This is a genomic window from Caballeronia sp. LZ065 (genome assembly GCF_031450975.1).
Classification (GTDB): Bacteria; Pseudomonadota; Gammaproteobacteria; order Burkholderiales; family Burkholderiaceae; genus Caballeronia.
Map to the genome: position 1 here is coordinate 1,034,493 of NZ_JARUXV010000003.1, position 56,700 is coordinate 1,091,192.

Annotated in this window: 52 protein-coding genes and 2 pseudogenes (2 of these 54 running past the window's edge); 25 read left to right on the top strand and 29 right to left on the bottom strand. The window is 64.9% G+C overall.

Going from position 1 to position 56,700, the window contains the following annotated elements; translation table 11 throughout:
* From QCE63_RS24725 to QCE63_RS24740, 4 genes are all read right to left on the bottom strand, one after another.
* Positions 1-647, bottom strand: partial view of an SDR family NAD(P)-dependent oxidoreductase gene (locus QCE63_RS24725; protein ID WP_309836681.1) — the 5' portion only. It extends 148 nt beyond the left edge of the window; the window shows 647 of its 795 coding nt (coding positions 1-647); the start codon lies at positions 645-647; its stop codon lies off the left edge, out of view.
* 98 nt (positions 648-745) lie between these two features.
* Positions 746-1,165 (bottom strand): SRPBCC family protein, encoded by a 420-nt coding sequence (locus QCE63_RS24730; protein WP_309836682.1) that lies wholly within the window; start codon positions 1,163-1,165, stop codon positions 746-748.
* Positions 1,166-1,174: 9 nt separating this feature from the next.
* The gene (locus QCE63_RS24735; protein ID WP_309836683.1) at positions 1,175-2,191 is read right to left on the bottom strand and encodes an aldo/keto reductase; all 1,017 of its coding nucleotides are present in this window, start codon (positions 2,189-2,191) and stop codon (positions 1,175-1,177) included.
* A gap of 473 nt (positions 2,192-2,664) precedes the next feature.
* Positions 2,665-2,940, bottom strand: coding sequence for a hypothetical protein (locus tag QCE63_RS24740; RefSeq protein ID WP_309836684.1), 276 nt, complete (start codon positions 2,938-2,940; stop codon positions 2,665-2,667).
* Between the two features lie 121 nt (positions 2,941-3,061).
* Here QCE63_RS24740 and QCE63_RS24745 point away from each other — a divergent pair, with 121 nt between their 5' ends.
* Positions 3,062-5,314, top strand: a complete 2,253-nt coding sequence (locus QCE63_RS24745) for a GH92 family glycosyl hydrolase (RefSeq protein ID WP_309836686.1) — start codon at positions 3,062-3,064, stop codon at positions 5,312-5,314.
* Between the two features lie 14 nt (positions 5,315-5,328).
* Here QCE63_RS24745 and QCE63_RS24750 read toward each other — a convergent pair whose 3' ends face one another.
* The 4 genes from QCE63_RS24750 to QCE63_RS24765 form a co-directional block, all read right to left on the bottom strand.
* Positions 5,329-6,117 carry an SDR family oxidoreductase gene (locus QCE63_RS24750; RefSeq protein WP_309836688.1) on the bottom strand — a complete coding sequence of 263 codons (789 nt, stop codon included), beginning with the start codon at positions 6,115-6,117 and terminating at the stop codon, positions 5,329-5,331.
* A 13-nt stretch (positions 6,118-6,130) separates the two neighbouring features.
* Positions 6,131-7,333, bottom strand: coding sequence for an alpha-hydroxy acid oxidase (locus tag QCE63_RS24755; RefSeq protein ID WP_309836689.1), 1,203 nt, complete (start codon positions 7,331-7,333; stop codon positions 6,131-6,133).
* Between the two features lie 70 nt (positions 7,334-7,403).
* Positions 7,404-8,708: an MFS transporter gene (locus QCE63_RS24760; RefSeq protein WP_309836691.1), complete on the bottom strand. Its 1,305-nt coding sequence runs from the start codon at positions 8,706-8,708 to the stop codon at positions 7,404-7,406.
* Positions 8,709-8,779: 71 nt separating this feature from the next.
* A complete protein-coding gene (locus QCE63_RS24765; protein ID WP_309836693.1) occupies positions 8,780-9,919 on the bottom strand; it encodes an iron-containing alcohol dehydrogenase in 1,140 nt (379 codons plus the stop codon).
* A 179-nt stretch (positions 9,920-10,098) separates the two neighbouring features.
* Here QCE63_RS24765 and QCE63_RS24770 point away from each other — a divergent pair, with 179 nt between their 5' ends.
* Positions 10,099-11,037 carry a LysR family transcriptional regulator gene (locus tag QCE63_RS24770; protein WP_309836695.1) on the top strand — a complete coding sequence of 313 codons (939 nt, stop codon included), beginning with the start codon at positions 10,099-10,101 and terminating at the stop codon, positions 11,035-11,037.
* 5 nt (positions 11,038-11,042) lie between these two features.
* On the opposite strand, the gene QCE63_RS24775 is transcribed toward QCE63_RS24770, so the two are convergent.
* Positions 11,043-12,233, bottom strand: coding sequence for an alkaline phosphatase PhoX (locus QCE63_RS24775; protein ID WP_309836697.1), 1,191 nt, complete (start codon positions 12,231-12,233; stop codon positions 11,043-11,045).
* A gap of 282 nt (positions 12,234-12,515) precedes the next feature.
* Between QCE63_RS24775 and QCE63_RS24780 the strand changes: the two genes are divergently transcribed.
* A complete protein-coding gene (locus QCE63_RS24780; protein WP_309836699.1) occupies positions 12,516-13,148 on the top strand; it encodes a dihydrofolate reductase family protein in 633 nt (210 codons plus the stop codon).
* 116 nt (positions 13,149-13,264) lie between these two features.
* Here the strand turns inward: QCE63_RS24780 and QCE63_RS24785 are convergent, their stop codons facing one another.
* The gene (locus QCE63_RS24785) at positions 13,265-15,337 is read right to left on the bottom strand and encodes an ATP-binding protein (protein WP_404990189.1); all 2,073 of its coding nucleotides are present in this window, start codon (positions 15,335-15,337) and stop codon (positions 13,265-13,267) included.
* Positions 15,338-15,953: 616 nt separating this feature from the next.
* Entirely contained in the window at positions 15,954-17,687 is a 1,734-nt protein-coding gene (locus tag QCE63_RS24790; RefSeq protein WP_309836701.1) for a diguanylate cyclase, read from the bottom strand.
* Positions 17,688-18,075: 388 nt separating this feature from the next.
* On the opposite strand from QCE63_RS24790, the gene QCE63_RS24795 reads away from it, so the two are divergent.
* The 4 genes from QCE63_RS24795 to QCE63_RS24810 are packed head-to-tail and all read left to right on the top strand — an operon-like array spanning position 18,076 to position 21,527.
* On the top strand, positions 18,076-18,792 hold the full coding sequence (locus QCE63_RS24795) for an ABC transporter permease (RefSeq protein WP_309836702.1): 717 nt from the start codon (positions 18,076-18,078) through the stop codon (positions 18,790-18,792).
* Positions 18,789-19,691, top strand: a complete 903-nt coding sequence (locus QCE63_RS24800) for a glycine betaine ABC transporter substrate-binding protein (protein WP_309836703.1) — start codon at positions 18,789-18,791, stop codon at positions 19,689-19,691. The genes QCE63_RS24795 and QCE63_RS24800 overlap by 4 nt, the downstream gene beginning before the upstream one ends.
* Before the next feature lie 19 nt (positions 19,692-19,710).
* The gene (locus QCE63_RS24805; protein ID WP_309836704.1) at positions 19,711-20,364 is read left to right on the top strand and encodes an ABC transporter permease; all 654 of its coding nucleotides are present in this window, start codon (positions 19,711-19,713) and stop codon (positions 20,362-20,364) included.
* Positions 20,361-21,527 (top strand): ABC transporter ATP-binding protein, encoded by a 1,167-nt coding sequence (locus QCE63_RS24810; RefSeq protein WP_309836706.1) that lies wholly within the window; start codon positions 20,361-20,363, stop codon positions 21,525-21,527. The genes QCE63_RS24805 and QCE63_RS24810 overlap by 4 nt, the downstream gene beginning before the upstream one ends.
* 50 nt (positions 21,528-21,577) lie before the next feature.
* On the opposite strand, the gene QCE63_RS24815 is transcribed toward QCE63_RS24810, so the two are convergent.
* Both QCE63_RS24815 and QCE63_RS24820 read right to left on the bottom strand, forming a co-directional pair.
* Positions 21,578-22,192, bottom strand: coding sequence for a hypothetical protein (locus tag QCE63_RS24815; protein ID WP_309836708.1), 615 nt, complete (start codon positions 22,190-22,192; stop codon positions 21,578-21,580).
* Positions 22,189-23,472 (bottom strand): AAA family ATPase, encoded by a 1,284-nt coding sequence (locus QCE63_RS24820; protein WP_309836709.1) that lies wholly within the window; start codon positions 23,470-23,472, stop codon positions 22,189-22,191. The genes QCE63_RS24815 and QCE63_RS24820 overlap by 4 nt, the downstream gene beginning before the upstream one ends.
* Positions 23,473-23,600: 128 nt before the next feature.
* On the opposite strand from QCE63_RS24820, the gene QCE63_RS24825 reads away from it, so the two are divergent.
* The 7 genes from QCE63_RS24825 to hutG are packed head-to-tail and all read left to right on the top strand — an operon-like array spanning position 23,601 to position 29,411.
* Positions 23,601-24,359 (top strand): IclR family transcriptional regulator, encoded by a 759-nt coding sequence (locus tag QCE63_RS24825; protein WP_309836710.1) that lies wholly within the window; start codon positions 23,601-23,603, stop codon positions 24,357-24,359.
* Positions 24,360-24,396: 37 nt separating this feature from the next.
* Positions 24,397-25,167, top strand: coding sequence for a transporter substrate-binding domain-containing protein (locus QCE63_RS24830; protein ID WP_309836711.1), 771 nt, complete (start codon positions 24,397-24,399; stop codon positions 25,165-25,167).
* A 17-nt stretch (positions 25,168-25,184) separates the two neighbouring features.
* Entirely contained in the window at positions 25,185-25,853 is a 669-nt protein-coding gene (locus QCE63_RS24835; RefSeq protein ID WP_309836712.1) for an amino acid ABC transporter permease, read from the top strand.
* Complete coding sequence (locus tag QCE63_RS24840) at positions 25,850-26,614, top strand: amino acid ABC transporter ATP-binding protein (RefSeq protein WP_309836713.1); 765 nt, start codon at positions 25,850-25,852, stop codon at positions 26,612-26,614. Before QCE63_RS24835 ends, QCE63_RS24840 begins: the two co-directional genes overlap by 4 nt.
* On the top strand, positions 26,611-27,159 hold the full coding sequence (locus tag QCE63_RS24845) for a HutD family protein (RefSeq protein WP_309836715.1): 549 nt from the start codon (positions 26,611-26,613) through the stop codon (positions 27,157-27,159). Before QCE63_RS24840 ends, QCE63_RS24845 begins: the two co-directional genes overlap by 4 nt.
* Positions 27,156-28,574, top strand: coding sequence for a formimidoylglutamate deiminase (locus QCE63_RS24850; RefSeq protein ID WP_309836716.1), 1,419 nt, complete (start codon positions 27,156-27,158; stop codon positions 28,572-28,574). The genes QCE63_RS24845 and QCE63_RS24850 overlap by 4 nt, the downstream gene beginning before the upstream one ends.
* A 27-nt stretch (positions 28,575-28,601) precedes the next feature.
* Positions 28,602-29,411: an N-formylglutamate deformylase gene (gene hutG, locus QCE63_RS24855; RefSeq protein WP_309836717.1), complete on the top strand. Its 810-nt coding sequence runs from the start codon at positions 28,602-28,604 to the stop codon at positions 29,409-29,411.
* A gap of 119 nt (positions 29,412-29,530) precedes the next feature.
* Here the strand turns inward: hutG and QCE63_RS24860 are convergent, their stop codons facing one another.
* A complete protein-coding gene (locus QCE63_RS24860) occupies positions 29,531-30,403 on the bottom strand; it encodes a LysR substrate-binding domain-containing protein (protein WP_309836719.1) in 873 nt (290 codons plus the stop codon).
* 97 nt (positions 30,404-30,500) lie between these two features.
* On the opposite strand from QCE63_RS24860, the gene QCE63_RS24865 reads away from it, so the two are divergent.
* Entirely contained in the window at positions 30,501-31,697 is a 1,197-nt protein-coding gene (locus QCE63_RS24865; protein ID WP_309836721.1) for a YbfB/YjiJ family MFS transporter, read from the top strand.
* 17 nt (positions 31,698-31,714) lie between these two features.
* Here the strand turns inward: QCE63_RS24865 and QCE63_RS24870 are convergent, their stop codons facing one another.
* Positions 31,715-32,908, bottom strand: coding sequence for a GGDEF domain-containing protein (locus QCE63_RS24870; protein ID WP_309836723.1), 1,194 nt, complete (start codon positions 32,906-32,908; stop codon positions 31,715-31,717).
* A 342-nt stretch (positions 32,909-33,250) separates the two neighbouring features.
* On the opposite strand from QCE63_RS24870, the gene QCE63_RS24875 reads away from it, so the two are divergent.
* Positions 33,251-33,505 (top strand): hypothetical protein, encoded by a 255-nt coding sequence (locus QCE63_RS24875; RefSeq protein WP_309836724.1) that lies wholly within the window; start codon positions 33,251-33,253, stop codon positions 33,503-33,505.
* A 65-nt stretch (positions 33,506-33,570) separates the two neighbouring features.
* Here the strand turns inward: QCE63_RS24875 and QCE63_RS24880 are convergent, their stop codons facing one another.
* Positions 33,571-34,566, bottom strand: a complete 996-nt coding sequence (locus tag QCE63_RS24880; RefSeq protein ID WP_309836725.1) for a molybdopterin-dependent oxidoreductase — start codon at positions 34,564-34,566, stop codon at positions 33,571-33,573.
* A 149-nt stretch (positions 34,567-34,715) separates the two neighbouring features.
* Entirely contained in the window at positions 34,716-35,642 is a 927-nt protein-coding gene (locus QCE63_RS24885; protein WP_309836727.1) for a LysR family transcriptional regulator, read from the bottom strand.
* Positions 35,643-35,784: 142 nt separating this feature from the next.
* Between QCE63_RS24885 and QCE63_RS24890 the strand changes: the two genes are divergently transcribed.
* Positions 35,785-36,540, top strand: a complete 756-nt coding sequence (locus QCE63_RS24890; RefSeq protein WP_309836728.1) for an SDR family oxidoreductase — start codon at positions 35,785-35,787, stop codon at positions 36,538-36,540.
* Positions 36,541-36,542: 2 nt separating this feature from the next.
* Here the strand turns inward: QCE63_RS24890 and QCE63_RS24895 are convergent, their stop codons facing one another.
* From QCE63_RS24895 to QCE63_RS24905, 3 genes and pseudogenes are all read right to left on the bottom strand, one after another.
* A complete protein-coding gene (locus tag QCE63_RS24895; protein ID WP_309836729.1) occupies positions 36,543-37,301 on the bottom strand; it encodes an SDR family oxidoreductase in 759 nt (252 codons plus the stop codon).
* 117 nt (positions 37,302-37,418) lie between these two features.
* A pseudogene (locus QCE63_RS24900) lies at positions 37,419-40,171 on the bottom strand (ATP-dependent Clp protease ATP-binding subunit).
* Between the two features lie 165 nt (positions 40,172-40,336).
* Positions 40,337-41,173, bottom strand: coding sequence for a helix-turn-helix transcriptional regulator (locus QCE63_RS24905; protein ID WP_309836730.1), 837 nt, complete (start codon positions 41,171-41,173; stop codon positions 40,337-40,339).
* Between the two features lie 93 nt (positions 41,174-41,266).
* Here QCE63_RS24905 and QCE63_RS24910 point away from each other — a divergent pair, with 93 nt between their 5' ends.
* The 3 genes from QCE63_RS24910 to QCE63_RS24920 all read left to right on the top strand — a co-directional run bounded on the left by QCE63_RS24910 (position 41,267) and on the right by QCE63_RS24920 (position 43,411).
* Positions 41,267-42,154 carry an SDR family oxidoreductase gene (locus QCE63_RS24910; protein ID WP_309836731.1) on the top strand — a complete coding sequence of 296 codons (888 nt, stop codon included), beginning with the start codon at positions 41,267-41,269 and terminating at the stop codon, positions 42,152-42,154.
* 93 nt (positions 42,155-42,247) lie between these two features.
* Positions 42,248-42,946, top strand: coding sequence for an SDR family NAD(P)-dependent oxidoreductase (locus QCE63_RS24915; RefSeq protein WP_309836732.1), 699 nt, complete (start codon positions 42,248-42,250; stop codon positions 42,944-42,946).
* Between the two features lie 207 nt (positions 42,947-43,153).
* Entirely contained in the window at positions 43,154-43,411 is a 258-nt protein-coding gene (locus tag QCE63_RS24920) for a hypothetical protein (protein WP_309817331.1), read from the top strand.
* Between the two features lie 82 nt (positions 43,412-43,493).
* On the opposite strand, the gene QCE63_RS24925 is transcribed toward QCE63_RS24920, so the two are convergent.
* On the bottom strand, positions 43,494-44,432 hold the full coding sequence (locus QCE63_RS24925) for an AraC family transcriptional regulator (protein ID WP_309836735.1): 939 nt from the start codon (positions 44,430-44,432) through the stop codon (positions 43,494-43,496).
* Between the two features lie 98 nt (positions 44,433-44,530).
* On the opposite strand from QCE63_RS24925, the gene QCE63_RS24930 reads away from it, so the two are divergent.
* Positions 44,531-45,274 carry an SDR family oxidoreductase gene (locus QCE63_RS24930; RefSeq protein ID WP_309836737.1) on the top strand — a complete coding sequence of 248 codons (744 nt, stop codon included), beginning with the start codon at positions 44,531-44,533 and terminating at the stop codon, positions 45,272-45,274.
* A gap of 13 nt (positions 45,275-45,287) precedes the next feature.
* On the opposite strand, the gene QCE63_RS24935 is transcribed toward QCE63_RS24930, so the two are convergent.
* Genes QCE63_RS24935 through QCE63_RS24945 form a run of 3 tightly spaced genes read right to left on the bottom strand, consistent with a single transcriptional unit; the run spans position 45,288 to position 47,422 of the window.
* A complete protein-coding gene (locus tag QCE63_RS24935; RefSeq protein WP_309836738.1) occupies positions 45,288-46,067 on the bottom strand; it encodes a hypothetical protein in 780 nt (259 codons plus the stop codon).
* 46 nt (positions 46,068-46,113) lie between these two features.
* Positions 46,114-46,479 (bottom strand): DUF3331 domain-containing protein, encoded by a 366-nt coding sequence (locus tag QCE63_RS24940; RefSeq protein WP_309836741.1) that lies wholly within the window; start codon positions 46,477-46,479, stop codon positions 46,114-46,116.
* A 25-nt stretch (positions 46,480-46,504) separates the two neighbouring features.
* Entirely contained in the window at positions 46,505-47,422 is a 918-nt protein-coding gene (locus tag QCE63_RS24945; protein ID WP_309836742.1) for an AraC family transcriptional regulator, read from the bottom strand.
* 508 nt (positions 47,423-47,930) lie between these two features.
* Here QCE63_RS24945 and QCE63_RS24950 point away from each other — a divergent pair.
* The 3 genes and pseudogenes from QCE63_RS24950 to QCE63_RS24960 all read left to right on the top strand — a co-directional run bounded on the left by QCE63_RS24950 (position 47,931) and on the right by QCE63_RS24960 (position 50,611).
* Positions 47,931-48,278: a DUF4148 domain-containing protein gene (locus tag QCE63_RS24950; protein WP_309836743.1), complete on the top strand. Its 348-nt coding sequence runs from the start codon at positions 47,931-47,933 to the stop codon at positions 48,276-48,278.
* A gap of 35 nt (positions 48,279-48,313) precedes the next feature.
* Complete coding sequence (locus QCE63_RS24955) at positions 48,314-49,096, top strand: alpha/beta hydrolase (RefSeq protein ID WP_309836744.1); 783 nt, start codon at positions 48,314-48,316, stop codon at positions 49,094-49,096.
* Positions 49,097-49,236: 140 nt separating this feature from the next.
* Positions 49,237-50,611, top strand: a pseudogene (locus tag QCE63_RS24960) (HdeD family acid-resistance protein).
* Positions 50,612-50,624: 13 nt separating this feature from the next.
* Here QCE63_RS24960 and QCE63_RS24965 read toward each other — a convergent pair.
* The 3 genes from QCE63_RS24965 to QCE63_RS24975 all read right to left on the bottom strand — a co-directional run bounded on the left by QCE63_RS24965 (position 50,625) and on the right by QCE63_RS24975 (position 53,234).
* Positions 50,625-51,845 carry an NYN domain-containing protein gene (locus QCE63_RS24965; RefSeq protein WP_309836745.1) on the bottom strand — a complete coding sequence of 407 codons (1,221 nt, stop codon included), beginning with the start codon at positions 51,843-51,845 and terminating at the stop codon, positions 50,625-50,627.
* Positions 51,846-51,922: 77 nt separating this feature from the next.
* Positions 51,923-52,312 (bottom strand): cupin domain-containing protein, encoded by a 390-nt coding sequence (locus QCE63_RS24970; RefSeq protein WP_309836746.1) that lies wholly within the window; start codon positions 52,310-52,312, stop codon positions 51,923-51,925.
* A 94-nt stretch (positions 52,313-52,406) separates the two neighbouring features.
* A complete protein-coding gene (locus QCE63_RS24975; RefSeq protein WP_309836747.1) occupies positions 52,407-53,234 on the bottom strand; it encodes an AraC family transcriptional regulator in 828 nt (275 codons plus the stop codon).
* Between the two features lie 160 nt (positions 53,235-53,394).
* Here QCE63_RS24975 and QCE63_RS24980 point away from each other — a divergent pair, with 160 nt between their 5' ends.
* Complete coding sequence (locus tag QCE63_RS24980; RefSeq protein ID WP_309836750.1) at positions 53,395-55,557, top strand: hypothetical protein; 2,163 nt, start codon at positions 53,395-53,397, stop codon at positions 55,555-55,557.
* A gap of 9 nt (positions 55,558-55,566) precedes the next feature.
* On the opposite strand, the gene QCE63_RS24985 is transcribed toward QCE63_RS24980, so the two are convergent.
* Positions 55,567-55,974 (bottom strand): polyketide cyclase, encoded by a 408-nt coding sequence (locus QCE63_RS24985; protein WP_309836751.1) that lies wholly within the window; start codon positions 55,972-55,974, stop codon positions 55,567-55,569.
* Between the two features lie 7 nt (positions 55,975-55,981).
* Positions 55,982-56,700, bottom strand: the end of a protein-coding gene (locus QCE63_RS24990; RefSeq protein WP_309836752.1) for a chromosome partitioning protein ParA. The gene runs 1,057 nt beyond the window's last position; only the last 719 of its 1,776 coding nucleotides appear in the window; its start codon lies off the right edge, out of view; it ends in the stop codon at positions 55,982-55,984.

The window sequence follows — 56,700 nt, forward strand, 5'->3', positions numbered from 1 at the left end:
ATGACGAATTCGTTCAGCGCCTGCTCAACGGTCTTGCCTTCGCTGGCGGCTTTGTCGGCCATCATCGCGCGGGCGCCATCGGACAGCGTCGGACCGGGCAGCACGGCGTTCACCGTCACGCCGGTGCCGGCCGCCTGCTTGGCGATGCCGCGTGCAATGCCCAGCTGCGCGGTCTTGCTGAACGCGTAGGGCAGCATGTCGGGCGGAATGTTCAAACCCGACTCGGACGACATGAACACCACGCGGCCCCAGCGCCGCTCCATCATGCCTTGCAGATAGGCGCGGGTCAGGCGGACGCCGGACATGACGTTGATCTGGAAGTAGCGCTCCCAGTCGTCGTCGGTGGCGCTGAAGAGCGTGCCGGGTCCGAATACGCCCAGGTTGTTGACGAGGATGTCGGCGCGCGGCACGGCTTCCGTGAACGCAGCGACGCCCGCCGCCGAGCCGAGGTCGCCCGCCACGCCCTTGAGCGATGCGCCCGGCGCCTCCTTGCGAAGCTTCGCGACCGCGCATTCGACGGCTTCCGCCGTCCTGCCGTTGATGACCGTATCCGCGCCGGCGCGAGCCAATCCGCTCGCGATGGCAAAACCGATGCCGCCCGAAGACGCGCTGACCACCGCGATCTTTCCGGAGAGATCGAAATTCATGGGATGTCCTTCCTGAGGTTTGACGTGATGACGCGATGACATGATGACGCGATGCGGGGCGCCTGCTCCGCACAGCATCGGAGCAGGCGGCGATCACCTCACTTCTTCTTCGCCACTTCGGCGGCAAGCGCCTTCAGTCCGTCTTCGTAGATGCCCTGGAACAGACGCGACACTTCCGCGTCGCTCACGCCCTTGGGCTGGAAGCGCCCGGACCACTCCACGCGCGAGCCCTTCGCTCCGAGGTCCACGACCTTGATCGTCGACACATAGTCGGTCACCGGAAACGGCGCCTGAAGAATCGCATAGCTATAGCTCTTGCCGGCGTTGTCGAAAGCAATGAGCCGCTCGACGATCGTCTCGCCGTCCGGATTGGCGAGATGCCTCACGCGGCCGCCTTCGCTCAGTTCGCTCTTCGGTATGTAGGGCAGCCAGTCAGGCAAGGACCCGAAGCCGCCGATCAGCTGCCAGGTCTGATCGGCCGGAAGATTGATGTCGATGCGGGTGGATGCTTCAGCCATGACGCCTCCTTACTTGTTGTCGATGGGCAAGGGAGCGAGCGGCGATACCAGGCCCTGCTCGCGCATCTCGCGCCAGAAATCATCGGGGATCTTCGTCCTGAGGGCCGCTGAATCTTCGGCGATACGTCCCGGATGACTCGCGCCCGGAATGACCGCCGCCACCGCCGGATGCGCCAGACAGAACTGCAATGCGGCCGCCTTGACCGGAATGTCGTATTGCTCGGTCAGCGCCTTGATGCGTTCCACCTTCGCGAGGATCTTCGGCTTCGCGGGGGCATACTCGAAGTGACTGCCGCCCGCCAGCACGCCCGAACTGTACGGACCGCCAATCACGATATCCACCTTCTTCTCCAGCGCCGCCGGCATCAGGCGCTGCAAGCCGGTCTCGTGGTCCAGCAGCGAGTAGCGTCCTGCCACCAGCATGCCGTTCGGGTGCGCGTGATCCAGTCCGAGCGTGAGTTCAATCGGCTCGACCCGGTTCACGCCCAGCCCCCAGCCCTTGATCACGCCTTCCTTCTGCAAACGTGACAACGCATGGAACGCACCGGTCCGCGCGATCTCGAACTGCGCGAGCCACGCGTCGCCGTGGAAGTCCTGCGCGATGTCATGAACCCACACGAAATCGATCCGGTCCGTCTGCAAGCGCTTCAGGCTGTCCTCGATGGATTTCAGCGTGCCGCTCTCCGTGTAGTCGTAGACGATCTTGTTCTTTCGTCCGTACTGGAACAGCGTGCCCTTCTCGCCGAACTCCTGCGCGCCTTCCACCACTTCATCCAGGATGATGCGGCCCACCTTCGTGCTGAGCACATACTCGTCGCGCTTGCGCTTCGCCAGTCCTTCGCCGACGCGCAGTTCGGACAGCCCGCCGCCGTAGAACGGCGCGGTGTCGAAGTAGCGGATGCCCTGGTCCCACGCGGCATCGAGGGTGGCGAGCGCCTCTTCCTGCGGAATGTTGCGGAACATGTTGCCCAAAGGGGCCGCGCCGAAACCATGCGGGCCGCTCAACAAGCTGCTGCGGATACTCATGCCTGACTCCTGGATCGAGATGAGATTGAAAGAGTGAAATCGCATTGACGACAAGCGCGGCGCGTGGCGCGGGGCACATCGCGACATGCCGCGCGGCGCGGAATTGCGTCCGGATGCGCGCGGACCACCGTTGCTGTCTCCGCTGTCTCGTCCATTTCATTGTCCTTGGCCCTTCCTGATGAGTCTTCCGGTTTCAGACGGGCGATTGCCGCATTGCAGGCTCGCGCTTCTGTGTTGCCGGTCTTCGCTCGTGCCATGCGGATTATTTAAAACGAACGCTGAATGTCTTGAATCGCGATTATCGAAATAATCACGCTTATATCGGCGCGTTTAGGCCACAGGCTAAAAACTCGTAGTAATACGAATAGAAAAATAAATCACAATTTCATAGGCTTCACATAATCGCGATCCATTCCCTTCGGCAGGCTTTTTTAAATACGCCGTCAGGCACCCTTTCCGACGTCTTGAAGCGTTCATGACGGATCACTAAACAACCATTCACTTGTCAAAGTGAAGCGTTCAGCTCGGCGATTAACCGGAGACAGCATGCGGATCAATCGGGGATTGGAAAGCGCAGTGTTGGCGCTGTGCGTGACATTGGCGTCCTGTGGAGGCGATTCGAATTCGCCGGATTCAACGAGTGCGGCACACACCGCGCAAAGCAACCCGCCTCGCGCGACATTACCGGTTGCTTTGGTATCGCCGGTATCCGCTCCCGCCGGATCGTCTTCCCTTGCTGTTTCAAACACCGCCGTTCAGGCCGCTTCGGCCAGCCCTTCCACCACACTCGCCACGCCCGCCAGCCCTTCCCCATCGGCCGCCGCGAGCGCACCGGTGTCCGCCGTCCCCAGCCCCGTGATCCCTCCGGACATGCAGGTCGCCGGATTCGTCAATCCGTTGATCGGCACGGATTACGCCATGGACCAACCCGCCGATCCCGTCGGCTCCGGCATGGGCGGAGGCACGTTCCCCGGCGCGACGCTGCCGTTCGGCATGATGCAATGGAGTCCGATGACGCCGACCGCGCAATACGACTCCTCAATCGGAGAAGGTTCCGGATTCGCGGGCGGCTACTGGTACGGCGACTCGTCGATCAGGGCGTTCAGCGTGCTGCATCTGAGCGGCACCGGCTGCTGGGCGAACGGCGGCTATCTCAACGTGATGCCGCAACTCACGCCCGGCGCCGCCGGCACAACCGCAAGCTTCAGTCACGCCAACGAGACCGCGCAGGCCGGATACTACGGCGTGACGTTCGACAACGGCATCAAGGCCGAACTGACTGCAACCCTGCGTACCGGCTTTGCCCGCTTCACCTTTCCTGCGCTCGCGGCGGGACAGCAGGCCACCATCGCAATCGATCCCACCGTTCTGAACAACCGCTCACGGTCTTCGACGAGCGACACCGTCAAGCTCGACGGCACCAACGCGCTGTCGGGCACCATCGCGGGCGGCGGGTTCTGCTGGGCCGGACAGGCGGTGCCGCTGCATTACTACGTCGAATTCAATCAACCCTTCGCGAAGACGCCCACGCTCAAATCCAATCAACCCTTCACGGTCACGTTTGCGTCCGGCAGCCAGCCGCCGCAAGTCATGATGAAGCTGGGCATCTCCTTCGTCAGCGAGGCCAATGCGAAAGCGAATCTCGCCGCCGAAAACCCCGATTCCCATTCGGCCGGACAGACGGACTGGAGCTTCGACCAGGTGCGGTCCGCCGCGAGCGCCGCGTGGAACACACGTCTGAATGCGATCCAGGTAACAGGCGGAAGCGACGCTGACAACACCCGGTTCTACACCGCGCTGTATCACGCATCGCTGCATCCGAACGTGTTCAATGACGTGAACGGTCAATACCTGGATTTCTTCACGTCGAGCGCAATGCCGGCCACGCGGCAGGTCGCACAAGGCCGTTCGATGTACGCGAACTTCTCCGGCTGGGACATCGACCGCTCGTACATGCAACTCCAGGCCCTGCTCGATCCGGTGAGCACCAGCGACATGGTGCAGTCGCTCGTCCTCGATGCGCAGACCTGCGGCGCATTTCCCCGCTGGGCCTACTTCAATACCGAGACGGCCGTCATGCCGGGCGATGCCGGCAGCCTCATCGCGGCCAATGCCTACGCGTTCGGCGCGACGAACTTCGACACGCAGAGCGCGCTCTCGATCATGAAGAGCAGTTCGATCCCGGGCGCCGCATGCGCCGGCTCGCCGGTAATGGGCAGCCGCGCGGACTACAACCAGTCCGGCTATGTGCCTTCGTCGGGCAGCGGGGACAATCAGTCCGCCTCGAATACCCTCGAATACGCGGTGCGCGACTTCGCCGTGTCGCGCTTCGCGGCGGCAACGGGCGATACCGCCACCGCCGGCGCGATGCTTCAGTCGAGCAGCAACTGGCAGAACCTGCTCGATCAGGGGTCGATCGAGCCGAAAACGGCGGCCGGCAGTTGGGTCACGGACGGCACGGGCTTCATGGAAGGCAACTCAGAGCAATACACGTGGTACGTGCCGCACAACCTCGGCGGCCTGATCGCGCAAGCGGGCGGCACGGCATCGGTCGTGAAGCGGCTCGACGCCTTCTTCACGCACCTGAACATCGGCACCGCTCAGCCCTATTTCTATATCGGCAATGAGGTGACCATGGCGGCGCCCTGGGTCTATGCATGGGCCGGTGCGCCAACTCATACGCAACAGGTCCTCCACACTTCGCTTGCGACGGAATTCGGCACCGGCGCGAACGGCCTGCCCGGCAACGACGATCTCGGCGCGATCTCGGCCTGGTACGTCTGGGCTTCGCTCGGACTCTATCCGGTGGTGCCGGGTGTGAGCGGCGTCGTGCTGTCGAGCCCGCAGTTCGCGCAGATCGACGTGCGCGTCGGTCAGCTCGACGGCAGCCATAAGCTGCTGCATATCACGGCGCCGGGCGCGGGCTCGGGCAATGGCGCGTCGTATTACGTGCAGTCGCTGCAAGTGAACGGCGCGTCGCACGCTTCCACATGGATGCCGCTCACCAGCATCGCGACCGGCGCGACGCTCGCATACACGATGTCCGCCGATCCGGCGAGCAGCACATGGGGAACCGATGTGTCGGCGTTGCCTTCATTCGCCCCCACGCCTGCCACTCACTAACCGGGCAAGACGGCTCAGAACGTGCCCGGATAAGCGCCGCCATCCATCAGCACGTTCTGGCCGGTGAAGTAGCCCGCATGGGCGCTGCACAGGAATGCGCACATCGCGCCGAATTCCTGCGCCGTGCCGAAGCGCGCCACGGGAATGGCCTGCCGCTTCGCATCGAGCACGGTGTCATAGGTCTCGCCTTGCGACGACGCCGCCGCTTCGGTCGATTGCTTCAGGCGGTCGGTATCGAACAGGCCGGGCAGCAGGTTGTTGATGGTCACGTTATGAGCGGCAATGCGCTTCTGCCGCGACAGACCCGCGACAAAGCCGGTCAGCCCGGAGCGCGCGCCATTGGAGAGACCGAGCACGTCGATGGGCGCCTTCACGGCCCCCGACGTGATGTTGACGATCCGCCCGAAACCACGCGCGGCCATGCCATCCACGGTCGCGCGCATCAGTTCGATGGCCGTCAGCATGTTGCCGTCGAGCGCGGCGATCCAGTCGTCGCGGGTCCAATCGCGAAAATCGCCCGGCGGCGGGCCGCCCGCGTTGTTCACGAGGATGTCGATGCGCGGCGCGGCGCTCAACGCCTGCTCGCGTCCCGCGTTCGTCGTGATGTCGCCAGCCACGGCAAGCACCTGCACGTCCGGATTCAGCGCCCGCAGTCCGGCAGCCGTGGATTCCAGCGCCTCCTGGCCGCGCGCCGTGATCACCACGTTGACGCCTTCGGCCACCAGCGCCTCGGCGCAGCCTCGGCCCAGGCCTTTGCTCGCGGCGCACACCAGCGCCCATTTGTTTTCGATCTGCAAGTTCATTGCGTGTCTCCCATCAGATGACTGATTCTTCGAATGACGCCACGGCCTCGGCCGCGCGCGCGTGATGAGCCTGCGTGACACGCGGCTCATGAAAGTTATGCAGCCCGATCTCGCCGATGGAGCGCACGCCAGTGAGCGCCATCGTCACGTCGAGCTCGTTTCTCAGGATGTCGAGCATCCGCGCCACGCCGGGTTCGCCCATGGCGCCGAGCGCATACATGAAGGCGCGGCCGATCATCGTGCCCTTCGCGCCCAGCGCCAGCGCCTTCATCACATCCTGGCCGGTGCGGATGCCGCCATCGACCCAGACTTCGGAAGCGTCCTTCACGGCATCCACCACGGCGGGCAAGGCCTCGACCGTCGATGGCGCGCCGTCCAGCTGCCGTCCGCCATGATTGCTGACGATGATGGCATCCGCGCCCAGCGAAGCCGCCATGCGCGCATCCTCGGCGCACATGACGCCCTTCAGCACAAGCTTGCCGGGCCACAGACTGCGGATATGCGCGATGTCATTCCAGTTCAGACTCGGATCGAATTGCGATGCCACCCATTTGCTGATCGCGATCACATCGTCGCCGCCCTTGATGAAGCCCGCGAGATTGCCGAAGTTGCGCCTGCCCGATGCCGCGCGCATCACCCAGCCCGGCTTGCGCAGGAAGTCCAGCAGGTTCGCGGCCGTCAGGCGCGGCGGCACGGTCATGCCGTTCCTGAGATCCTTGTGACGCTGGCCGTTGATCTGCAGATCGAGCGTGACCACCAGCGCCGAACAGCCGGCGGCCTTCGCCCGCTCGATGAGCGACTGGTTGAAGCCCCGGTCGCGCATCACATACAGCTGAAACCAGAACGGCGCCTGCGTATGCCGCGCGACATCCTCGATCGAGCAGATGCTCACGGTCGACAGCGTGAACGGCACGCCGAAGCGCTCGGCCGCGCGCGCACCCAGGATCTCGCCGTTGGCCCATTGCATGCCCGTCAGTCCGGTCGGCGCGATGGCCACGGGCATCGCCACCGGCTGGCCGAGCATCGTGCTTGCGGTGCTGCGCCCCTCGACGTTCATGCCCACGCGCTGCTTCAGCGTCAACCGCGCAAACGCGCGGCTGTTCTCGCGATAGGTCGATTCCGTGTACGAGCCGCTGTCGACGTAATCGTAGAACGCCTTGGGCACCCGTTTCTTCGCGATGAGGCGAAGGTCTTCCACACACGTGACTGTCCGCATTGGAACTCAAACTCCGACAGAAGATCTTTTCAGAAGGCCCGCAGGCCCGGCATGGCGTTCGAATCAGGAATCAGGAAAGCGCGCCGACGACGCTTTCCCCGGCATCCTCCGACACCGCCACCGGCCGATGCACGAGCAGCAGATACGCCACGGCCGAGAGCAGCGCGATGACCGCGCTCACGATCAGCGAGGCGACGAACGAATGCGTCCGGTCCACGACGATGCCGGTGACGATGGGCGCGGCCGAGCCGGCCAGGAAGCCGCCGAAGTTCTGGATGCCGCCGAGCGAGGCCACCGCCTGGCGCGGCGCGGCAATCGAGATCAATGACCATGCGCCGCCCGAGGCGAGATTGATGAAGAACATCGCGCCCGAAATGTAGATCACGGCAAGCGTGGTGGAAGGCGTGAGCGCCGCCGGCACCGTGAACGCCGCCGCGCCAATCAGACCGACGCAGATCGGCCACTTGCGGCTCGTGATGGCCTGCATGCCACGGCGATACAGCCGGTCCGCCGTGAAGCCGCTGCTCAGCATGCCGAGCGTGCCGAAGACATAGGGAATCGAGACGACCCAGCCCGCCTTCGCGATGCTCAGGCCGCGTTCGTGTTCGAGATAGGCCGGCAGCCACGTCAGATAGAGCCACACGGTGTAGATGACGCCCATGAAGCCGAAGAAGATGCCCCACGTCGTCTTCTGCCGGAACAGGCTGCGCCATTGCGCACCGCTCAGCGGCTTGCTGTCCGCATCGTCCTGCGAGTCCTGGTTCAGGTAGGCGGTTTCTTCTGCCGCGAGTTTCACTTCGTCGCGATTGCGATAGGCCACATACCAGCCGATTGCCACGAGAATGCCGAACACGCCCGTCGCGAAGAACATGTTGCGCCAGCCGAGCGCGAGCATCATGCCGGTGAGGATCGGCGGCGCGATGGCCGGGCCGATGGTGGTCGAAGCGACGAAGATGCCGGTGGGCGTGCCGCGGTCACGCACCGCGAACCATTCGCCGATGACCTTCGCGCCGGCGGGGAACTGTGGCGCCTCGCCGACGCCCAGGCACACGCGCGCAATGAAGAACTGCTGGAGATTGCCGACCAGTCCGCAGCAAGCCTGCGCGACCGACCACAGGATCATGCCCCAGCCCAGCATCACGCGCGCACCGAAGCGGTCGAGCATCATGCCGACCGGTAGTTGCGCGAATGCATAGGCCAGCGAGAACGCCGACAACAGCAGTCCCATCTGCGATGCGCTCATGCCCATCTCGCCGCGAATCACGCTGTTTGCGATGGACAACGCGCTGCGATCCAGATAGTTGATGCTCCCGGCCAGGGTCAGAAAGAAAATGGAAATGCGCTGGATCCGTACGATCCGTTTGCTCTTGTTCATGCGGTGTCTCCGTCCATGTCATGCGCGGACGCCTCGCGTGGCGGGCGTCCGTTCGTTGATCCGTTGCTTCGTCAGTACGACGCTTCCAGCAAGCCGAGGTAATCGGTTTCCGAGGCCTCGCGCGGATTGGTCTTGTGACTGTGATCCTTGAGCGCGCCCAGCACGATGCGCGGGAACATGTCGCGCGTCACGCCCAGCGCCCGGAGGCCGGACGGCAAGCCGAGGCGCACCGTCATGTCGCGCAGCGCCGCGGAAAGGTCCGCATCGTGACGCAGGCGCATGGCGCTCGCCATGCGCGCCATCTTGTCCTCGTCGCGCATGGACGGCGCGCTGCGATTGAACGCCACGACCGCGGGCAGGAAGATCGCGTTGAGCGTGCCATGGTGCAGGCGCGGGTCGATGCCGCCCAGCGCATGACTCAGGCTATGCACGCAGCCCAGTCCCTTCTGGAACGCGAGTGCGCCTTCCATCGAGGCCATCATCATGTTTTCGCGCGCGGCCTGGTCGGCGGGTTCGTGCGTGGCCCGCTCGATGTGCGCCCACGCGCGCCGCAAGCCATCGAGCGCGATGCCGTCGGCGGGCGGATTGCGCAGCGGCGACATGAAGGTTTCCAGACAATGCGCGACGGCATCCATGCCGGTGGCGGCCGTGAGCAGCGGCGGCAGGCCGACCGTGAGACCGGGATCGCAGATCGCGACCTTCGGCACGACATGCGGCGAGATCACGCCCACCTTGCGGCCATCGTCCAGGATCAGGATGGCGCCGCGCCCGACCTCGCTGCCCGTGCCGGCCGTGGTCGGCACCGCGATCACCGGCGCCGTCTGCGCGGTGATCCGGCTTGCGCCGCCTTCGATCACGGCGAAGCTCTGCAGCGGGCCTTCGTGTGTCGCGCAGACCGCCACGCCCTTCGCAAGATCGATCGACGAGCCGCCGCCCACCGCGATGATGCCGTCGCAGTCCGACTGCCGGTACAGCGCCACCGCATCGCGCACGGCGGCTTCGTTGGGATTCGGCGGCGTGGCGTCGTAGATCATGTCGCCGTCGGCGCGCTCCAGCACCTTCAGCACGATGTCGAGAATGCCGGCAGCGCGGATGCCCCGGTCGGTGACGATCAACGGGCGTCGGATCGCAAGGCGCTCGCATTCGCTCTTCAGCAGATTCACCGCGCCGAAGTCGAACTGGATCTGGGTTACGTAGTTGATGAGAGACATGATGGATGACCTTCGGTTATAGTTGACCGATGCTCGACGGGCGTTCGAACTACGCAGCCCGTTGCCTGAAAATGGCCGAAGCGCAATGTTTTATGGGTTCTTTCGCCGCAGTATAGAGAGCCGCGTCGAGGAGCAAAATTGAGAATTTTTTATGCTGGTATAACTCACGCTCAAGTCACATGACGCCCACGGTCAACTCCATCGCTTCGCGCCTTCACCTCAAGCAATTGCGTCTGCTGGTGGCGCTGAGCGACCATGGCTCGCTCCTGAAGGCGGCCAATCAGGTCGGGCTGACCCAGCCGGGCGCGAGCAAGGCGCTTCAGGAAATCGAAACCACATTCGGCACGGCGCTGTTCACGCGCACGCGGCGCGGACTCGAAGCGAATGAAGTAGGACACTGCGCAATCCGTTATGCGCGGCTGATCTACACGGACCTGTCGCACATGCGGGAAGAGATCGCCGGCATTCTGCGAGGGCATGGCGGACGCGTCGCGGTCGGCGTCATCATGGGCGCCGTGCCCTTGCTGACACGGGCCGTGTCCGCGCTCATCGCGCGTCAGCCGGAGATGTCGGTGGAGATCATCGAGGACGCCAGCGAGACGCTGCTCGGTCTGATCGACGCGGGAAGGCTCGACCTCGCGATCTGCCGGACCTCGGTGAGCCCGCATCCGGACATGTACGAGAGCCTCGTCTTGCAGGAAGAGACGCTCGCGGTGGTCGCGAACGTGCAGCATCCGTTACGCAAGCCGAAGAAGTTGACGCTCAACGACCTGGCCGTGTACCGATGGGTCGTCTACCGCGCCAACATGCCCATGCGCGTGCTGCTGGAACGCGAATTCCAGCAGGCCGGGATCCGCTTTCCTTCGAGCTTGCTGGAAACCACGTCCGCCTTTGCGACGCTGAGTCTGCTCCAGGACAATCCGTCGTTCGTGGCGCTGGTGTCCATCGACGTCGCGCAGTTTTTCGTGCGGCATGAAGCCACGCGTATCCTGCCGCTGTCGTTTACTTCCCGCAGTGAACCCTATGAACTCGTCACCCCGCGCGGGGCGCCGCTGTCGCCCGGCGCGCGGTTGTTGCGGGACGAACTGGTCGGCAAGACCGAGGTCCAGTCCCGCTGAGGCTGTCAGAGCGGCGCAATCTGCAACACGACGCTGTTGATGGTGGCAGACATGTAGAGCGTCGATCCCACGATAGCCAACCCGTCGAGAAGCGGCAGCGGCAGCGGCAGCTGGCCAAGAAACAGCCCGGGCTGGCCCGCCACGCCGGCAAACGTCGTGACCACGCCTCCCGGCGTGATTTCGCGGATCGTCCCGTTGTAGTAGTCCTCCGCGTAGACATTGCCGCCGCTGTCGATTGCCAGGTCATCCAGACCGTTGAAGGTAGCAAGCGAGCCGGTGCCATCGCTCGACCCGGAACTGACCACCGAGCCAGCAAGAAGCGTTGCCTGCCCCGCCGAGCCGTTCAGCGACACCTTGTACAACGCGCCTGCCTCGGCGTTGATGTCGTTGTCGGAGATATAGAGATTGTTCGACGCATCCACCGCGAGCGCCTGCGGATTGATCAGCAGCACGGGCGCAGCCGAGATGCTGGTCAGCGCCACCGGATTGACCGCGCCAGCAGGCGTGATCTGCGTGAGTTGCACGGCGCCCGTAGTCTCATTGGTCGTGAAAATGTAGACGTTCGACTGCGCATCCGCGGCAATCGCCGTGCTGCCATTGGTTTGCAAGGCCTGGCCGGTGGCTGGATTGATGATCGTGCTGACCTGGCCTGCGGGCGTGATCTTCCTGACGATCTCCGCATCCGAATTCGGCACGTCGTCCGTCATATACAGGTTGCCGGATGGGTCGATTGCCAGTTCCTGCGGCGATTCGAACCGTGCGGCGGAGCCAGCGCCATCGGACGAGCCTTGCTGATAGGGCGTCCCGGCGAGAATCGAGACGCTGCCGTTCGATATCTTGCTGATCGTTTCGGCATTCTCATCCGCGACATAGATGTTGCCGGATTGGTCGGCAGCGAGACCCATCGGTGCGTCGAATTGAGCGCCGTTGACCGAGCCCCCTGCGGAACCTGGCGTGTTGATCTGTCCGGCAAAGATGCTGACCGACGGCGCGCTGCCGGATGACGAGTCGTCGTCCGAATCGCCGCAACCGGTCATCAAACCGGTGGTGAGCAAAGTGATGGCTAAACAGACTATAGAGACGTTGATTTTCATGGGAACCCCAACTGTTGATTTAAGATTTCGCGATAACCGCTTTGATTGAAGCCGATGTTGTCTCTGATTTTGCAAATGCGAAAGCGCCTTGAATGGGCGCAATGCCGCCGATCAAATCAGTAACGCACAGCAGCGACGATTAAACGGGGCTTTTCCTGGAAATCCGTCGCACTCATTTTGAAATAAAATCTTTCGAATAATGACGACTGTCGGATTGGAATTGAATCGCAGGCGCTGCGTTTCATTCAGGCGAATTGATTCTTCATCGAATCAGATAATCGAATCCATGAAATAAAATAGTCGTTATTCTCGTTTCATTCCGAATCAGGCATGTCGATTGGCGGACGCCTCGTTCGTCGTATCGGCATCACCCTGGAGAAAACGATGCGCACACTCACGGTTTCGGTATTCAGCAGTCTGGACGGCGTCATGCAGGCGCCCGGCGGTCCGAACGAAGACATCAGCGGCGGCTTCCGCCTGGGCGGCTGGATCGTTCCTTATGCCGATCCCGCCATCGGCGAACACGTGCAGCAGTTGCTCGCGAAGTCGTTCGAACTGCTGCTCGGGCGGCGCACCCATGACATCTTCGCGTCGCATTGGCCGCACGTGGCGCCCGACGCCGCCAGTCACGCGCTCGCGGAGAAATTCAACGGGGTGCCGAAGCACGTGGCCACGCATCGGAAGAGCGGACTCGGCTGGCACAACAGCCGCGCGCTCGACGGCGACCTGCCCAGTGCGGTCCGTGCACTCAAGACGCAGGAGGGCGCAGACCTTCTGACCTTCGGAAGCGGCGACATGGTGCGCCAGCTGCTCGCAGCCGGTCTCGTGGACGAGCTCAGCCTGCTGACCTTCCCGGTCATGCTCGGACGGGGCCGACGCCTGTTCGGCGACGACGCAGAGACGCGGGCCTTCGAGTTGACGCACATGATCCGCACATCGGGCGGCGTGCTGATCGCGCGCTATGTGCGCGCCGGCGAGGTCCAGACAGGCTCGTTCGATGAACCTGCCCGGACCTGAACCCACACGGCCGCACGCGTTGTCTCAGCTAACCCGACCCACATCGAACCCGGAGTTCGACCTCAAATGATTGACCCATGATCAAAAGGCCGTGCGCAGCAAGGACAGCGTTGCACTCAACCGTCGACGAGTTGCCTGACCTTCGCGGCAAGCGCTTCCAGCGCGAACGGCTTGGTCAAAACCTGCATGCCGGGGTCGAGGCGGCCATTGCCGATCACCGAGTTCTCCGCATAGCCGGTGATGAAGAGCACCTTCAAATCGGGCCGCGACGCGCGCGCCGCATCCGCCATCTGACGGCCGTTCATGCCGCCGGGCAGACCCACGTCGCTGATGAGCAGGTCGATGCGCACATTCGATTGCAGCACCTTGAGACCCGCCACGCTGTCGGCCGCTTCGATGACGGTATAGCCGTGCTCTTCCAGCACGTCGGTGATGAGCATGCGAACGCTCGGTTCGTCATCGACGATCAGCACCGTCTCGCCGCTCTCCGCGCCCGAAATGGGCGTGGCGTCGTGATCGGGCAGGTCGCGCGCGACGTCGCCATAGAAGCGCGGCAGATAGATGCATACCGTCGTGCCCTGCCCCGGCTCCGAATAGATGCGCACTTGCCCACCCGACTGCTTCGCGAAGCCATAGATCATCGACAGGCCGAGTCCGGTGCCCATGCCGATGGGCTTGGTCGTGAAGAACGGATCGAAGGCCTTCGCGACGATGTCGGGCGTCATGCCCGTGCCGGTATCGGTCACGCAGAGCGACAGGAACTGTCCTTCGGGCATGTCGTGGGTGTGCGCGGCGGTGTGGTCGATCCACTTGTTGGCCGTCTCCACCGTGATGGCGCCGCCGTCCGGCATCGCATCCCGCGCGTTGATGCAGAGGTTGAGCAGCGCGTTTTCGAGTTGCCCGGCGTCGACGAGCGCGGGCCACAGGCCGGTGGCGCCGACCGCCTCCACCCGGATGCCCGGCCCAACCGTGCGCTGGATCAGATCGGTCATGCCGTTGACGAGCGCGTTGACGTCGGTGGAACGCGGGTCGAGCGTCTGACGGCGTGAAAACGCCAGCAGGCGATGCGTCAGCGCGGCCGCGCGCCGCACCGCGCCTTGTGCGGCCACGACATATTTGTCGACGTCGGCGACCCGTCCCTGGCTCAGGCGAATGCTCAGCAATTGCAGCGAACCCGACACGCCCGCCAGCAGATTGTTGAAGTCGTGCGCGAGGCCGCCCGTGAGTTGTCCGACGGCTTCCATCTTTTGCGCTTGCCGCAGCTGTTCTTCGGCCCGCATCAGTTCGGCGGTGCGCGCGGCGACGCGTTGTTCGAGCGTCTCGTTCAGCGCGCGCAGCGACGCGGCCGCGCGATCGCGTTCTGCTTCCACGGCGCGGCGTTGCTCGGCGTCCAGCAGCACGCCCGGGAATCGCAGCGGCGTGCCGTCGGCGCCGTGATCCACCCGGCCATTCGCTTCGATCCAGTAATAGCGTCCGTCCGCGCGCCGCACGCGATACTGATGCGCATAGTGACCGCCGCGCCGAAACGCTTCGGTCAATGCCTGGGTGAGACCGTCGCGGTCCTCGGGATGCACGTTCGCGATCACCTGCGCGAGACTCAGGCCTTCGTGTCCTTGCGCGGGATCGAGGCCGAATGATTGGGCGAAGGCTTCGTCGACGGTAAAGCGGTCGCTCGGCAAGTCCCAGAACCAGGTGCCGATGATCGCGCCGGCCGCGAGCGCCAGTTGCACCCGCTCGATGTTCTGCCGCGCGAGCGCCTCGCTGGCGCGCAACGCGGCTTCGGCCTTCTTGCGCGCCGAGATGTCGCGGAACAGCACCGACACTTGCCGCAGGCTCGGCGGCTCGACCCGGGTCGCCGACACTTCGATATGCCGTCCCGCGCCGATGAAATAGCGCTCGAAACGCACAGGAATACCGGTACGCAATACGCCGCCGTACAGTTCGATCCATTGGTCCGCATCGGTGGGATCGATGTCGCGCAGGGTCTTGCCGACGATGTCCGCAATCCCCGTGTGCCGCTCGTAACCCGGGTTCGCCTCGATGTGCGTGTAGTCGCTCAACGGGCCATGCGGACCGTCGAAGAATTCAATCGTGCAGAAGCCGTCATCGATGGCATGGAACAGTGCGCCATAGCGCACGCGATACGCCTGCGCGTCCTTCGCGGCGCGCTTCAGTTGCAGCGTCGTCATCGCCTGACGCGCCAGCATGCGCAGCGCCTGCTGCTGGGTTGCATCAAGACTGCGTGGCGCAGGGTCCATCACGCAGAGCGTGCCGAGCGGAAGTCCGTCGGCGGTTGTCAGGAGCGCGCCCGCATAGAAGCGCACCTGCGGCGCACCGGTCACGAGCGGATGGCTGGCGAAGCGCGGATCGTCGAGGGCATCGGGGATCTCAAGAAACCCGGCTTCCCGCAGCGCTTGTATGCAGAACGGGCTTTCGAACGAAGTCGCGCGCTCACCGAGGCCGACTTCCGCCTTGATGAACTGACGATCCGCCGTGACGAAGTTGATCAGCGCGATGGACGTTCCGCAGAGCGAGGCGGCGAGGCTGGCGATGTCATCGAAGGCGGATTCATGCGGTGTGTCGAGCACGTCATGGCGCACGAGCGCGGCCATGCGTTGCGCATCAGAGTCGAGAGGCTGAGTCATCAAATAAGTTCTTGTTCCAGGCTTGATCCGGCGGCGCACGCGGCGGCGAACGGCCGTCTAGTTTAAGGCAGCCATGGCCGTTCGAGTGCCGGAAAAGCAGGGATATTCCGCATGTGAAGCGGACAAAGAGTGGACGCGATGCGGCTTCGAAGCGCTGCGTTCAACTCACGCCGGCAATCACATCGATGTCCGGCCGCGCCGCGTTCATGAACACTTCGATCCGGTTGCGGCCCTGCTTCTTCGCGCTATACAGCGCGATGTCGGCGCGCGACAGCGTTTGCGCCGCTTCGATATCCGTGGTCAACATCGAATCGATGCCGATGCTCACGGTCATCGCGATCCGCTCATCGCCATGCAGGAGCGGCGTGGCATGGATCCGTGCCTGCAAGCGCCCGGCCAGCGCGCGGGCGGACTCGAGGTCCGCGCCCGGCAAGAGCACGGCGAACTCCTCCCCGCCGATGCGCGCGACGATGGCGCCCTGCTCCACTGCCGCGCGCAAGAGTGTCGCGAAATGCGCGAGCGCGCGGTCGCCGAGCGAATGTCCCCAGCGATCGTTCAGCACCTTGAAGTGGTCGAGGTCGAGCAGCAACGTCGATGCGCACGCAAGGACCCGCTGCCGCAATGCGTCGAGCACGGCCTCGCTCTGGCTCACGAATTCACGCCGGTTCGACAACTGCGTCAGATGGTCCGTGGTCGCCAGCGACTGAAGCTCAGCCTCGATGCGCTTGCGCTCGGTCGCGTCCGTGATGAAGCCGTGCCATACGGTGCTGCCGTCCGCGCTGCGCTGCGGCCGCGCTTCGCCTTCGCGCCAGCGCAATCCCTGGCGCGGAAGATTGACGCGATATTCGAGCCGCCATGGCGTCAGACTGGCGGCGGAGGCCCGCTGCGACGCCCGGTAGGCGGCGAGATCGCGTGGGTCGATCAGTGCGTCGATCGCGTGGGCGTCGCGCTGGATGTCCTCGGGCGCCAGCTCGTAGATCTCGCGGATGCCGTCGCTTGCGTAGGAGAAGCGGCATTGGCCATCGGGGGACTGGTGCATCTGGAACACGAGTCCGGGCACCTGATGCGTGAGATTGGTCACCAGGTCGATGGAATGCTGCAAGCGCTGCGCCAGTTCACGCAACGCGGTGATGTCGGTCGTCGTGCCGACCATGCGCAGCGCGCGGCCGCTGCCGTCGCGGCTGACCACCTTGCCCCGGCTGCAGATCCACTTGTAGCTGCCGTCCTTGCAGCGGATCCGGTGTTCGACGGCATAGCTCGGCGTGTTGCCGTCGAAGTGCGCCTGCATCGCGGCCTTCACGTAGTCGCGGTCATCGGCATGCAGACGCTCGACGGCATCTTCGATACGGTTGCTCAACTCATGCAATTCATAACCGATCAACGCATGCCAGTCGGGCGAATAGTGGATCTCGCCGGTCATGACATTGCGGTCCCACACGCCTGTTCCGCTGCCCGAGAGCGCCAGCGAGGTCAGCTCGCCGTCCTCCTTCATCCTGCCGATCCGGCGATGCAGCCGCTCGCCCTCTTCCGCTGTGGCGATCGCGTGTCCGGCGAGTTTCGCGAGATCGCGCAGGAAGTTCGTGTGGGTTGCGTCGAAGGTGCGCGGCGATGGATCAATCAGGGCGAGCACGCCCACTGAGCACCCCGAGCCATCCATCAGATCGCAGGAGGCGACGATGCCCGTCGGGGCGTCGATGGCGGACGTGTCGGGAAGCCGCAGGACCGGCGCGCCATCGAACACGAGGCGCGTTTCACCGTGACGATCCCGAACCGTGATGGCCGCGCGGGCCACCTGGAAATGCGCCCGAGCCAGACGGCACAGCGTCTGTAACGCGGAATCGCGCTGTGCCGTCAGCAGAATGCCGGAAGGATCGTCTGATGCGGGGGTCGTCATACGCACGCTGGTGCCATCGCCGGGTTGTCATTAGTGTGACGCATCACGCTACAACGGCACAAGAACGTTCAAATTGAGCGCTTCAAGCATATTTTTTGCGGGTGGGCACAAGGCTTGCTAAAAGCTTTCTGATCGCTGCCTCGCTCGAGGCTCGTCCATTGCTCAAACGGAGACGCCGCCCCCCGACCTTTCGGTCCAACCCTCGCCCGACCTTGCTGAGCGGCGGATAGCTCGCGCTTACGGTGCGCACGCATGCGCGTCGCCTTCGCGCTCACTCTTTCCATTCCGGCTGTAACCAGCTCCCATTCGGCGCCCGCGTCTGTCGGCAGCGGCGCACGACGCAGCGTGGTTTAATCGCGCTCGCCCTTCGAACAAGGAGACCCTTTCCATGTCCCGACGCACTGTCCAAACCCTGGGCGGCCTGCTGGCAGTCGTACTCGTGGCCGTGTGGCTGACGCGCGCGATCGACGCCAGTACATGGCACAAATATTCCGGCGATCTCGCCTACTACACGGGCCGTCACCTGCTGCTCGTGGGCATTTCGATGGCGCTTGCCATCGTCATCGGCATTCCCGCAGGCGTGGCGCTCAGCCGTCCCGGCCTCGCGCGGCAGGCGGAAGGCTTCATGCAGATCTTCAACATCGGCAACACGGTGCCTTCGCTCGCGGTGCTCGCGATCGCGCTGGGCATCTTCGGCATCGGCGATACGCCCGCCGTCATCGCACTGTTCCTGGCCTCGCTGCTGCCGATCACGCGCAACACCTACGAAGGCATGAAGAACGTGCCCGCCTCGCTGCTCGAAGCGGCGCGCGGCATCGGCATGACGGGCATGCAATCGCTGATGCGCGTGGAGTTTCCCAACGCCATGCCGATCGTCGTGGGCGGCGTGCGCACCGCGCTCGCGATCAACGTGGGCACGGCGCCGCTCGCCTATCTGATCGGCGCGGACAGTCTCGGCACGCTGATCTTCCCCGGCATCTATCTGAACGATAACCAGATGCTGCTGCTCGGCGCGGCGGGCACCGCGATCCTCGCGCTGCTGCTCGACGCCATCGTGTCCGCGGCGAGCCGGCGCTGGACCAACGGCAGCGAGGTGACGCCATGAGGCTTTCCCGCTTCCTCCGCCACGCGTTTGCCGCCGTTGCGCTGAGCGCGTGCGCGAGTGTGCCGGCGCTGGCCGCGAATCTCGTCGTCGGCGGCAAGAACTTCACCGAGCAGTATGTGCTGGCCGAAATCACGTCGCAGTATCTGCGGGCGCGCGGCTATACGATCGATACGCGCACCGGCCTCGGCAGCGTGCTCCTGCGCAGCGCGCAGGAAAACGGCCAGGTCGATCTGACGTGGGAATACACCGGCACGGCGGCGCTCGTCTATCACAAGCTGAAGGACAAGATGTCGCCCGACGAGATGTACCAGCGCGTCAAGGATCTCGACGCCAAGGAAGGGCTCGTCTGGTTGAACAAGTCGCCGCTCAACAATACCTACGCGCTCGGCCTGCCCGCCGAAGCCGCGCGCAAGTCGGGCATCCGCACGATCTCGCAGTTGTCGGAGCAGCTCAAGCGCGACCCGAAAGGCACGCGCCACGTGTTCGGCATGGATGCGGAGTTCGCGAATCGTCCCGATGGCCTGAAGCCGCTGGAAGCCGCCTACGACCTGCACTTCAGCCGCGCCGAGACCAGGCAGATGGATTCGGGGCTGGTCTATACGGCGCTGCATAACAACCAGTTGACCATCGGTCTCGTCTATACCACCGATGGCCGCGTGAAGGGCTTCGGCATCGTGCCGCTCGAAGACGATCTCCATTTCTTCCCGCCCTACAACGCCACGCCCGTGGTGCGCGCGACGGTGCTCCAGCAGAACCCCAAGCTGGCCGAACAGCTGAACGCGCTGTCCGCCGTACTCGACAACGACGCGATGCTGGAGATGAACAAGCAGGTCGATATCGACGGCAAGTCGGTGCAGGCGGTCGCGAGCGAGTTTCTGCGCGCGCACAAGCTGCCTTGAAGACGGAGGAAATTGAACGATGAGTCTGACCGACTATCTGAGCGCCAACTGGCCCGAACTGCTGCAACTGACCTTGCAGCATTGCTATCTGGTGGGACTGGCCGTGGGCTGCGCGATCCTCGCGGGCGTGCCGCTCGGCATTGTGATGAATCGCTATCCGTGGCTCGCCGGCCCGCTGCTCGGCCTCGCGACCATCATCCTGACGCTGCCGTCCATCGCGTTGTTCGGCCTGATGATCCCGGTGTTCTCGCGTTTTGGCGAAGGCATCGGCGCGGTGCCGGCGATCACCGCCGTGTTCCTGTACTCGCTGCTGCCGATCATGCGCAACACCTATCTCGCACTGCGCAACGTGGAAGCGGGCATCAAGGAAGCGGGGATCGGCATCGGCATGACGGCGTGGCAACGGCTGCGTCTCGTGGAACTGCCGCTGGCCGTGCCGGTGATCCTCGGCGGCGTGCGCACCGCCGTGGTGATGAACATCGGCGTGATGACGATTGCCGCCGTGATTGGCGCAGGCGGGCTGGGCTCGCTGATCGTGCGCGCGATCGGCCAGAGCAGCATGATGAAATTGCTGGTGGGCGCCGTGCTCGTGAGCTTGCTCGCGATCGTCGCCGACTTGCTGCTGCAGGCATTGCAGCGTGTATTGACACCGAAGGGAGTGCAAAAGACATGATCGAACTCGACCGCCTGACGAAGACTTTCACGCAGAAGGACGGCCAGAAAGTGAACGCCGTCGACTCGGTGAGCCTCAAGGTTGAAGAGGGCGAGATCTGCGTGTTCCTCGGCCCGTCCGGTTGCGGCAAGACCACGACGCTCAAGATGATCAACCGTCTGATCGAGCCGACGTCGGGACGCGTGCTGATCAACGGCGAGGATACGTCCGGGCTCAATGAAGTGGACCTGCGCCGGCATATCGGCTACGTGATCCAGCAGATCGGCCTGTTTCCGAACATGACGATCGAGGAGAACATCGTGATCGTGCCGCGCCTGCTCGGCTGGAACAAGAAGCGCTGCGCCGAGCGCGCGACCGAACTGATGTCGATGGTCGCGCTCGATCCGAAGCTGTATCTGAAGCGCTATCCGCGCGAGTTGTCGGGCGGGCAGCAGCAGCGCATCGGCGTGATCCGCGCGCTGGCCGCCGATCCGCCCGTGCTGCTGATGGACGAGCCGTTCGGCGCGGTGGATCCGATCAATCGTGAGACCATCCAGAACGAATTCTTCGCGATGCAGCGCCAGTTGAAGAAGACCGTCATCATGGTGAGCCACGATATCGACGAAGCGATCAAGCTCGGCGACCGCGTGGCCGTGTTCCGGCGCGGCAAGCTCGTGCAGTACGATCATCCGGATACTTTGCTGGCACATCCGCGTGATGAGTTTGTGGGCCAGTTCGTCGGCGCTGACAGCACGCTGAAGCGGCTGTTGCTCGTCAAGGCCGGGGACGCGGCGACGCAGCCCGATACCGTGCGCGCCGAGACGCCGCTGGCCGATGCGTTCGCGCTGATGGACGAAAGCGATAGCCGCTATCTGACCGTGCTGGATGGCGAGCGGCATGCGCTCGGACTCGTGTCGCGACGCGCGGCGCGTGGGGCGCAAGGCGTATGCGGCGACAAGCTCACGCAGTTTCAGGCGACGGTGTCGCCGGATGAGAACCTGCGGATCGTGCTGTCGAAGATGTATCAGTTCCGGTCGTCGTGGATGCCGGTGCTGGATGCCGATGGGCACTACGTCGGCGAGATCACGCAGGATTCGATCGCGGATTATTTGAGTTCGGGTAGATCGCGGCATCAGACCGGGCATGGGCCGGTGGCGCGGGTGGGGGAGATGGCGGGGGTGTGAGCGTAGCACGCGTCGGGTCAGGGGAACGGATCACCTGATCTCGACGCGCTTCACGTTCCCTTCGCAGTTCGCAGCAGTGCAGCCACGCGTGGCACGGCTCGAGCCAGACTCGGCGCCCGGGCAACTGCCCGCCCGACACTCCAGTGGTTCCTGACGAAGTCCGTCATGTGAACGTTGTAGCCCAAGCCCACCGGCGAGGTCGCTCCTTTTCCGGGCAGCATCTCGTCCCGCAACTCCCGCCGCTTGCTCTTCTTCACCAGCGACAGAAGTCTTTGCTTCGGATCCGCATCTGTTTCCGGCTGTGCTGGAAACAAGTCCTTGCTCACGACGGCAAACTTCGAGAAGCCGATGTGGTCCGCAAGCACCCAAGCCTCCGCTTCCTTGACCGCCAGCCGCATCGACAGCCTGTCGCTGACGTCCGGTGGAAGCCACGCGTTTCGCTGGGTGACGACGCACCGCGCCTGATCGCCATCGGCCACCATCAATACGGGCATTACGTTCCGTGCAACTTCGTTCATCGCGGAGATCTTCTTCCGGAACGGAGCGGCGCCGCCTGCGATGATTCTTTGTTGAACACGAGAAGTTATCCCGCTTTGCGCGATCAACGCATCCGCGAGTGCGCAGCACAATTCGTCTTCACCGACTACAAACACGGAACGCGTCATGCGAATAGCCCGAGCTGATCGATATCTTGCGGACGGGTCCTGGGCAATAAAACCTCTGCCGGAGAGAGTCCCTGTGACATCAGTTTGAGTTCGGTTTCATCTGCCACCCGGGCAATCGTGCCGTCTCTTGCAGGCTCCAACACCAGAATGGCCCTGCCGTCGAGCGGATTGCTCAGCAGCGCCTTGCTATGGGTCGTGACGATCACTTGCCGCCCGAAGACTTTCTGCTTGCGCAAGACTCGATCAATCATCAACGGAATGTGTCCCACGATTGCGTCATTGAGGGAAAGCTCCGGCTCCTCCAGTAACAGCAGCGAAGCGCTCTCCTGCAACATCCATAAAAGACCCAGCAGCCGCAACGTTCCGTCAGAAAACTGATCTTCTCGCTCCCATGCGTCGTGACTGCGCCAATGCTGGTAAGACGCCAGCAGATGAGGATGCCCTGTTTCCTTGTCCTGTTCGTATTTGAGCTGATCGAACTGAGGAACCGCTTTCTCCAGAGACTGCTGGATTCGACGCAAGCGCGCATCCCGTGTCGGCTTGGGCGTCTTTGCAATGCGCTGCAATAAACCCTGCCCGAATGGATCGCCCTCTGCCAAGCGTGCGCTCATTTCGTCATGCTTGAGTAACTGCGGAATCAAATGCAGGTAATTTGTTTCGCGGAAGAACTCAGCAACTTCCCGAAACTCCGAATTCGAATTGATTTGTTCAATCGCCGTTTGCGTCCGTCGCAGAACATCTTTTTTATCGTCGTTATCCGGCCGATTGAGAACCGGGGTGGATCGTCCTGCCCGCTCGACGATTTCCCGCGTGACCAGAACGCGATGCAGTCCCTTGCCTTCAGCCTTGAACGCAAGCGTGTATTCCCAAATGGGATCCGAATCGGCATCTTCCGAGATAGCCACATGGATCTCGACTTCATGGTCCGTCCGCGCCTGAAGGCAACGAAGTTTAGTCAGGCCACCTCGATCTTCAATTGCCTTCTGCAGTCCACCGCCTGCGGGCTTGCAGATGTCTCGCAGAAACCGAAAGACGTCCAGCAGATTCGACTTTCCCGACGCGTTAGCGCCAATCACGAAGGTCCGGTTTCTCAGTGGAACGTCGATATGCCTGAAATTTCGCCAGTTCTTTAGTTTGAGTCGAGAAATTAGCATAGTCCGGGCGGTCGATTGCTGACGCAGAACCACGGCTCTGCTTGGCGGGTGGGAAAAGCTTGCGGGAAGTATAGCGCGACGCTTTATGCCTGAACGATAGCCCTTTCGGCCAGCCAGACCCGTCATTCCGCCGTCTCGAATCAAGGGTTAACCCCTTATTTAATTTCTCATCCCCTGAGAAACCGATTTTTGTCCAGCGGGAGCCGCATGGCATTCTCTGTCCATCACCACCGCTTCAAACAACGACCCAAACCGTGAACAAGGATTCCAGCGTCATCGGGGCCGAGCGCCTGCTGCTCGTGCTGAGCGCACTCGCCAGCCACGGCAAGGCCATGTCCGTGAAGGACATGCTCGGCGCCACCGGTCTCGCGCAAAGCACGCTCTACCGGCAAGTCGCGCTGCTCAAGCGCTGGGGCTTCGTCTCGGAAGACTCCGGTTATTACGCGCCCGGTCCCATCAGTCTCCAGCTCGCGCTCGGCTTCGACGTCAACTCGATGCTCGTCGAAGCCAGCCGCGACAGCATGCTGCAACTCTCCCGCGCGACGCAGGAAAGCGTCGGCCTCATCGTCGCCGTGAACGACCAGGTGATCTGCCTCGAAATGATCGAGAGCACGCACTCGCTGCGCTGCTCCTTCGAGAAAGGCCGCGCCGTGCCGCTGCGTGCGGGGGCATCGGCGAAATCGCTGCTCGCCTTCATGGCCGATAAAACCCGCGCCGAAACCCTCGACCGCCAGTTCGCCGGCGACCCCATCGCGCGCGCCGCCCTCGAAGCCGAACTCGACGCCATTCGCGCGCGCGGCTACGCGGTCAGCGACAGCGAGATCGATATCGGCGTGTGGGGCGTCAGCGCTCCCGTATTCCGGCGTCCGACGCGTGGCAGCGGCAGCGGCGGCGCGGCCGCGTCGATCACGCTGATGGCGCCCTCCTCGCGCGCCGCCGGCCGCGGACAGCAACTCGCCGACTGGACCGTACGCACGGCCAACGCCATTAGCACCCAATTGCAGTCCAGCTGACCGATTCAAAAACCGAACCACACCCGGAGCCCACACGATGAAACTCAAGAACCTCTTTACCGCCGCGAGCCTCGGCTTTGCGATCATGGCCGCCGTGCTGCCCGGCAGCGCCGCCGCAGACGACTCGAAGGTGCTGAACGTCGCCACCGACGCCACCTTCCCGCCGATGGAATTCGTCGACAAGGGCCAGCGCACCGGCTTCGACATCGACATCATGAACGCGCTGGCGAAGGCAATGGGCAAGACGGTCCAGTGGACCGACATCGACTTCAAGGGGCTGATTCCGGGTCTCGTCGCGCGTCGCTTCGATGCCGCCATCTCCGGTATCTACATCACGCCGGAGCGCTCGCAAGTCGTCGACTTCACGCAGTCGTACTTCGCAGGCGGCCTCTCGGCGCTGGTCAAAGTCGATTCGCCGATCAAGACGCTCGCCGATCTCAACGGCAAGAAGGTCACGGTGCAGGTCGGCACGAAGTCCGTGAACTTCCTGCGCGACAACTATCCGCAAGTGCAGCGCGTGGAAGTGGAAAAGAACCAGGAAATGTTCGATCTCGTCGGCATCGGCCGCGCGGATGCCGCCGTCACCGGCAAGCCCGCCGCGTTCCAGTTCGTGCGCACCCGCCCCGGCTTCCGCGTGCTCGACAAGGAACTGACCACGGAAGCGTATGGCATCGCCGTGCGCAAGGACGAGCCGCAACTGCGCGACCAGATGAACGCCGCGCTCGCGAAGATCAAGGCCGACGGCACCTACGACGCCATCGTCAAGAAGTGGTTCAGCACGACCGCCACGACGGCCAGCGCCAAGTAAGCCCACGGACCTGATCCATGCAACTCGACTTCACTCCCGCCGTCGCCGGCTGGGCCGACATCGCGCACGGCGCGCTGGTCACGGTGGAAGTGACCGCCGCCGCGCTCGTGCTGTCATGCCTGCTCGGGCTTTTGATCGGCATCGGCCGGCTGGCGCCGCAACGCCGGCTGGTCTACGGCTTCTGCACCGGCTATCTGATCTTCTTCCGCGGCACGCCGCTGCTCGTGCAGTTGTTCCTGCTGTTCTTCGGCCTGCCGCAGTTCGATATCCTGCTGCCCGCGTTCGTCTGCGGCATGCTGGGGCTCGGGCTGTATTCGGCGGCGTATGTGTCGGAGATCGTGCGCGGCGCAATTCAATCGGTGGATCGCGGCCAGATGGAAGCGGCGCGCTCCATCGGCATGTCGTCCGGACAGGCGATGCGCGCGATCATCCTGCCGCAGGCCATCGTGCGCATGATTCCGCCGCTCGGCAACGAGTTCATCGCGTTGATCAAGAACTCGGCGCTGGTGTCGCTGCTGACCATCCACGATCTGATGCACGAAGGACAGAAGATCATCAGCGTCTCCTACCGGTCGCTGGAGGTGTATATCGTGATCGCGCTCGTCTATCTCGTGCTCACCCAGACGACCAATTACATTCTTCACCGCGTCGAGCGTCGGCTGCGCGCAGGAGGCATGGTGCAATGAACAGCGCTCAACCCATCGTCAGCATCCGCGAACTCACCAAGTCCTTCGGCACGCATCGCGTCCTGAACGGCATCGACTTCGATATCCAGCCGAGCCAGGTCGTCGTCGTGATCGGGCCGAGCGGCTCCGGCAAGAGCACCTTCCTGCGCTGCTGCAACGGCCTCGAACAGCCGGAACACGGCACCATCGACATCTGCGGGCATCGGCTCGTCGATCACGGCGCGATGCTCAAGGAGCGCCCGCTCAATGCGTTGCGCACCGAAGTCGGCATGGTGTTCCAGTCGTTCAATCTGTTCCCGCATCTTTCGGTGCTGCACAACATCACGGTCGGCCCGCGCATGCTGCGCGGCGTCTCGAAAGCCGATGCCGAAACCGCCGCGCTCACGCTGCTCAAGAAGGTCGGCCTCGAACACAAGGCGCATGCGATGCCCGGGAGTCTCTCGGGCGGGCAGAAGCAACGCGTCGCGATTGCCCGCGCACTCGCCATGCAGCCGCGCGTCATGCTGTTCGACGAACCCACGTCGGCGCTCGATCCGGAACTCGTCGGCGAAGTGCTGCAAGTGATGAAGCTGCTCGCCGCCGAAGGCATGACGATGCTGGTCGTCACGCACGAGATGGGCTTCGCGAAGGAAGTGGCGGATGTCGTCGTCGTGATGGACGGCGGCGAAATCGTCGAGGCGGGCCCGCCCGCGCAGATCTTCTCGACGCCCACGCAGCCGCGCACGCGTTCGTTCCTGCAAGCCGTGCTGACGCGCGCATGAAGCCCGCCCTGATTCGCGGCGATACGCTCGTCGCCTCGCCCTGGAAGAACGGCGGCGGCATCACGCGCGAAGTCGCGGCGCAGGCGCCGACATGGCGCGCGAGCATCGCGGATATCGACCGGCCCGGCCCGTTCTCGCGCTTCGACGGCATCGATCGTCTGCTCGTGCTGCTCGACGGCGCGGGTGTCGTGCTCGGCGAACAGGTCGTCGGGCACGCGCTGGGGCTGGCCCGCTTCACCGGCGAAACGCTCATCGACGCGCAACTCATCGACGGCCCCGTGCGCGTGTTCAACCTGATGACGCAGCGCGATGCCGCGCGCGCATCGGTGGATGTCTGGCAGACGCCGGGCACGCGCGTCGTGAGCGGCGACACCGTGCTGCTGCATTGCGCGCGCGGCACGCTCGACGTGCGCGTCGGCGGGACGCATATCAGTCTGACGAAGATGGACACGCTGCGCATGGACGAAGCGGACGCCGTCGAAGTCGGGATGCAAGGCGACGGCGCGCTGCTGTGCGCGTCGCTCGAAACCGAAGTCCGATCATGAACTCATCGAACTCATCGAACTCATCGAACCCAGCGCTTTTTGCGGCGCACGCGCTGCTGCCGGACGGCTGGCGCACCAACGTGCTGCTGGAGTGGAACGACGCGGGCACGCTCGTCGCCGTGACGCCGGACATGCGCGAGATTCCCGCGAGCGCTGCGCGCGCCGCGGGACCGGTCGTGCCCGGCATGCCGAACCTGCATTCGCACGCGTTCCAGCGCGCGATGGCGGGCCTCACCGAATATCGCGCCAACCCCGCCGACAGCTTCTGGAGCTGGCGCGACCTGATGTACCGCTTCGCGCTGCGCATCACGCCCGAGACGCTCGGCGCGATTGCGCGCTGGCTCTATGTCGAGATGCTCAAGGCGGGCTACACGTCGGTCTGCGAGTTCCATTACGTGCATCACGCCGAGGACGGGGCGCAGTATGCGCATCCGGCCGAACTGGCGCTGCGCGTCGTGGATGCGGCCAGGGAAACCGGCATCGGCATGACGATGCTGCCCGTGCTCTATCAACAAGGCGGCTTCGATGCGCAGCCGCCGCGCGCCGACCAGCGCCGCTTCATCAACTCCACGGAAGACTATCTCGACTTGCTGAGCGGCTTGCGCACGGCGCGTCCCGAACACGGCGCGCTGCGTTATGGCGTCGCGCCGCACTCGCTGCGGGCGGTGTCGAAGGATTCGTTGCGCACGTTGCTCGACGGTCTCGACGCCATGTCGCCCGGCGCGCCGGTGCACATTCACATCGCGGAGCAGACGGCCGAAGTGGACGCGTCGCTCGCGGCGCTCGGCGCGCGCCCGGTGCAATGGCTGCTCGATCACTTCGACGTCAACCCACGCTGGTGCCTCGTGCATGCCACGCACGTCGATGCCGGCGAAACGCTCGCGCTCGCCCGCAGCGGCGCGGTCACCGGTCTGTGCCTGACCACCGAGGCGAATCTCGGCGACGGCTTCTTTCCCGTCGCCGACTATCTCGACGCACAGGGCGCGTTCGGCGTCGGCTCGGACAGTCATATCGGCGTGGACTGGCGCGCGGAACTGCGTCTGCTCGAATACGGCCAGCGGCTCCAGCGGCGGCAGCGCAACGTGCTCGCGTCGGCGTCGACGGTGCAGGTCGCGGACCGGCTGTTTCACGGCGCGCTCGAAGGCGGCGCCCGCGCGACAGGCCGCGCCACCGGCAAGCTCGAAGCCGGCGCGCGCGCCGACTGGCTCGTGCTCGACGCCGATCATCCGAATCTCGCGGAACAAACGCCCGCGACGTGGCTCTCTTCCGTGGTCTTCTGCGAACACGGCGAAACGCCGGTGCGCGATGTTTTCGTCGGTGGAGAATGCGTGGTGCGCGAGCGTCGTCATCGGGACGAAGCGCGGCACTACGCGGACTATCGCCGGGCGCTCTCGCAACTGCTCGCCGACGCCTGAACGCAAGCCAACCCAGGACGCACGCTCATGAACGATCTCTTTTCCCTCGAACGCGGCGATGCGCCGCTGCTGATCTCCATTCCGCACCTCGGTACGCAGATTCCGGACACACTGCGCAGCCAGTACACGGATGTCGCGCTGACGGTCGCGGATACCGACTGGCATCTCGACCGCCTCTACAGCTTCGCTCGCACGCTCGGCGCGACGATTCTCGGGGCGCGCCTGTCGCGCTATGTGATCGACCTGAACCGTCCGCCGAGCGATGAAAGCCTTTATCCGGGGCAGACGACTACCGGCCTGTGTCCCGATCTGACGTTTCGCGGCGAGCCGGTGTATCGCGAAGGCTGCGTGCCCGATGCCGCCGAGAAGCAACGGCGCGTCGCGGCCTACTGGCAGCCGTATCACGACACCTTGCGCGCCGAGTTGAAGCGTCTGCGCGAGCGGCATGCGAACGTGCTGCTGTGGGAAGCCCATTCCATCGCGAGCGTGCTGCCGCGTCTCTTCGATGACAAGCTGCCCGACCTCAACATCGGCACGCAGGACGGGCGCACGGCGGCGGCTTCGGTGCAGCAGGAAGTGGAGCGCGCGGCGGCGGCGGGTCCGTTCACGTGGATCGCCAACGGACGCTTTAAGGGCGGCTACATCACGCGGCACTTCGGCGCGCCCCAGGACGGCGTGCACGCCGTCCAGCTGGAGATGTGCCAGTCGACTTACATGAACGAGGCCGCGCCGTTCGAGTACCGGCCTGAAGTCGCGCAACAGGTCGAGCCGGTGGTCGAGAACATGGTGAGCGGCGCGCTGCGAGCGGTTGTCGCGCTGAGCAAGACGGCGGGCTGACGATGCCGTCTTGAATCAGGTGACGCGTCTGGACCCGTCGTCGACGACCGCAACAGGTCGAGCCGGTGGTCAAGATCGTGGCGCTGAACACGGCGGCGGGCTGACGATGCCGTCTTGAATCAGGCGTCGTCGAGGAGCAGGTCGCGGAGCGCATCGAGCGCCGCTGAGTAATGGCCCTTGCGCCAGACCAGCAGCGTATCCACCTGCCCCAGTTCGCCGAGCGGATGGACATCGACGTCATCGTCCAGGCGCGCCAGTTCCAGCACCGAACGCGGTGCCACCGCGACGCCCGCGCCCGCCGCCACGCACGCGATGATCGCGTGATACGAGGCCAGTTCCAGCACCCGCGCGGGACGAATACCCTGCTGCTCGTACCAGCGCATCGCATAGGAGCGATAGGCGCAGCCGCGTTCGAACGCCACCAGCGTGAGGCCGGCCGGCTCCTGCGCGAGGGCCGTCGGATCCTGTCCGCGCGGCGTGACCAGCGTCAGTTCTTCGCGGAACACCGGCACGGTTTCGAACTGCGCGGCGCCGAGCGCGTCCGGTTCGATCGGCCGCGCCATCACCGCTGCATCCACCTCGAAGGTGCGCACGCTTTCGATCAGCGCGCGCGTGACGCCCGTCGCCAGCTCCAGCGTCACCTGCGGCCAGCGCCGGTGATACGCGGCGAGCACGCGCGGCAGACGGCTCGCCGCCGTGCTTTCCATCGTGCCCAGGCGCAAGCGCCCTTGCGGCCGGTTCTCGCTGACCGCATGACGCGCTTCCTCGGCCAATGCGAGCAGGCGTTCGGCGTAGGGCAGCAAGGTCTCGCCGGCGGGCGTCAGCACGAGACGCCGGCCATCGCGGACAAACAGCTCCGTGCCCAGTGTTTCCTCCAGCTGGCGAATGCGCGTCGTCACGTTCGATTGCACCCGGTTCAGCTTGAGCGCCGCGCGCGTCACGCCGTTTTCGCGAACAACGGCTCGAAAGATGGTCAGCGCAGCCAGATCCATGATCTTTTCCGAAGATTGATTCCATCTCGATTATTCATTTTTCAAGATGGATCGGTCAAGGTAGCATCAGCGGATCATCGCTCTGACTTTCATGCTCATGGCATCGCCACTCCCTGTCTCGTCCGCCTCCGCTCATCCCGCGCGCCATGCCGCGCTCGCCTGCGCCGTGGTGCTGGCGGTTGCGCTGGGCGTCGGACGCTTTGCGTTCACACCGCTGCTGCCGCTGATGCTGCACAGCGGCGCGCTCGACATCCGGCACGGCGGCTGGCTCGCGTCGGCCAACTACGCGGGTTATCTGATCGGCGCGCTGTCGTGCGCGGCGATTCGCATCGATCACGCGCGCATGGTGCGGCTCGCGCTCGCCTCGACCATCCTGCTGACCTTCGCAATGGGCATCGTTCATCTGTTCTGGCTCTGGATCGCGATCCGCTTCGCGGCGGGCGTCGTCAGCGCGTGGGCGTTCGTGTTCGCGTCGCAATGGGGCCTGCGACGGCTCGCGGAACTCGACGCGCAGGGCTACGGCGGCGTGATCTATGCCGGGCCGGGGGTCGGTATCGTCGCGACTGGCCTGCTCGGCGCCGCCGCCGCTGCCTTCGCCGTGCCCGCGCCGTGGGTATGGGACGGCTTCGCGGTGTGCTCGGCTTTGGCCGGCCTGGCCGTCTGGAAGACCTTCACGCGGCAGGCATCGGCCAGGCATGGCCGCGCGACGCCTCACAGCGGCAGCGAGACTGGCGTAGCGCGCGCCGATTCGATCGGATTGATCGGTCTCTACGGACTCGCCGGGTTCGGCTACATCATCTCGGCGACGTTCTTGCCCGTCATCGCCCGTCAGGCCTTGCCCGGTTCCGCATGGCCCGATTTGTTCTGGCCGGCCTTCGGACTCGCGCTGATCGCCGGCGCCCTGCTCGCCGCGCGTCTGCCATTGTCGTGGGACAACCGTCTGCTGTCGGCCGGGTTCTATCTCATTCAGGCGCTGGGCGTCGCCTCGGGCATCGTCTTTCCCACCGCGCTCGGGTTCGGCATCGGCAGCCTGCTACTGGGCTTTCCCTTCACCGCGATCACCCTGTTCGCGATGCGCGAGGCGCGCCGCCTGCGCGGCGACGCAGCCGCCGGATTGATGGGCTACGCAACGGCGTCGTATGGATTGGGGCAGATCGTCGGGCCGCTGGTCGCGGCGCCTATCGCCGAGCACACCGGATCATTCTCGGCCGCGCTGTGGATCGCGGTGGCGGCGCTCGCGGCCGGAGCTGTCGGATTGATCTGGCTGGGGACGCGCGCCTCAGCTCAGCGCTAGAAAGCGCGTAGAGGGGATCAGCAGGCCACGCTATCGCGCGCCGCTTGAGAACGGGTCGCCGGTTGCGCGATTTCCACCCGGTCCCCACCGAGCGACTTCGCGCGGTACAGCGCGCGGTCGGCGATGGTCAGCAGATCGGTCAGCGCGGCGCCGGCCGTGCCGCATTGCGCCAGGCCGATGCTCACGGTCGCGCGGATCTCCACGCCCGCCGCGCCGGGCGTGCTCGACTGCGCGAAACGCCGGACCACGGCCTCCGCCGTCGCGCGGGCGCGATTGCAGTCGCGCCCCGGCAGCAGCGCAGCGAACTCCTCGCCGCCGATGCGCGCAACAATCGCCTCGGGTCCCAGCGCATCCTGAGCAATCGACGCGAACGTCTTCAGCACGGCGTCGCCGGTTTCGTGACCGTGACGGTCGTTGATGATCTTGAAGTTGTCGAGATCGAGCGCGAGCAGGCAAACCGGCTGCCGTGCATCCGCGCGCCGGATAACGCGCACGCCTTCCTCGAAGAACCAGCGGCGATTGCCAAGCCCCGTCAGATAGTCCGTCCGCGATTCCTTCAGCAGTTCGCCATGCGCCTCGTCGCGCACGAAGCGCAGCAGGGTCATCGGCAGAATGACGGAATAGAGCACGCCTTCGTACATCGTGGCCTTGGCGATCGCCGACAACATGCCCGGCCCGAGCGAGGCGGCCAGCCACGGCAGGATCAGCGCGCGTGCGGCGTAGAAGAGCGCGTGAAAACCCGCGACAAACGCCGCGATATCGCGCGACTGCAAGCGCCGGGCGCGCTCGCCGCGCAGCAGTTCACGCGCGGTCATGCCGCTGGCGAATGCAATCGGGATGGCGCTGACGTAATTCCACATCGGCACTTCCCAGCGCACGCCCGCGATGACCCACGCGAACGCCACGCCGGCCAGCACGCCGATGGACAACGCGCCATAGCGCCGGCCATTGATGATGGCGACGCCGCGCAGCAGCAGCAGATAGCCCGACACCATGATGAGGTTGCTCAGGGCCGATCCGATCGCGCCGGGCAGCGCGTGGCGCACCGCGACGGCCGCGCAGCCGGCGGCGAGCGTCGCGTAGCCGGCGGCCAGCGTGCCCAGCTCCCGCCTGCGTCCGGCATGGCCGCGGCGTTCCCACAGCGTCATCCCGCAACTGGCGAGGAGCGTGCCGATGGCAAGCAGATAGATGGTAATGAGATCGACATGCATGCTGTCGCGTGCCTGATGTGTCCAGAAGACTTTTCCGTGCGACTGTTAACGGCAGGCGAACGTCAAACTTGAAGTGAATCGGCGGCATGGGCATTTTTGGGCGCGAGCTCCGCACTGTCGGACCGGCGCCAACGCACCGCGCGCGGCCGTTATGTCGCGGCCAACACACTGGCGTAAGACAAGACTCCAGGCGGCCGCTGGCATCTACCGCCTTTCCCTTTCTCATCAACGGTTTGCACGATCTTCACGCGCGCGAAGCGTCTGCTGGCACAGCTCTCGCAATAGATGTCGCGAGCGCAACGACACGCGCTCCCCACCCAACCGGAACCCAGGAGATTCACCATGAAGATCGACAACCTCGCTGTCAGCAAAGACCTCGCTCAGGAAGAGATGGAAGCCATCGTCGGCGGCAGCGTGTTCCAGAACAACGGCATCAACGCGAACCTTCAGGCTGGCGGCGTTTCCTTCGCGAGCCCGCAGACCAACGTCGCGCCCGTGACGCAAGTGGATGCATCGACGCACACGGACGTCGACCTGAAGGAAATCACGAAGTCGGTCACTTCGGTGGGCAGCCTGATTCAAGGCTTGAAGATCTGAAGCAAGGCACGCGCTCCGGCGGGCGAAGGATTCGGGGATCCTTCGCCCGCCGGACGCAGCACCGCTCAGCGCGGCGCCGATATCACTTCCAGCGCGACCAGATTCGATACATAGCGGCCCGCCTTGCCATCGCCGGGAATGACGAGCCGCGCAAAACCGGTCGTCGTCAGGGGCGCGCCGTTCATCTCATACGCGACGATGTCCGGCTGATTGCCGAAATCGGGCGACAGTTCAGCCAGCGACAGGATCACGCGATAACCATCGCTGCCCGTCGCGATCAGGTAGAAACCCAGCACATCGTTCTTGACCGTCGAACTGGTCTGGATGCCCGCCGCATTCAGCAGATCCCACAGGCCCACGCCCGTGTAGGTCGTCGAGCCGACCGTGCGTGTCACCGCAGGAAGCGCCTGAAGGGCGGCGAGATCGAAGCTTGCCGGCGTCGTCACTGCGCCGGACAACTGGAATTGCGTCGTGGTCCCGCCGCCCGCCACGTGAACCGCCGATACCGCCGTGCCCACCTTGAGCGTCACGAGGTTCGACACATAGCGGCCGCCCTTCACGTCGCCCGGCGCGGTGACGCGCAGCGGGCCGTCGGTCGACGACAGCGCCGCGCTCGTGCCGTTGATCGTCTCCGCATACGCCACCTGATTGCCGCGATTGCCGAAGTCCGGGCTCAGCTCGCCCATCGCGAACAGTGCGCGGTAGTTGTCACTGCCGGTCGCGATCACGTACTTCGCGAGCACGTCGTTCTTGACCGCCGCGTTCGTCGTGATGCCGATCTGGTTCAGCATGCTCCAGAGGCTCGCGCCGGTGTACACATGCGTCTGCTGGCCCGTGCCGCTGCCGAAGGACACGGTTTGCGTCGTCGCGGGCTGCGCCTGAATCTGCGCCAGCGTGAATGGCGTCTGCGTGGTGACGTCGCCGGAAACCGACAGCACGGTCTTCGGCGGCGGCGGCGGGGTATCGTCGTCACCGCCGCCGCAAGAGGCGGCCGCGAAAGGAAGCAGGATGAGCAGGATGAGCGGCGATGCCAGCCGCTTCAGAACAGGGGAAAGCCTCATCGTCGGTATTCCCTCCGGTCAGCGGATCGACGCCGTTCATGCAGCGCAGCGCGCGTGATATCCCGCTCGTTATGTTTATGTGGATACAGCGGCGATCACATTCGCAGAATCGCGTGCAAAAGGCAAGACAGGTTCGTGCGATGAACGGCTCAACGCGGCGCGCGGCCTTCATGTCTGTCGAATGGGCGGAAGACTTCGAGGGCCCAGTCGATGAACGCACGCATGCGCGCGCTGTCGTGCTTCGACTTCGCGAAGACGAGATGCAGCGGATGATGCGGCCGCGTCCACTGCGGCAACACTTCGACGAGATCGCCACTCTCCACCCATGGTTGCGCCATGAAGCGAAACGTCTGACCGATGCCGAGTCCGCTAACGAGACTGGTCAGGTGCGCGGTGCTTTCGTTGACGGAGACGCCATGCAAGCCGCGCGGATCGAAGCGCACGGTATCGTCGCCGTGCTCGAACAGCAGTTCGAACACACGCCCCGTGCGTGACGAGAAGTAGGCGATCACGTCATGGTCCGCGAGCGCATCCGGATGCGCCGGCACGCCACGCGCGGCGACATAGTCCGACGACGCATACGTGCCCCAGTCCAGCGCGGCAAGCGGCCGTGCGACGAGCGAGGTATCGGTGAGGTCGCCGCCGCGTATGACGCAATCGACACCTTCGCCGATCAGATCCACTTCGCGATCGCCCACGCCCAGTTCGAGCTGAATCTGCGGATGACGCTGGCGGAACGAAGGCAAATGCGGCAACACGATCAGATTGGCCAACGATGACCCGACGTCGATCCGCAGACGCCCGCGCGGACCGCCCCGCGCATCGGCGAACAGGGTGTCCATCTCGTCGATGTCGGCGAGCACCTTGGTGGCATGGAGATAGTAGGCCTGCCCTTCCTCCGTCACGCTCACCCGGCGCGTGGAGCGTTGCAGCAGCTTCACGCGCAGATGCGCCTCGAGATCCTGAATCAGTTTCGTGACGGTGGGCTTCGGCATGTTGAGCGTGTCCGCCGCCTTGCTGAAGCCGCCCGATTCGGCGATCCGTACAAACACGCGCAACGCCGTCAGCTGATCCATGTTCACGCTCGCCGAATGATGAGCGATAAGTTTAGCGATTATTCACGTTTATGAATAATCAATTAGCCACGGCGGCGTTTATTCCCGGCGTGGAAACGCCTATCTTTCCTCCATCGACTCAAACATTCAACTGGAGGTCAGCATGAACAAGCGTCTCGAAGGGAAAATTGCACTGGTCACGGGCGGCACGAGCGGCATCGGTCTGGCGGCGGCGCGGGATCTCGCACGCGAAGGGGCGAAGGTGTATGTGACAGGACGGCGGCAGGCAGAACTGGACGCGGCGGTGGCGGAGATCGGCGGCAACGCTCAGGGCGTCCAGGGCGACGTCACGCGCGACGACGATCTCGACACGCTGATGGAGCGCATCCGCGCAAGCGAAGGCCGGCTCGACATCCTGTTCGCCAACGCGGGCGGCGGCAGCATGCTGCCGCTCGGCGAGATCACCGCGCAGCATGTCGACGACACCTTCAACCGCAATGTCCGCGCCGTCGTGTTCACCGTGCAGAAGGCGTTGCCGCTGATGCCGCGCGGTGGATCGATCATCCTGACCGGCTCGATCACCGGTTCAAAAGGTACGCCGGCATTCAGCATCTACAGCGCGTCGAAGGCGGCGGTGCGTGCGCTTGCACGCAGCTGGGTGCTCGACCTGAAGGAGCGCGGCATTCGCGTGAACGTGGTCAGCCCCGGCTCGACTCACACGGTGGGTCTCGCGGAACTCGGCGGGGCATCGAAGGAAGCGCAGGACGGCCTGCTGACCTATCTCGCCTCGCTGGTCCCGATCGGACGCCTCGCCGCGCCGGACGAAATCGCGAAGGTAGTGACCTTCCTTGCCTCCGATGATTCGAGCTTCATCAACGGCGCGGAGATCTTCGCCGACGGCGGACAGGCGCAGGTCTGACGTCAGATCGCCATGCCGCCCGAGACCTCGATGCGCTGCGCATTGATCCAGCGATTGTCCTCCGACAGCAGCGACGCGATCATCGGTCCGATGTCGTCGGGCAGGCCCGGGCGGCCGAGCGCCGTCATCTCGGTGACGCGGCGGTTGACCTCGGGATTGTCGCGCACGATGCCGCCGCTGAAGTCGGTCTGAATGGCGCCCGGCGCCACCACGTTGACGGCGATGCGCCGGGGCGCCAGTTCCTTCGCCATGTACTTGGTGAGCACTTCCACCGCGCCTTTCAGCGAGCCATAGGCAGCGCTTTCCGGAATGATGATCCGCGTGAGGCCCGACGAGATATTGACGATCCGGCCGCCGTCGTTGATCAGCGGAAGCAGCTTCTGCGTGAGAAAGAACACGCCTTTGAAGTGGACGTCATAAAGCGCGTCGAGTTCGGCCTCCGTCGTCTTTGCGATGCTGTTGTGATGCGACGTGCCCGCGTTGTTCACCAGGTAGTCGAAGCGTTCCGCTTGCCAGCCGGCGAGCGTGCGGCGCACGTCATCGGTGAAGGCGTCAAATGCGCCGACGTTGCCGGTATCGAGTTGCAGCGCGGCCGCCTTGCTGCCCGTCTCGGCGACGAGCGCCAGCACCTTGTCCGCTTCCGCGCGATTGCTGTGATAGGTGAAGATGCAATCGACGCCGCGTTGCGCGAGATTGAGCACCGTGTTCCGACCGAGCCCGCGGCTTGCGCCGGTCACGATCGCGATCTTGCTGGCAGACATGGCTGACCTCTCTGTGAAGTGAGCCCACAGGATAGCCATTCGAATGCGTTCGAATAATCCGTGCAGCGTTGCACGGGCTGTGCTGGCATGCGAACAATGGCGCATGCCAGCATCAGATCAAGGCGTAAGCGGCGTTCCTTCGCCCGGCTGGTTCGCGAGACCCGCGCGCGTTACATCGAACGCCAGCTTCTTCGAGCTCTCGTCGTAGCGGCAGCGCACCTTCGCGCCTTCGCTGACCTCGCCTCCGAGCATTTCTCTTGCAAGCGGGTTCTCGATCGACTGGCGAATCTGCCTGCGCAATTCACGCGCGCCGAACTCGGGCCGATAGCCGACTTCCGCGAGATGATCCACGACGGATTCGTCGAATTCAAGCGCGATGTCCTGGCTGTGCGCGAGACGCTGCACCTGGTCGAGCATCAGCCGCACGATCTGCCGCACTTCATCGCGGCCAAGGGACTTGAACAGGATGATGTCGTCGATCCGGTTCAGGAACTCCGGCCTGAAGTGCTGCTGCAACACTTTCATCACGCCGCTTTGCAATGAAGCATCCGCATCCGACGCCGTGCTCGTGAAGCCCAGCACGCCGCGCTTCTGTCCGGCGATCACATCGGAACCGAGATTGCTCGTCGCGATGATCAGCGTGTTGCTGAAGTCGACGACGCGGCCCTTGCCATCGGTGAGGCGTCCGTCGTCGAACACTTGCAGCAGCACGTTGTAGACATCCGGATGCGCCTTCTCGATCTCGTCGAGCAAGATGACGCTATAAGGCCGCCGGCGCACGCGCTCGGTCAACTGGCCGCCTTCGTCATAGCCCACGTATCCCGGCGGCGAGCCGATCAGCCGCGACACCGCATGACGCTCCATGTACTCGCTCATGTCGACGCGCAGCATCGCGTCTTCATCGCCGAACACGACTTCCGCGAGCGCCTTCGCCAGCTCGGTCTTGCCGACGCCCGTCGGCCCGAGGAACAGGAACACGGCAATCGGCCGGTTGCGCCCCTGCAAGCCCGTGCGCGCGCGGCGCACCGCGTCGGATACGGCCTCGACCGCTTCGTCCTGACCGATCACGCGCTTGTGCAGGCGTTCTTCCATCTGCAACAGGCGCGCGCGTTCTTCCTCGGTCAGTTGCGCGACCGGAATGCCTGTGAGCGTCGCGACGATCTCCGCGATCTGCGCGACCGTCACCGTCGATGTATTCGTGCCGACGCGCTTCTTCCAGGTGTCGGTCGCTTCGTCGAGTTCCTTTTGCTTTTGTTCGAGTTCGCTGTCGAGCGCATGCGCGCGGTCGAACTGCTTGCGCGACGCCGCGTAGTCCTGTTCGCGCCGCAACTGCGCATGCTCGGCTTCGAGTTCGAGGATTTCGGCAGGGCGCGAAGTGGCCGAGAGATTCACGCGGGCGGCGGCCTGATCGACGAGATCGATGGCCTTGTCGGGCAGGAAACGCCCGGTGATGTAACGGTCCGACAATTCGGCCGCGCCGACGATCGCATCGTCCTGGATGGTCACCTTGTGATGCGCTTCGAGACGGTCGCGCAGGCCGCGCAGGATGTTGATGGTCTGCGCGACCGTTGGCTCCGCCACCAGCACCGGCTGGAAGCGCCGTTCGAGCGCCGCGTCCTTCTCGATGTGCTTCTGATATTCGGCGAGCGTGGTTGCGCCGATCAGGTTCAGCTCGCCGCGCGCCATGGCCGGCTTGAAGACATTGGCGATGTCCAGCCCGCCTTCGCCGCCGCCCTGCCCCGCGCCGACTATCGTATGCACCTCGTCGACGAACAGCAGCAGCGAGTCACGGTTCGCGCCAATTTCATCGACGACCTGCTTCACGCGCTCCTCGAACTCGCCGCGAAATTTCGCACCCGCGACCATCGAATTCACGTTCAGTTCGACGAGCCGTTTCTCGCGCAGCGACTCGGGCACGTCGCCGTTCACCATGCGCTGCGCGAGTCCCTCGACGACGGCGGTCTTGCCGACGCCCGGTTCGCCGATCAGCACCGGATTGTTCTTGCGGCGGCGCGCGAGCACTTCGACCATCGTCTCGATCTCGCGTGCGCGTCCGATCACCGGATCGAGATGTCCTTCGCGCGCGAGTGCGGTGAGGTCGCGGCTGAACTTGTCGAGATTCGGCGTGCGCGAAGGCGGCGTGTCGCCGCCGCGCGGCGGCGCGCCCGCGCCGACCGTCTGCGCGGTCTGCTGCCTGAGCGCCTGCGGATCGACGCCGAGCTTGCCGAGCAATTGCCCGGCGAAGCTGTCGGGCACGTCGGCGAGACCGATCAGCAGATGCTCCGGCGCGACATAGCTGTGCCGCAGTTGCCGCGACGCGAGAAATGCGCGGTCGAGCGCGCTCTTCAGACGCGGCGACACACCGATCATGCCGTCCGCCGGCGGCGGGGACGTGCCATAGCAGCCCGGCGCGTTGGCATCGATATAGGCGCGGATCTGCGCGGGATCGATTCCGAGGCTCTTCATCAGCGACTCGATCACTGCGTTGTTCGCCAGCTCGTAGAGCAGGTGTTCGGTATCGACCTGTGAACATCCGGATTGCACGGCGCGCTCGGCCGCGCGCATCAGCATTTCCTTCGCGCCGTCGCTGAAATAGCGGTCGATGTTCGCGCCTTCGGCTTCATTGCGCCGTGCGCTGGGGGCCGTGGCTGCATCGGCGGAACCGGCCGGCTCGACGGCACCGGCATGGCGGGCTGTTCAGGCGCGCCGCCGAGGAACAGCGATTCGAGCGGCGAGAGCGCGCGCTGATGCCGGGTCAACTGGGCATAGTGAAAGTCGCACACGTCGAGGACATGCCGCTGACCGTTGCGCAAAACGGCCAGCCGCACCGTGGCGGGACGCGCGGCGCAAACGTCGCACAGATGAGCCATGTTCGGGTTCCTTTCATGAAGGGCGTGCGCCCGGCGAGGGATCGATGCAACCGCTATTCCTGATGCCTGGCCTTGCACGGTCCGCGATGAGATCGGGCAGTCATGGTACTGCGCAAGCCGCTTTGCATGCGGGAACGATATTTGCAGGAAGCCGTGCCGATTTCGCTATGCTGAACTCGCTTGCTCGCCCGCCGCCAGCGCCTTGATGCGCCCGGCCACTTCGGGATCGAGCGGCGTGTAGACGATCATGCCGAGGTCAGGCCGGCCATCGACCGCGAAGGCCGAATACTCCAGTTCGACCGCGCCGAGCAGCGGATGCTGCAGGCGCTTGACGGCATGCACGTCCGAATGCCCTAACACATCGTTGTCGCGCCACAGGGCTTCAAACTCGGGACTGGCGCTGCACAGTTCGTCGACAAGATCAGAGGCTTCGGACACGATCCCAGCGCGCGCCACGTCCGCCCGGAACGCCCCGACGACAAAGCGCGCGACGTTCTCCCAGTCATGCTGTTTCGCGCGCACGGCGGGATGACGGAACAGGAACTTCAGGATATTGCGCTGACCCGGCGGCAATGCACCGTAGTCAGTCAGCACGACGGCCGCCGCGCGGTTCCACGCCACCACATCCCATGTGGCCGTCTTGATGATCGCCGGACTGGCTTCGAGCGAATCGAGCAGACGCTGCAAGCGCGGATTCACGCCTTCCACGGTTTGATAACGGACTTCCGGCGGCCTGCCAAGACCGAGCATGAACAAGTGCTCGCGTTCGGTATCGGTCAGCAGCAACGCGCCGGCGATGCGTTCCAGCACGTCCGGCGAAGGCGCGCCGCCGCGTCCCTGTTCGAGCCACGTGTACCAGGTCGGACTGATGCTGGCGCGCTGCGCGACCTCTTCGCGGCGCAGTCCGGGCGTGCGGCGACGACCCGTGAAGCCGAAGCTGGCCGGATCGAGACGAGTGCGGCGGCTACGCAGGAAATCGCCGAGTGAGCGCGGTGCGTTCAAGGTGTTAGTCGTTTTACTATGATGCGGTCACTACTTTAACGGGATAAGAAAACGCAGGATAGTGCATGGGTTCGATCAAGGAGAACCCCAATCATGCGAATTTTTCTGACTGGCGCGACCGGTTTCATCGGCTCGGCGCTTGTTCCCGAACTCATCGCGGCAGGTCATCAGGTCATCGGCATGACGCGTTCCGATGCCGGCGCGCAAGCCTTGGCCGATGCCGGCGCCGAGGTGCATCGCGGCACGCTCGAAGACCCCGCCAGCCTGCGCGACGGCGCCGCCCACGCCGACGCCGTCATCCACACCGCCTTCGACCACGACTTCTCGCGCTTCGTCGAGAACTGCGAAAAAGACACGCGCGCGATTGCCGCGCTCGGCGAAGCGCTCAAGGGCTCGGACCGTCCGCTCGTCATCACGTCGGGCACGGGAATCGGCATCGGGGAACAGGGCGGCCTGGCGCGCGAGGACATCTGCAACCTGAAGCATCCGAATCCGCGCATTGCGTCGGAGATTGCGGGGCAGGCGTTGCTGGAGCAAGGCATCAACGTGTCGGTCGTGCGGCTGCCGCAGGTCCACGATCCGTTCCGCCAGGGGCTCATCACGCCGCTCATCGGCATCGCGCGCGAGAAAGGCGTCTGCGCGTATGTCGGCGACGGCGCCAATCGCTGGCCGGCGGGGCATCGTTTGGATGTCGCGCGGCTGTACCGGCTCGCTGTCGAGAAGGCCGACCGCGGGGCGCGCTATCACGCGGTCGGCGAGGAAGGCGTCAGCGCGCGCGACATCATGGAGTCGCTCGGGCGCGGCATGCGGCTTCCGGTCGTGTCGATCACACCCGCTGAAGCAAAGGATCACTTCGGCTGGATGGCGATGTTCATCGCCCTGGACATGCCCGCCTCCAGCGCGCAGACGCAAGCCCGTCTCGGCTGGCAACCCGCCGGGCCGACGCTGCTCGCCGATCTCGATCAGGCGCGTTACCTCTGACAGCCTGCCTGCGGGTTGCGCGCGGAAAGTGGCTTGCGCTTATGATCGACCGGGCATGACACACCGTTGTCCCACCCTTTCGAGCGTGAATCCATGAGCGACTTTCCTTATCGCAGCGCGCTGATCGTCGGCGCCGGAGCGGGCATCAGCGCTTCGCTCACGCGGCGCCTGCGCGCCGAGAACATTCCTGTCGTGATCGCGGCGCGCAACGTCGACAAGCTGGCTTCGCTGGTGGATGAAACGGGCGCCGTCGCCTTGCCCGCCGATGCCGCCGATGCCAGCCAGATCGACGCGCTCTTCAGCGAGACCGAGGCGCGCATCGGTGCGCCGGAGATCGTCGTGTACAACGCCAGCGGCCGCGTGCGCGGACCGCTGGCCGAACTGGATGCGGCGGAAGTGGAACGGGCCGTCGCGGTTTCCGCGCTGGGCGCCTTCCATGTCGTGCAGCAGGCCGCGCGGCGCATGACGCCGGCCGGGCGCGGCGCGATCCTGCTGACCGGCGCGACCGCCGGCGTGAAGGGCTTTGCGCTGTCCGCGCCGTTCGCGATGGGCAAGTTTGCATTGCGAGGGCTCGCGCAAAGCGCCGCGCGCGAATTGATGCCGAACGGCATTCACGTCGCGCATTTCGTCATCGACGGCGGGGTGCGCGGCTCGCATCCCGAAGCCTCCGGCGCGCCCGACAGCCTGCTCGATCCCGATGCAATCGCGCAATCCTATATCGATGTGCTGCGCCAGCATCGCAGCGCATGGACGTGGGAGCTGGAACTGCGGCCGTGGGTGGAAAAGTTCTGAGTCGGCGCGGCACAGACAGGCTTCTCTGCTTCGTCGGGCGCGCGCCGACATATCCGCCGTGCCCACACGCTCGCCAAAACCGCCCGTTCCTTTACTGACAAGGACTTCAACGCTCTCCTGACGCCGCTGGCACAGCTCTCGCATAGGTAGCTGCGAGCGCAACGAATGATGCTCAACCAACCCAACCAGCCATTCAGGAGATTCATCATGTTGAAGATCGACAACCTCGCCGTCAGCAAAGAACTCGACCGTGCCGAAATGGGCGCCATCGTCGGCGGCAGCGTGTTCCAGAACAACGCCATCAACGCCAACGGCCAGTTCGGCGGCGTGTCCTTCGCCAGCCCGCAAACCAATGTCGCGCCGGTCACGCAAGTGGATGCCTCCACGCATACGGACGTCGACCTGACCAACGTGACGAAGTCGCTCACGGCGGTTGGCAGCCTGGTTCAAGGCATGAAGCTCTGAGCATCGCTGTACTGCAAGTACGAGCACGGGCACGAGAGGAGACGGACTGCACCGTCTCCTCTCCCGGAACCTTGGCCCTGCCTCACGCCGAGGTTCCCGGAGAGGACTGCTGGCTTGCCGGCGGCCTCTCGTGCTGCTGTGCGTAGTGCGTCGGCGGCACGCCAACATGACGCGTGAACGCGACGCTAAAGGCACTCGCCGAGCCGTACCCGACACGTTCCGCCACCTTCGCGACGCTGCCTTCCTTCTGGCGCAGCAGCTTCCTCGCCAGCGCCATGCGCCACGACAGCAGATACTCCATCGGCGCCACCCCCACTGCACGGTTGAAGCGTTCGAAGAACGCCGAGCGCGACAGCGCCGCCGCCCGCGCCAGTTCCACGACGGTCCAGGCGCGCTCGGGACGCTCGTGCATCTGACGGATGGCAAGCGCCAGACGCGCATCGGCGAGACCGCGCACCAGCCCCGGCGATGCCGCCGTGCCGGTGGAGCGCAAGGCCTCGATCAACAGCACCTCCAGCAAGCGCGCGAGCACCATGTCGCGCGCGGGCCGCTGCGCGCGCGATTCCTCCCTGACGAGCTTGACGAGCGTAGCCAGCCGGCGCTCGCCGCGCACATGCACGAGTTCCGGCAGCAAGGAAACGAGCAGCTCCGCATCCGGCGAACCGAACACGCAATGGCCCACGAGAATCTGGATATCGCGCGGCGCGTCTTCCGCGCCGATCCGGAAGCCGCCGTCGGCCAGCGCGACCGGAACGGCATCGGCTTGGTCTGCGTCGGGCGGGTCGAGACTCGACATCGTGAATTCGTCGAGTTCGGGGACCAGCACGAAGTCGTCGGTCTGCAACGTGACGGGGTCGCGGCCGTTGGCCACGAGACGGCACGCGCCTTCGAGCACCACGCAGTAGAACGGCAAGTGGGCGTCCGAGCGCCGCACGCGCCACCGGCCACTGCCGCTCACCACCTTCGAGAACGCCGCGACCGGCTGCAACAACGTGACGACGTCCGCGAACGGATCGACCATGGCCGGACTTCCTCGAATGAAAACTGGACGTTCGATTGTAGCAAGTCCGGCCTGGGCGAATTATCGTGAGAACTCGTTCACTCACCTGCGGATTTGCCATGCCCACCGTATTGATCACCGGATGCTCTTCCGGTTTCGGCCTCGAGATCGCCCGTTATTTCCTGGAGCAGGACTGGAACGTCATCGCGACGATGCGCACGCCGCGCGAAGACATCCTGCCCAAGTCCGACCGTCTGCGCGTGATCGCCCTCGACGTGACGGACCCGCACAGCATCAGCGCGGCCGTCGCGAGCGCGGGTCCGATCGACGTGCTCGTCAACAACGCGGGCATCGGCTATCTCAATGCGGTCGAAGCCACGCCGATGGCCACCGCGCGCGAGATCTTCGAGACCAACACGCTCGGCACCATCGCGATGACGCAAGCCGTGCTGCCGCAGTTTCGCGAGCGCAAGTCAGGCGTGGTCGTCAATGTGACTTCGACCGTGACGCTGCGGCCGCTGCATCTGCTGTCCGTCTATACGGCCAGCAAGGCGGCGGTCAACGCGTTCTCGGAATCGCTCGCGCTGGAGCTGGAACCGTTCGGCGTGCGCGTGCGGATCGTGCTGCCCGGCCGCTCGCCCGAAACGAAGTTCGGCGACAACGCCCGGACGCGCATGCAGAGCGGCTTTCCCGAGCCTTACGCGAAGCTCGCGCAGTCCGTGTTCGAGCGCTTCGAGAACGACTCGACCGTCACCTATTCGCGCGATGTCGCCGAGGGCGTGTGGCGCGCGGCCACGGACCCGTCGAGCCCGATGCGCATTCCCGCCGGCGCGGATGCTATCGAGTGGGCCAAGGCGGGTTGAGGCCTGAGCAGGCTTACTCTGCTACCGCGACAGCCGTTTCAATCCCCTTCGCGAGCCGCTTCGTGCAGGCCTGCACGACCATCGCCAGCGCCGCCGACTCCGCGAAAGCAAGCAGCGTCGGCTGGCGCGTCAGCGAGAACGTCAGCAGCAGGCAGAACGCGGCGAACGAGAAACGGCCGAGCACCATCCCGCGCAGCAGCGCGATCACGAAGTCCGGTCCGTGCGCGCGATGCGACGACACCGACAACACGATCCCCAGCAACGGAAACACCGCGAGCAGCCCGCTCCACGAGGCGCCGGCCCAGCCGGACAAGGCGGTTACCGCCAGCGTCAGCAAGGCGCCGGCGCCCATCCGTCCGATCAGATCAACGCGTCCGAGGGGGAGGCCCGCTGCGATCGCCGCACTGCGCGGCAGGAACGACTGCCCGAAGCAGACCGCGCCGAGCGCCACCGCGGCGGCCCATGCCGGCGACGCGGGCAGCATCGACAAGGCCCACGCCGAGACGAGCCATGCGCCCAGTCCGGCGCTCAACGCAACCGGCCAGCCGCGCGAACGGCAGGTCCACGCATAAGCGAAGTTGAAGGCCTCCGACGCGAAGATCGCGGAAAGAGAAAGGAGCGCGGCATGCGCGCCGAACGCGGGTCCATGCGCGAGCACGAGCAGATAGAGAATCGGGCCGGCCACCACCGGCAAGCCGGCGAGCCATCCCGCGATGGATGGTCCCCACCATCGTCCCGACATCGACACGATCAGCAGGAACAGCGGAACCAGCGTGAGTTTGAGCGCGAACATGCCAGGCCGTGCGGAGCTAAAGCCGGATCATACCCGTGCGTGTTCCTTATCGCGGCATCGCCTGGTCGAGCACCGACGCCAGGATCATCGCGCCCGCATTGGACGGCACGGGCCGCGAGTTCGGCGCATAGACCTGATCGCCCGGCAGGATGACGCCGCCGCTCATCGCACACACGCCGGCCGTGCGGGCGCGCATGGCCCGCCACACCTGATCGCCGTAACTGCAGCGCGTGGCATCGCGCCATTCGATCGTCGCGGTGGTCGTCGACTGCCGTTCGATCAGCTTCACGGCCACGCGGCGTTCGCCTGCCTGGGCCGCGTTGCGCCGGAACGGCGGCGTCTCGATACGCAAGCCGTTCAATTGAAAGATGGTGCGTGCCCATGGATCGAGGGCCACTGCTGGTGCGGCCATGTTCGGCTCCCGTTGACTGGTTCGTTCACGCCGCGTCGAGCGCGGACGTCTGCCACGACTTCGGCGTCGCGCCTGTCAGCCGCTTGAAAACCGTCGTGAAATGCGCCTGCGAGCGGAATCCGCAACCCAGCGCGACGTCGAGCATGCTGTACCGCGACGTGCGCAACAGCGCCTGCGCGCGCTCGATACGCTTCTGCAACAGGAACTCATGCGGCCGCATGCCCGTCGCGCGCCGGAACTGGGCGGCGAAATGCATGCGCGTAAGGCCCGTGCTCGACGCGATATCGGCGAGACTGAGGTTCTCGCCCAGATGCGCATCGACGAATTCAGCGACGCGCTTGATGCGCCATTGCGGCAACGCCGACGGCACGCGTCCGCGCGCAACCGGCGCTGCGAAATGCCGCGCCACCAGCCGCGACACGATCGCGAGACTCACGCTCTCGACGAACATGCGCCCGGGCGGCGCGCTCTCGGTCTTGCAGACGCCGAGCGTCTGGCCCAGCCGTTCGAGCACGGGATCGCGAATCAGACGCGGATCGCCGAGCTCGATCTCGCCCGGATGCGCGCGCTGGAACAGGTCCTCGTAGCACTCCGCGAGCACCGCGTGCGGCACGAACAGATGCAGCACGTCGAGCGCCGATTCGAACACCGCGCCCACCCGCACGCCCGGCGCGGACACCTGCGCAATGCCCGCCGGCACACGGCCATGCAGCAGCGTGCGGCCGGCGTGATGGAAGGCAAGCTGCGCACACCTGAGATTCAGGCCGATGCAATGCAGGTCGCCGCTGCCGTCGTGATTGACTTCGAGCGGCGCGTCGCCATGATGCAGCCAGCGCGACAGGGTCATGCGGGCCGCCGGCCGTTCAGGCGTGCGCCAGCGCGCTTCAATACCGATGGGAGTCGAGCGCGGCGTCGCGGCGGGCGAAAGCAGAGTCAGGGTCATGGCGTATCGGTCCGTAACATGAGTATTGCGATGCGCCGGAGAGCGGCGACGGGATGACTCAAAGTTAGAGAACCAGAAAGCACCCCGCTAGCCGTACATTGGGTTGACCATCCCGTCCAATGGTTGAGTCAACCTATATCAAGGTTTGATGCGCGCGCCTCGTTTCATGCGCCTGGCATGCAGTCGGGCGATCCGGGGAAGAGCGCAGGTCGCACGCGGCCGATCACACCTTCGTATGAGCGTCCGGAACCTCCGTGCGGCTCCGCTCATCCGCGCGGCGCATCCATCCCGCCCTGGAGATGGGACAAGCGCCGCAACGCCCATGCGAACGTATCCACGACTGAACCTTGGTCAGTGCGAGCACGCGCTTTCGTAGAGGTGTTCGCGGGCTCAGCACGCTCCTAAAGTGTGGTCACGGTCGCAATACGAAGCCAGATCACGACCGGCACCCAGCCTTCTGAAGGCTTCAATCGTTCGGAACCCGGATCATTCAATCAAGGAGATGGTCATGAACAAGTTTCTCGTCTGCATCACGCTCGCCGCCGCCACGCTCGCGGCTCCTGCATTCGCGTTCGCGCAATCGAACGGCCCGGTGACGCGTGCCGAAGTGCGCGCCGACCTGGTGGCGGTCGAACAGGCCGGCTACCAACCGGCGCTTGCAAGCGACGCGGATTACCCGTCGGACATCCAGGCCGCCGAAGCCCGTGTCGCGGCGCAACAGGACGGCACGATCGCGACGCAGTCCTATGGCGGCGCGCAGGTCGGCCGGAGCGCGTCCGGCGCGTCCACGCACACGGCGATGAAGAATGCGTGCGTCGGGCCTGCGGACTACTGCCAGCCCTACTTCGGCAGCTGAGACGCGCTGAATCTCGTTCCATATAGGAGACTTCGATGAAACGCATCTTGCAAACCGCTTCAATGCTGGCGCTGTCCGCTGGGGTATTCGCATTGGCTTCAACCCACGCGATGGCGCATACGCCGGTCCGCAACATCGTGCTCGTGCATGGCGCATGGGTCGATGGCTCGGGATGGAAGCCGGTGTACGACATCCTCACGCGTGACGGCTATCGGGTCACGCTGGTCCAGGAACCGCTGACCTCGCTGCAAGCCGATGTCGCCGCGACCCGCCGCGTGCTGGACCTTCAGGACGGGCCGGCCATCCTCGCGGGCCACAGCTACGGCGGCTCGGTGATCACCGAAGCGGGCGTCGATCCGCACGTGGCCGGGCTGGTCTATGTCGCGGCGCATGCGCCGGACGTGGGCGAGGACGAAGGCGCACTCGGCAAGCAACGGCCGAGCGATCTCGCGAAGCAATCCAACGCGGTGGAAAAGACCGCCGACGGCTATACGTACCTGAATCCCGCCGTCTTCCCGCAAGACTTCGCCGCCGATTTGCCGCTCGCACAAGCGCGCTTCGAATCGCACTCACAGATGCTCACGGCGGCGCAGGTCTTCACGACGCCGCTGACCGCCGCCGCGTGGAAGACGAAGCCGAGCTGGGGGATCGTCGCGGGCAACGACAGGATCATCAATCCGGATCTCGAACGCTGGTACTACGGGCGTGCGCACAGTCATCTGACGGTGATTCCGGGCGCAAGTCATTCCGTGTACGAATCGAAACCGAAGCAGGTCGCGGCGGTCATCGAAGACGCGGCGCGCAACGCGCTCAATTGAAGAGTTGGAAAGCGCACTTTCATCTGCGCATTCGTCTCCCTTGCCGCCTGCCCCGTCGATGCCTTATATAGTGAGTGGCCGCGCCTTGCGCACGCGCGGCCGCCCCGTACAGGACATGAAAGATCAGACGGAGGAACGCGATGGTTCGTCTCGTGATGATTTTGCTCGGCGTCGACTATCTCCGCTCTCGCTGGCGTTCACTGCTGACGCTCGGCTTCCTGAGCATCCTGCTGGGCGGCGTCATCTTCACGGATGCGCTCGACGGCTCGCTCTACTTCCCAATTATTCCTGTTCGCGCTGCTGATGCTGCTGGAAGGCATCGCCACGCTGGCTGTCGCGTGGACCGGCATGGGCGGACAGCGCACGCTGCGCTATGTCAAGGGCGCGACTTTCTGCCTGTCGGCGCTGCTCGTGCTGATCGGCGGCGAGCACGGCAACTTCGCGCTCTCGCTCATCTTCGGCACGCTGTTTCTCGTCGATGGCGCGCTGCAGATCATCTCCGCGCGCGTGGTCCGGTATCGCCGCTGGCGGCTGGCGGCCGGCATCGGCGCCGTGGAGATCGCCATCGCGATCTTCTTTTATCAGCCCTATCCGGATCACTACGCGGGAACGGTTGCCTATTGCGTCGCGTTCGGGCTGTTCTTCGCGGGCTGGAACATGATCCTGCTCGCGTCGCGGGTCCAGCGCATGGCGGCGAATCCGGCCGCCGACGGCGCCGTGCAGCGCGCAACGCAGAACGCAACGACGAGCACGCCCTCGTTCGCGAATGCAATCTACGACGGCCCGCCCGCGCCCGACGAAGCGGCCTTGACCGTGCATGTGTGGACGCCCGTCGGCACGGCGAAGACGCAGGCGAAACGGCAATTGATCGTGGACCGCTATATTGCCGCGATCGACCGGAACGGCACCATCTCCACCGGCCACGCCGCGCTGGAAACGCCCGAGGGCGTGTATATCAGCCTCTATCCGGCGGTCGAGATCGACCGCTCGCCGAACGATTTCTCACGCACGCTGCGCGCCACGCGCGAAAACGATGTCCCCGGACTGTTCCAGCCCGACTACGCGACCGAATCGACGGCCTGGTGTCCTTCGACCCAACAGGTCCGCATCCGCAATTACGATCCGCAACGGCTGGCGCGTTTCTGGGACGAGTATCGCCGCGACGCGACCTACAACCTGACGTACCGGAACTGTTCGAGCACGGTGGCGCGGGCGCTGGAGGCGGCGATAGAAGGGGCATCGGCGCGTGTGTGGGGCACGGGCGGCGGATGGCGGCCGCTGGTGCGCATCATGACGACGCCCGAACTATGGGTGGCCGCGCAGGTGCGCAAGCGCGCCGCCACGATGGCCTGGACGCCCGGCCTCACGCTCGACTACGCGCGGGCGCTCAGCATGCTGGCGGATCCGCGTCCGTCGGGCTGGGTGAAGATGGCGCGCATCGCGCTGGCGACGATGTATCGCTCGCGGCAACGCTGGCGCGCCGAGGAACATGCGGCGGCGCGGCACGGGTTGTGACGCGCCGTGATGCTCATTGCTCGACGGGTTTCTCTTCGGACTTGCGCGAACGTCTCGCGCGTGACGGCGCGCGTGACGACGATTTGCGCGAAGACTTCTTGGCGGGGGCGGGTTCCTCGACGGGTGCCGCGGGCGGCGGCGCACTTGCTTCGGGTGCTTGCGGTCCTTGGGGTGCCATCGGTGCTTGCGGCACGTCAGCCGCCGCCTGCCGGGCGCTCTTGCGGGGGCGACGCGGCGAGGCCGCCTTCTTTTTCTTCGCCTTGCCTGCGCTTTCGGCCATTTCGGCCGCCTCGGCCGCTTCGGCCTCGCTGACCGGAAGCGCGTCGTCCGCTTCCGCCCACACATGCGGCACCTGCGACGGCACCACCGTCGGTTCCACCTGCGTCACGGCCGGAACCTCCACCGGCCGGACATCGGCGGAAACAGCCCCCGCCGAACGGAACACGAACGCGCCGGACTTGTCGTCGCGCCCGACTTCGAGCAGCCCGCGCGATTGCGCTTCATCCAGCAGATTGCCGAAGGCCTTGAAGCCATATTGGGTTTCGCTGAAGCCCGGCTTGCGGCGCTTGATCGCGCTCTTCAGCACCGATGCCCAGATCTTGCCGCTCTCGCCGCGCTCGGAAGCCAGCGCCTCGAAGGTCTCGACCGTAATGGCGATCGCCTGCGACTTGCGCGCGTCTGTCTCCTGCTTCGGCTCCGACGCGCGCTTCGGCTCGCGTGTATCGCGGGACTCGCGCCGTGCGGCCGCGCGTTGCTGCTCGCGGACGAGGTCGTCGTAGAAAATGAATTCGTCGCAGTTCGCGACCAGCAAGTCCGACGTCGAATTCTTCACGCCGACGCCGATCACCTTCTTCGCGTTTTCGCGCAGCTTCGAGACGAGCGGCGAGAAGTCGGAGTCGCCGCTGACGATGACGAAGGTATCGACGTGCGACTTCGTATAACAGAGATCGAGCGCATCGACCACTAGGCGGATATCCGCTGAATTCTTGCCTGACTGCCGCACGTGCGGAATCTCGATCAGTTCGAAACTGGCTTCGTGCATCGACGCCTTGAAGCTCTTGTAGCGGTCCCAGTCGCAATACGCTTTCTTGACGACGATGCTTCCCTTCAGCAACAAGCGTTCGAGCACGGGACGGATGTCGAACTTGTCGTAATTCGCATCGCGTACGCCCAGCGCGACGTTCTCGAAATCGCAGAACACCGCCATGCTGACGCTTTCCTGAGGTCCAGCCATATGGTTCTCCGGCCTGTACGGCACATTTTGCAATGCGCACATGATAGCTTGCCGGCGCGAATCCAGACGCGCGCGCGTCAGATCCAGAGGTCGTTGGGCACGGTGCGGTCGCTTGCCGCATCGCCGGTATTCACCACGCCGCGCGGCTCGATCAGCATGATCTTCACTTCGCTCGCGGCAAACGGCCGATGCTCGACGCCCTTCGGCACGACGCCGATTTCACCCGCGCGCAGCGTCATCGCGCCGTCACGAAAGTCAATGCGCAGTTCGCCTTCCAGCACGATGAAGGCCTCGTCGGTATCCGCATGACGATGCCACACGAACTCGCCTTCGAGCCGCGCGACCTTGAACTGGTAGTCGTTCATTTCGGCGATCACGCGCTGCTGCCAGAAGCCGTCGATGCGGCGCGCCTTGTCGAGGGGATCGATGGCGATGCCTTGTCCGCGTGTGGAGGGAATGCCCTGCATGGTGTGACTCCGTGTTGTCATGAGATGGAACGGAGCCTACTGTGCGCGCATGCGGCGCCGGAGTCTTGAACGATCGTGCAGGCGTCGATGCCCGTTACCGCTTCGCTGCGATGGCGCGCCAGCGCGCGGGCGGCATGCCGTAGGCGCGCGTGAACTGGCGCGTCATGTGACTCTGGTCCGCGAAGCCCGCCTGCGCGGCGACGTCGGCGAGCGGCGCGCCGGCGAGCATCAGGCGGCGCGCGAGATCGAGACGGCGCAGCGTCAGGTAGCGATACGGACTCGTGCCGTAGAACTTGCGAAAATCGCGCGACAACGCGAAGCGGTCGCGCCCTGTCACGCGTTCGAGTTCATCCAGTGTGATGCTTTGGTCGCAATGTGCAAGCAGGAAGTCATGAGCGCGCACGGCGCTTGCGTAGTCACCGGTATCGTCGGCGAGTCGCGCGCCGGACGCCTGCGCGAGCGCCAGCGCGAGTTCGGTCAGCGCATCGTGACGTTCAAGCGGTTCGAGCGGCGGCAACGCGCCTTCCGTACGCTGCAACAGCGCTTCAGTGGCGCGCGCCACGCGCGGGTCCATGCTCACGCCGCCCTCGATGAACGGCAGCGCGCGGCCGCCCAGCACCGCCTGGATCAGCGCCGGATCGACATACAGCATGCGATAGCGAAAACCTTCGCCGGTGCCGGCTTGGCCGTCGTGCGCTTCATCGGGATGCAGGACCATGGTCTGTCCCGCGATGCTGTTGCGCAGGCCGCGCCGGTAGTTGAAGCTCTGCACGCCCGCCAGCGTGCGGCCGATCGCGTAGGTGTCGTGCCGGTGCATGCCGTACGCTTTGCCGCCGAACCAGGCTTCGATGCGCTCGATGCCCTCGCCCGGCACAGCCCGACGCACCCAGTCCAGCGTGTTGTCCTGCCTGCGTCCGTCCATGTTCACTCTCAATCCAACGCTTGCGCTGATTCGCTGTCCAACTTTCGTGTCGAATACTAGCCGATGCGCACCGGATCCGTGCATTGGCGTTGCCGTCTCAAGCATCGCTTCAGCACGCCGACAAGCAGGCTGGACACGACATCGAGCAAAGGAACACGCAATGAAACGCTTGACTCTCCTTCTGGCCTGCATCATGGCGAACTCTGCGCTTGCCGCTCCGCTCGCCTATACGACCTCATGGCTCGGCAATACCTGGGGCTATGGCGACGGCAAATGGATGCAGCAGGATATCCAGGCGCTGCGCGTCGCCGCCGACGGCACCGTCTACACGAACTCGCCGTGGGACGAAAGCGGCGCGGAGATCGCGGCGTATCGCAACGGCGACCGCATCGCCGTTGCCGGTGCGACGCATGGCTGGGGCGCAGCGGGCGGCGATGCCGTGACGTCCAACGGCGCGTATCTTTACGCGGCGATGTCGATCGGCAATCAGAACGGCGGCCTCACCGGCGCGGACTATCCGCCGAACGGCTATACCTGGTTCGGCATCACGCGCCGCTCGACCGGCAATATCGCGCAGGGCGCGCCGTTCGCGGGCGGCGTGGGCAACAGCGCGAATGCGTCGAAGAACAGCTTCCTGATCGTCGATACCGTCCCCGCCGGCACCGATGCCGGCATTCGCGGACTGGCCGCGAACGACACCGAGCTCTTCGTCGCCGATCAATACGCGAACCGCATCATCGTGTTCGATGCCGTGACGATGCGCCGCAAGCGTTCGTTCGATGTCCCGTCGCCGGGACGCATGGCGCTCGACAGCGACGGCTCACTTTGGGTCATCACCGGCGCGCTGACGGGGCAGCCGGCCATCGCGCACTATGCGGCGAGCGGCGCCCTGCTCGGCGGCGCACCCGTCCTGCCGCCCGGGACGGTGCCGGCGGACATCGCGATCGCGCCATCGGGCGTTCTGTATGTCGCCGACATCGGCCCCGGCCAGCAAATTCTTCCGTATCGCAAGACGGCAACGGCGTTCCAGGCGCTGACGCCGGTCGGCACGCTGAACGGCGTGAGCCATGCGACAGCCGGAACCATCGAGGCCGGCCGCTTCAACTTCATCACGGGCATGGGTTTCGACGCTTCAGGCAACCTGTACGCGGGCCAGAATGGCGAGGGCCCGCGTGCGCTCAATTCGGCGTCGGTCGGTTCGGGCGCGGTCTTGCAAGCCTTCAAGGGAACGTCGCGCGCGTTGCTGTGGGAACTGGACGGACTCGTCTTCGTCGACGGCGCCGACTTCGATCCCGGCGCGCCCGACACGATCTACACCGGCTCGAAGATCTTCACGATGGACTGGAGCAAGGCCCCCGGCACGCAGTGGAAATACACCGCCTATACGGTGGACCGCTTCGCGTATCCCGACGATCCCGAACTGCATATCGGCCGCGACGTGCGCGGCGAACCGATGGTGCGGCGTCTCAACGGCAATCGCCCGTATCTCTACACGCTCGATCCTTATTCGCACGAGCTGTACGTGCGTCGCTTCGACGCGGCTCACGGCAATATCGCGATTCCATCGGGCATGTTCGCGGAGGGTTTCATTTCCGGCGGCTATCCGGCGAACCAGCCGGCCTATGGCGAATGGATGTGGCGCGACCTGAACGGCGACGGCCGGATGGACGATGCCGAATACACCGGCAATCCGTCGACGGGCAGTACGGTGGGCAACAGCTTCATCTGGGTCGATGCGGCCGGCGCGGTGTGGTTCGGCACGCCGACGAGCGGCATCCGGCAGATGCCGGTGCAAAGCTTCGACTCGTTCGGCAATCCGGTTTATTCATACGCCGCGGCGAAGACCTACGCGATGCCAGCGCCGTTCACGCGCATCGGGCGAGTCCTGTATGTCGCGGCCACGGACACCATGTATGTCTCGGGCTTCACGCAGAACATCCCGTACGATGCCTCGCGCTGGAAAGAGGCCGGCCCGGTGCTGGCGCGCTACGACAACTGGAGCGGCGGCGCGCCGGTCATGACCTGGTCGATCGCGCTGCCGTGGAATACCGCGAGCACGCCGCCTGTGACAACCGTCGGCGTCGCGACGGCAGGTGACTATCTGTTCGTCGCCGAGCTGTACACGCAGAAAGTCGATGTGTACGACGCGCGCACTGGCGCGACGGTCGGCGTGATGACGCCGGACGCCAATGTCGGCGGCACGAGCGGTTATGTGGACGTGGAACTGGGCATCAGCGCGACGCGCCGGGCCAATGGCGAATACATCGTGCTGGTGGAAGACGATGCGCGCGCGAAGATTCTGATGTACCGGTGGACGCCTTGATGATGAACGCTAAGCCGCACCATACCGCGCCGCGAGCGTCGCGAGATCGCGGCGGACCCAGTCGGCATCGGCGGCGAACTGGTGGTCGGACATGCCGGGCTGCTGGAACAGCGTGAGCAACACTTCCGCGCCCGCCCCGTTCTGAATCACGCGCAAGGGCATGGTGATCTCGTGGCCGTCGGGCAGCGTCACGCGATGATCCATCACGCCGAACGCATTGTGCGCGGTGAAGCGGATCAGCACGTCGCCTGCGGGACCGCGTGCGCGCCAGCGATCGCCGTCGGGCTCGAGCGTCGATTCAGCGAGTCCCGAAGCCCAGGTCGAAAAGACTTCGGGACGCCAGATCGCCTCATAGAGTTCGCGCCAGTCGCGCGCGATGGAAACACTGAGCGTCGTGGCATGCATCGTCGCGCTCATGGCCGTGTCAGCCTTCGATCTTCGACATGACCGCCGTCGCCGGATCGTAGCGATAGCCCTTCTGCGCAAGCTGTTGCGACATCTTGTCTCCAATCAGCTTCTGCTGCGCCTCGCGGAACACGAGTTCGTGATCGGGCTTCATGCGCTCCAGTTCCACCGCGAGGCGTCGCATGAGCGCGACTTCGCCGGTGCTGCGGGCGTCGATGAAGAGGATCTTCTCGTTGGCGACGTCGAGACGCTGGCGCAAGTCCTTGGCATACGTGACCCACTGCTCCGCGTTGCCGCGCAGTTCGTCGTAGGACTTCGAGTGCGCCTTGGCCTGCGCGGCGACCTGACGCTGCAGCGACGCCAGTTCCGACTCCTCGCCCTGCTCTTTTTCGACGAGACGTCGCGCAAGTTCAGTGGCGTTCTTCTCGGCTGATTCGGCGCGTTCGCGCAGCGACGTGACCTCGTTCGACACGCGTGCGAGCTCGGCGCTTTCCGTCGCCCGCTCTTCGGTGATGCGGTTGAACTGGGTGCGCGCTTCTTCGAGTTCGCCGTGCAGGCGGCTCGCCTGCTCGCGCTGCGCCGAGGCTTCCTCGCCACGCGCGGACGCCGCTTCGCGTTCCGCCGTCAACGCGGCGCGCGCTTCGTTCAGTTCGGCTTCGAGGGCGCTGATGCGCTCAAGCGTTTCGCTGGCGCGCGCTTCGGCCGCTTGCAGTTGAGCGCTGGCTTCGTCGGAACGGA

Bases quoted from the DNA above. Each gene is read 5' to 3' on its own strand.
- QCE63_RS24730 (WP_309836682.1), bottom strand. From the start codon at position 1,165: ATGGCTGAAGCATCCACCCGCATCGACATCAATCTTCCGGCCGATCAG.
- QCE63_RS24735 (WP_309836683.1), bottom strand. From the start codon at position 2,191: ATGAGTATCCGCAGCAGCTTGTTGAGCGGCCCGCATGGTTTCGGCGCG.
- QCE63_RS24745 (WP_309836686.1), top strand. From the start codon at position 3,062: ATGCAGGTCGCCGGATTCGTCAATCCGTTGATCGGCACGGATTACGCC.
- QCE63_RS24750 (WP_309836688.1), bottom strand. From the start codon at position 6,117: ATGAACTTGCAGATCGAAAACAAATGGGCGCTGGTGTGCGCCGCGAGC.
- QCE63_RS24755 (WP_309836689.1), bottom strand. From the start codon at position 7,333: ATGCGGACAGTCACGTGTGTGGAAGACCTTCGCCTCATCGCGAAGAAA.
- QCE63_RS24760 (WP_309836691.1), bottom strand. From the start codon at position 8,708: ATGAACAAGAGCAAACGGATCGTACGGATCCAGCGCATTTCCATTTTC.
- QCE63_RS24765 (WP_309836693.1), bottom strand. From the start codon at position 9,919: ATGTCTCTCATCAACTACGTAACCCAGATCCAGTTCGACTTCGGCGCG.
- QCE63_RS24770 (WP_309836695.1), top strand. From the start codon at position 10,099: ATGACGCCCACGGTCAACTCCATCGCTTCGCGCCTTCACCTCAAGCAA.
- QCE63_RS24780 (WP_309836699.1), top strand. From the start codon at position 12,516: ATGCGCACACTCACGGTTTCGGTATTCAGCAGTCTGGACGGCGTCATG.
- QCE63_RS24785 (WP_404990189.1), bottom strand. From the start codon at position 15,337: ATGACGACGCTGCAACTGAAGCGCGCCGCGAAGGACGCGCAGGCGTAT.
- QCE63_RS24790 (WP_309836701.1), bottom strand. From the start codon at position 17,687: ATGACGACCCCCGCATCAGACGATCCTTCCGGCATTCTGCTGACGGCA.
- QCE63_RS24795 (WP_309836702.1), top strand. From the start codon at position 18,076: ATGTCCCGACGCACTGTCCAAACCCTGGGCGGCCTGCTGGCAGTCGTA.
- QCE63_RS24800 (WP_309836703.1), top strand. From the start codon at position 18,789: ATGAGGCTTTCCCGCTTCCTCCGCCACGCGTTTGCCGCCGTTGCGCTG.
- QCE63_RS24805 (WP_309836704.1), top strand. From the start codon at position 19,711: ATGAGTCTGACCGACTATCTGAGCGCCAACTGGCCCGAACTGCTGCAA.
- QCE63_RS24810 (WP_309836706.1), top strand. From the start codon at position 20,361: ATGATCGAACTCGACCGCCTGACGAAGACTTTCACGCAGAAGGACGGC.
- QCE63_RS24815 (WP_309836708.1), bottom strand. From the start codon at position 22,192: ATGACGCGTTCCGTGTTTGTAGTCGGTGAAGACGAATTGTGCTGCGCA.
- QCE63_RS24820 (WP_309836709.1), bottom strand. From the start codon at position 23,472: ATGACGGGTCTGGCTGGCCGAAAGGGCTATCGTTCAGGCATAAAGCGT.
- QCE63_RS24830 (WP_309836711.1), top strand. From the start codon at position 24,397: ATGAAACTCAAGAACCTCTTTACCGCCGCGAGCCTCGGCTTTGCGATC.
- QCE63_RS24835 (WP_309836712.1), top strand. From the start codon at position 25,185: ATGCAACTCGACTTCACTCCCGCCGTCGCCGGCTGGGCCGACATCGCG.
- QCE63_RS24840 (WP_309836713.1), top strand. From the start codon at position 25,850: ATGAACAGCGCTCAACCCATCGTCAGCATCCGCGAACTCACCAAGTCC.
- QCE63_RS24845 (WP_309836715.1), top strand. From the start codon at position 26,611: ATGAAGCCCGCCCTGATTCGCGGCGATACGCTCGTCGCCTCGCCCTGG.
- QCE63_RS24850 (WP_309836716.1), top strand. From the start codon at position 27,156: ATGAACTCATCGAACTCATCGAACTCATCGAACCCAGCGCTTTTTGCG.
- hutG (WP_309836717.1), top strand. From the start codon at position 28,602: ATGAACGATCTCTTTTCCCTCGAACGCGGCGATGCGCCGCTGCTGATC.
- QCE63_RS24860 (WP_309836719.1), bottom strand. From the start codon at position 30,403: ATGGATCTGGCTGCGCTGACCATCTTTCGAGCCGTTGTTCGCGAAAAC.
- QCE63_RS24865 (WP_309836721.1), top strand. From the start codon at position 30,501: ATGGCATCGCCACTCCCTGTCTCGTCCGCCTCCGCTCATCCCGCGCGC.
- QCE63_RS24870 (WP_309836723.1), bottom strand. From the start codon at position 32,908: ATGCATGTCGATCTCATTACCATCTATCTGCTTGCCATCGGCACGCTC.
- QCE63_RS24875 (WP_309836724.1), top strand. From the start codon at position 33,251: ATGAAGATCGACAACCTCGCTGTCAGCAAAGACCTCGCTCAGGAAGAG.
- QCE63_RS24880 (WP_309836725.1), bottom strand. From the start codon at position 34,566: ATGAGGCTTTCCCCTGTTCTGAAGCGGCTGGCATCGCCGCTCATCCTG.
- QCE63_RS24885 (WP_309836727.1), bottom strand. From the start codon at position 35,642: ATGGATCAGCTGACGGCGTTGCGCGTGTTTGTACGGATCGCCGAATCG.
- QCE63_RS24890 (WP_309836728.1), top strand. From the start codon at position 35,785: ATGAACAAGCGTCTCGAAGGGAAAATTGCACTGGTCACGGGCGGCACG.
- QCE63_RS24895 (WP_309836729.1), bottom strand. From the start codon at position 37,301: ATGTCTGCCAGCAAGATCGCGATCGTGACCGGCGCAAGCCGCGGGCTC.
- QCE63_RS24910 (WP_309836731.1), top strand. From the start codon at position 41,267: ATGCGAATTTTTCTGACTGGCGCGACCGGTTTCATCGGCTCGGCGCTT.
- QCE63_RS24915 (WP_309836732.1), top strand. From the start codon at position 42,248: ATGAGCGACTTTCCTTATCGCAGCGCGCTGATCGTCGGCGCCGGAGCG.
- QCE63_RS24920 (WP_309817331.1), top strand. From the start codon at position 43,154: ATGTTGAAGATCGACAACCTCGCCGTCAGCAAAGAACTCGACCGTGCC.
- QCE63_RS24925 (WP_309836735.1), bottom strand. From the start codon at position 44,432: ATGGTCGATCCGTTCGCGGACGTCGTCACGTTGTTGCAGCCGGTCGCG.
- QCE63_RS24930 (WP_309836737.1), top strand. From the start codon at position 44,531: ATGCCCACCGTATTGATCACCGGATGCTCTTCCGGTTTCGGCCTCGAG.
- QCE63_RS24935 (WP_309836738.1), bottom strand. From the start codon at position 46,067: ATGTTCGCGCTCAAACTCACGCTGGTTCCGCTGTTCCTGCTGATCGTG.
- QCE63_RS24940 (WP_309836741.1), bottom strand. From the start codon at position 46,479: ATGGCCGCACCAGCAGTGGCCCTCGATCCATGGGCACGCACCATCTTT.
- QCE63_RS24945 (WP_309836742.1), bottom strand. From the start codon at position 47,422: ATGACCCTGACTCTGCTTTCGCCCGCCGCGACGCCGCGCTCGACTCCC.
- QCE63_RS24950 (WP_309836743.1), top strand. From the start codon at position 47,931: ATGAACAAGTTTCTCGTCTGCATCACGCTCGCCGCCGCCACGCTCGCG.
- QCE63_RS24955 (WP_309836744.1), top strand. From the start codon at position 48,314: ATGAAACGCATCTTGCAAACCGCTTCAATGCTGGCGCTGTCCGCTGGG.
- QCE63_RS24965 (WP_309836745.1), bottom strand. From the start codon at position 51,845: ATGGCTGGACCTCAGGAAAGCGTCAGCATGGCGGTGTTCTGCGATTTC.
- QCE63_RS24970 (WP_309836746.1), bottom strand. From the start codon at position 52,312: ATGCAGGGCATTCCCTCCACACGCGGACAAGGCATCGCCATCGATCCC.
- QCE63_RS24975 (WP_309836747.1), bottom strand. From the start codon at position 53,234: ATGGACGGACGCAGGCAGGACAACACGCTGGACTGGGTGCGTCGGGCT.
- QCE63_RS24980 (WP_309836750.1), top strand. From the start codon at position 53,395: ATGAAACGCTTGACTCTCCTTCTGGCCTGCATCATGGCGAACTCTGCG.
- QCE63_RS24985 (WP_309836751.1), bottom strand. From the start codon at position 55,974: ATGAGCGCGACGATGCATGCCACGACGCTCAGTGTTTCCATCGCGCGC.